This is a genomic window from Amycolatopsis azurea DSM 43854, assembly GCF_001995215.1.
In the GTDB taxonomy this organism is placed as follows: Bacteria; Actinomycetota; Actinomycetes; order Mycobacteriales; family Pseudonocardiaceae; genus Amycolatopsis; species Amycolatopsis azurea.
Genome location: NZ_MUXN01000018.1, coordinates 121,529 through 172,872 on the forward strand (window position 1 = coordinate 121,529; position 51,344 = coordinate 172,872).

At 67.7% G+C, this 51,344-nt stretch carries 55 protein-coding genes (1 of these 55 cut by a window edge); 19 read left to right on the top strand and 36 right to left on the bottom strand.

The annotated features are described in order from the left end of the window. On the bottom strand, nt 1-1,513 hold the 5' portion of the coding sequence (locus B0293_RS24530; protein ID WP_039915957.1) for an ABC transporter ATP-binding protein. The gene continues 113 nt to the left of window position 1, outside the view; 1,513 of the gene's 1,626 nt are visible here — the first part of the coding sequence; the start codon lies at nt 1,511-1,513; its stop codon lies off the left edge, out of view. 119 nt (nt 1,514-1,632) lie between these two features. Between B0293_RS24530 and purL the strand changes: the two genes are divergently transcribed. Both purL and B0293_RS24540 read left to right on the top strand, forming a co-directional pair. Next, nucleotides 1,633-3,918 (top strand): phosphoribosylformylglycinamidine synthase subunit PurL, encoded by a 2,286-nt coding sequence (gene purL, locus B0293_RS24535; protein WP_085939596.1) that lies wholly within the window; start codon nt 1,633-1,635, stop codon nt 3,916-3,918. A gap of 87 nt (nt 3,919-4,005) precedes the next feature. After that, nucleotides 4,006-5,601 (top strand): recombinase family protein, encoded by a 1,596-nt coding sequence (locus tag B0293_RS24540; protein WP_005152572.1) that lies wholly within the window; start codon nt 4,006-4,008, stop codon nt 5,599-5,601. A 22-nt stretch (nt 5,602-5,623) separates the two neighbouring features. Here the strand turns inward: B0293_RS24540 and B0293_RS24545 are convergent, their stop codons facing one another. The 8 genes from B0293_RS24545 to B0293_RS43185 all read right to left on the bottom strand — a co-directional run bounded on the left by B0293_RS24545 (nt 5,624) and on the right by B0293_RS43185 (nt 12,537). Beyond that, the gene (locus tag B0293_RS24545; RefSeq protein WP_143254634.1) at nt 5,624-6,544 is read right to left on the bottom strand and encodes an ABC transporter permease; all 921 of its coding nucleotides are present in this window, start codon (nt 6,542-6,544) and stop codon (nt 5,624-5,626) included. Between the two features lie 66 nt (nt 6,545-6,610). Beyond that, complete coding sequence (locus tag B0293_RS44705) at nt 6,611-6,739, bottom strand: hypothetical protein (protein ID WP_280617882.1); 129 nt, start codon at nt 6,737-6,739, stop codon at nt 6,611-6,613. Nucleotides 6,740-7,055: 316 nt separating this feature from the next. Then, nucleotides 7,056-9,290 carry an FtsK/SpoIIIE domain-containing protein gene (locus tag B0293_RS24550; RefSeq protein ID WP_005152577.1) on the bottom strand — a complete coding sequence of 745 codons (2,235 nt, stop codon included), beginning with the start codon at nt 9,288-9,290 and terminating at the stop codon, nt 7,056-7,058. Beyond that, a complete protein-coding gene (locus tag B0293_RS24555) occupies nt 9,280-10,041 on the bottom strand; it encodes a hypothetical protein (RefSeq protein WP_005152578.1) in 762 nt (253 codons plus the stop codon). Before B0293_RS24555 ends, B0293_RS24550 begins: the two co-directional genes overlap by 11 nt. After that, entirely contained in the window at nt 10,038-10,376 is a 339-nt protein-coding gene (locus tag B0293_RS24560) for a hypothetical protein (protein ID WP_039915963.1), read from the bottom strand. The genes B0293_RS24555 and B0293_RS24560 overlap by 4 nt, the downstream gene beginning before the upstream one ends. Beyond that, nucleotides 10,373-10,693 carry a WhiB family transcriptional regulator gene (locus tag B0293_RS24565; protein ID WP_034317915.1) on the bottom strand — a complete coding sequence of 107 codons (321 nt, stop codon included), beginning with the start codon at nt 10,691-10,693 and terminating at the stop codon, nt 10,373-10,375. Before B0293_RS24565 ends, B0293_RS24560 begins: the two co-directional genes overlap by 4 nt. Further along, on the bottom strand, nt 10,690-10,881 hold the full coding sequence (locus B0293_RS44875) for a helix-turn-helix domain-containing protein (RefSeq protein WP_077241373.1): 192 nt from the start codon (nt 10,879-10,881) through the stop codon (nt 10,690-10,692). Before B0293_RS44875 ends, B0293_RS24565 begins: the two co-directional genes overlap by 4 nt. A 207-nt stretch (nt 10,882-11,088) precedes the next feature. Continuing rightward, entirely contained in the window at nt 11,089-12,537 is a 1,449-nt protein-coding gene (locus tag B0293_RS43185; protein ID WP_143254635.1) for a hypothetical protein, read from the bottom strand. Between the two features lie 248 nt (nt 12,538-12,785). Between B0293_RS43185 and B0293_RS24585 the strand changes: the two genes are divergently transcribed. Both B0293_RS24585 and B0293_RS44880 read left to right on the top strand, forming a co-directional pair. After that, a complete protein-coding gene (locus B0293_RS24585; protein ID WP_077241375.1) occupies nt 12,786-13,226 on the top strand; it encodes an Imm1 family immunity protein in 441 nt (146 codons plus the stop codon). Between the two features lie 409 nt (nt 13,227-13,635). Then, a complete protein-coding gene (locus tag B0293_RS44880; RefSeq protein WP_077241376.1) occupies nt 13,636-14,541 on the top strand; it encodes a helix-turn-helix domain-containing protein in 906 nt (301 codons plus the stop codon). Between the two features lie 390 nt (nt 14,542-14,931). On the opposite strand, the gene B0293_RS24595 is transcribed toward B0293_RS44880, so the two are convergent. The 6 genes from B0293_RS24595 to B0293_RS24620 form a co-directional block, all read right to left on the bottom strand. Further along, entirely contained in the window at nt 14,932-15,789 is an 858-nt protein-coding gene (locus tag B0293_RS24595; RefSeq protein WP_005152585.1) for a hypothetical protein, read from the bottom strand. Further along, complete coding sequence (locus tag B0293_RS24600) at nt 15,786-16,910, bottom strand: pentapeptide repeat-containing protein (protein WP_005152587.1); 1,125 nt, start codon at nt 16,908-16,910, stop codon at nt 15,786-15,788. The genes B0293_RS24595 and B0293_RS24600 overlap by 4 nt, the downstream gene beginning before the upstream one ends. A gap of 4 nt (nt 16,911-16,914) precedes the next feature. Next, complete coding sequence (locus B0293_RS24605) at nt 16,915-17,757, bottom strand: flagellar basal body-associated FliL family protein (protein WP_005152598.1); 843 nt, start codon at nt 17,755-17,757, stop codon at nt 16,915-16,917. 188 nt (nt 17,758-17,945) lie between these two features. Next, on the bottom strand, nt 17,946-18,791 hold the full coding sequence (locus B0293_RS24610; protein WP_005152600.1) for a lysozyme: 846 nt from the start codon (nt 18,789-18,791) through the stop codon (nt 17,946-17,948). A 193-nt stretch (nt 18,792-18,984) separates the two neighbouring features. Then, nucleotides 18,985-19,800 carry a lysozyme gene (locus tag B0293_RS24615; RefSeq protein ID WP_039915975.1) on the bottom strand — a complete coding sequence of 272 codons (816 nt, stop codon included), beginning with the start codon at nt 19,798-19,800 and terminating at the stop codon, nt 18,985-18,987. A gap of 104 nt (nt 19,801-19,904) precedes the next feature. Next, complete coding sequence (locus B0293_RS24620; RefSeq protein ID WP_005152608.1) at nt 19,905-20,531, bottom strand: type VII secretion system-associated protein; 627 nt, start codon at nt 20,529-20,531, stop codon at nt 19,905-19,907. Nucleotides 20,532-20,584: 53 nt separating this feature from the next. Between B0293_RS24620 and B0293_RS24625 the strand changes: the two genes are divergently transcribed. After that, nucleotides 20,585-20,965: a sterol carrier family protein gene (locus tag B0293_RS24625; protein WP_039915977.1), complete on the top strand. Its 381-nt coding sequence runs from the start codon at nt 20,585-20,587 to the stop codon at nt 20,963-20,965. A gap of 54 nt (nt 20,966-21,019) precedes the next feature. Here B0293_RS24625 and B0293_RS24630 read toward each other — a convergent pair whose 3' ends face one another. Beyond that, entirely contained in the window at nt 21,020-21,817 is a 798-nt protein-coding gene (locus tag B0293_RS24630; protein ID WP_005152612.1) for an SAM-dependent methyltransferase, read from the bottom strand. A gap of 203 nt (nt 21,818-22,020) precedes the next feature. Between B0293_RS24630 and B0293_RS24635 the strand changes: the two genes are divergently transcribed. From B0293_RS24635 to arfB, 6 genes are all read left to right on the top strand, one after another. After that, complete coding sequence (locus B0293_RS24635; RefSeq protein ID WP_005152614.1) at nt 22,021-22,899, top strand: helix-turn-helix domain-containing protein; 879 nt, start codon at nt 22,021-22,023, stop codon at nt 22,897-22,899. Nucleotides 22,900-23,184: 285 nt separating this feature from the next. Beyond that, a complete protein-coding gene (locus B0293_RS24640; protein ID WP_005152616.1) occupies nt 23,185-23,424 on the top strand; it encodes a DUF397 domain-containing protein in 240 nt (79 codons plus the stop codon). Beyond that, complete coding sequence (locus B0293_RS24645) at nt 23,408-23,809, top strand: hypothetical protein (protein ID WP_005152617.1); 402 nt, start codon at nt 23,408-23,410, stop codon at nt 23,807-23,809. The genes B0293_RS24640 and B0293_RS24645 overlap by 17 nt, the downstream gene beginning before the upstream one ends. A gap of 204 nt (nt 23,810-24,013) precedes the next feature. After that, a complete protein-coding gene (gene purF / locus B0293_RS24650; RefSeq protein ID WP_005152620.1) occupies nt 24,014-25,552 on the top strand; it encodes an amidophosphoribosyltransferase in 1,539 nt (512 codons plus the stop codon). Nucleotides 25,553-25,583: 31 nt separating this feature from the next. Continuing rightward, on the top strand, nt 25,584-26,654 hold the full coding sequence (gene purM, locus B0293_RS24655; protein ID WP_005152622.1) for a phosphoribosylformylglycinamidine cyclo-ligase: 1,071 nt from the start codon (nt 25,584-25,586) through the stop codon (nt 26,652-26,654). Between the two features lie 32 nt (nt 26,655-26,686). Then, complete coding sequence (arfB, locus tag B0293_RS24660) at nt 26,687-27,118, top strand: alternative ribosome rescue aminoacyl-tRNA hydrolase ArfB (protein ID WP_005152625.1); 432 nt, start codon at nt 26,687-26,689, stop codon at nt 27,116-27,118. A gap of 5 nt (nt 27,119-27,123) precedes the next feature. On the opposite strand, the gene B0293_RS24665 is transcribed toward arfB, so the two are convergent. The 5 genes from B0293_RS24665 to B0293_RS24685 all read right to left on the bottom strand — a co-directional run bounded on the left by B0293_RS24665 (nt 27,124) and on the right by B0293_RS24685 (nt 31,094). Further along, a complete protein-coding gene (locus B0293_RS24665; RefSeq protein ID WP_005152627.1) occupies nt 27,124-27,882 on the bottom strand; it encodes a GNAT family N-acetyltransferase in 759 nt (252 codons plus the stop codon). A gap of 180 nt (nt 27,883-28,062) precedes the next feature. Beyond that, nucleotides 28,063-28,713, bottom strand: coding sequence for a VanZ family protein (locus B0293_RS24670; protein WP_005152629.1), 651 nt, complete (start codon nt 28,711-28,713; stop codon nt 28,063-28,065). Nucleotides 28,714-28,935: 222 nt separating this feature from the next. Beyond that, a complete protein-coding gene (locus B0293_RS24675; protein ID WP_039915985.1) occupies nt 28,936-29,835 on the bottom strand; it encodes a Gfo/Idh/MocA family protein in 900 nt (299 codons plus the stop codon). Nucleotides 29,836-29,959: 124 nt separating this feature from the next. Beyond that, the gene (locus B0293_RS24680; RefSeq protein ID WP_077241377.1) at nt 29,960-30,820 is read right to left on the bottom strand and encodes a 3-hydroxybutyryl-CoA dehydrogenase; all 861 of its coding nucleotides are present in this window, start codon (nt 30,818-30,820) and stop codon (nt 29,960-29,962) included. Between the two features lie 88 nt (nt 30,821-30,908). Continuing rightward, nucleotides 30,909-31,094: a DUF3073 domain-containing protein gene (locus B0293_RS24685; RefSeq protein WP_020632289.1), complete on the bottom strand. Its 186-nt coding sequence runs from the start codon at nt 31,092-31,094 to the stop codon at nt 30,909-30,911. 207 nt (nt 31,095-31,301) lie between these two features. Between B0293_RS24685 and B0293_RS24690 the strand changes: the two genes are divergently transcribed. Further along, a complete protein-coding gene (locus B0293_RS24690) occupies nt 31,302-32,201 on the top strand; it encodes a hypothetical protein (protein WP_005152637.1) in 900 nt (299 codons plus the stop codon). Here B0293_RS24690 and B0293_RS24695 read toward each other — a convergent pair. The 3 genes from B0293_RS24695 to ygfZ all read right to left on the bottom strand — a co-directional run bounded on the left by B0293_RS24695 (nt 32,198) and on the right by ygfZ (nt 35,428). Beyond that, a complete protein-coding gene (locus B0293_RS24695) occupies nt 32,198-33,145 on the bottom strand; it encodes an asparaginase (protein ID WP_005152638.1) in 948 nt (315 codons plus the stop codon). The two genes, B0293_RS24690 and B0293_RS24695, sit on opposite strands and share 4 nt — an antisense overlap. Next, complete coding sequence (locus tag B0293_RS24700; protein ID WP_005152640.1) at nt 33,142-33,705, bottom strand: RsiG family protein; 564 nt, start codon at nt 33,703-33,705, stop codon at nt 33,142-33,144. The genes B0293_RS24695 and B0293_RS24700 overlap by 4 nt, the downstream gene beginning before the upstream one ends. 595 nt (nt 33,706-34,300) lie before the next feature. Next, nucleotides 34,301-35,428: a CAF17-like 4Fe-4S cluster assembly/insertion protein YgfZ gene (gene ygfZ, locus B0293_RS24705; protein ID WP_039916021.1), complete on the bottom strand. Its 1,128-nt coding sequence runs from the start codon at nt 35,426-35,428 to the stop codon at nt 34,301-34,303. Nucleotides 35,429-35,458: 30 nt separating this feature from the next. On the opposite strand from ygfZ, the gene B0293_RS24710 reads away from it, so the two are divergent. Further along, on the top strand, nt 35,459-36,313 hold the full coding sequence (locus B0293_RS24710) for an aminodeoxychorismate lyase (RefSeq protein WP_005152645.1): 855 nt from the start codon (nt 35,459-35,461) through the stop codon (nt 36,311-36,313). Here B0293_RS24710 and B0293_RS24715 read toward each other — a convergent pair. The 10 genes from B0293_RS24715 to B0293_RS24760 form a co-directional block, all read right to left on the bottom strand. Then, entirely contained in the window at nt 36,306-36,734 is a 429-nt protein-coding gene (locus B0293_RS24715) for a TFIIB-type zinc ribbon-containing protein (protein WP_005152647.1), read from the bottom strand. The genes B0293_RS24710 and B0293_RS24715 overlap by 8 nt on opposite strands. Next, nucleotides 36,734-37,147 (bottom strand): hypothetical protein, encoded by a 414-nt coding sequence (locus B0293_RS24720; RefSeq protein ID WP_005152650.1) that lies wholly within the window; start codon nt 37,145-37,147, stop codon nt 36,734-36,736. The genes B0293_RS24715 and B0293_RS24720 overlap by 1 nt, the downstream gene beginning before the upstream one ends. Continuing rightward, nucleotides 37,135-38,007 carry a 5-oxoprolinase subunit C family protein gene (locus tag B0293_RS24725; protein WP_005152652.1) on the bottom strand — a complete coding sequence of 291 codons (873 nt, stop codon included), beginning with the start codon at nt 38,005-38,007 and terminating at the stop codon, nt 37,135-37,137. The genes B0293_RS24720 and B0293_RS24725 overlap by 13 nt, the downstream gene beginning before the upstream one ends. Next, nucleotides 38,004-38,615, bottom strand: a complete 612-nt coding sequence (pxpB, locus tag B0293_RS24730) for a 5-oxoprolinase subunit PxpB (RefSeq protein ID WP_005152655.1) — start codon at nt 38,613-38,615, stop codon at nt 38,004-38,006. Before pxpB ends, B0293_RS24725 begins: the two co-directional genes overlap by 4 nt. A 9-nt stretch (nt 38,616-38,624) precedes the next feature. Beyond that, entirely contained in the window at nt 38,625-39,248 is a 624-nt protein-coding gene (locus tag B0293_RS24735) for an FABP family protein (protein WP_005152656.1), read from the bottom strand. A 253-nt stretch (nt 39,249-39,501) separates the two neighbouring features. Continuing rightward, a complete protein-coding gene (locus B0293_RS24740) occupies nt 39,502-39,810 on the bottom strand; it encodes a DUF1416 domain-containing protein (protein ID WP_039915998.1) in 309 nt (102 codons plus the stop codon). After that, nucleotides 39,810-40,646: a sulfurtransferase gene (locus B0293_RS24745; RefSeq protein ID WP_005152658.1), complete on the bottom strand. Its 837-nt coding sequence runs from the start codon at nt 40,644-40,646 to the stop codon at nt 39,810-39,812. Before B0293_RS24745 ends, B0293_RS24740 begins: the two co-directional genes overlap by 1 nt. Nucleotides 40,647-40,667: 21 nt before the next feature. Further along, nucleotides 40,668-41,102 (bottom strand): DUF4395 domain-containing protein, encoded by a 435-nt coding sequence (locus tag B0293_RS24750; RefSeq protein WP_005152660.1) that lies wholly within the window; start codon nt 41,100-41,102, stop codon nt 40,668-40,670. Between the two features lie 235 nt (nt 41,103-41,337). Further along, nucleotides 41,338-41,760, bottom strand: coding sequence for a TlpA family protein disulfide reductase (locus B0293_RS24755; protein ID WP_005152662.1), 423 nt, complete (start codon nt 41,758-41,760; stop codon nt 41,338-41,340). Nucleotides 41,761-41,780: 20 nt separating this feature from the next. Continuing rightward, on the bottom strand, nt 41,781-42,677 hold the full coding sequence (locus B0293_RS24760; protein ID WP_005152664.1) for an LmeA family phospholipid-binding protein: 897 nt from the start codon (nt 42,675-42,677) through the stop codon (nt 41,781-41,783). 143 nt (nt 42,678-42,820) lie between these two features. Here B0293_RS24760 and B0293_RS24765 point away from each other — a divergent pair, with 143 nt between their 5' ends. The 6 genes from B0293_RS24765 to pstB all read left to right on the top strand — a co-directional run bounded on the left by B0293_RS24765 (nt 42,821) and on the right by pstB (nt 48,706). Then, the gene (locus B0293_RS24765) at nt 42,821-43,573 is read left to right on the top strand and encodes a winged helix-turn-helix transcriptional regulator (protein ID WP_039916001.1); all 753 of its coding nucleotides are present in this window, start codon (nt 42,821-42,823) and stop codon (nt 43,571-43,573) included. Between the two features lie 66 nt (nt 43,574-43,639). Continuing rightward, a complete protein-coding gene (mshD, locus tag B0293_RS24770; RefSeq protein WP_005152675.1) occupies nt 43,640-44,515 on the top strand; it encodes a mycothiol synthase in 876 nt (291 codons plus the stop codon). Between the two features lie 229 nt (nt 44,516-44,744). Then, on the top strand, nt 44,745-45,872 hold the full coding sequence (gene pstS / locus B0293_RS24775) for a phosphate ABC transporter substrate-binding protein PstS (RefSeq protein ID WP_005152677.1): 1,128 nt from the start codon (nt 44,745-44,747) through the stop codon (nt 45,870-45,872). A 209-nt stretch (nt 45,873-46,081) separates the two neighbouring features. Next, nucleotides 46,082-46,999 (top strand): phosphate ABC transporter permease subunit PstC, encoded by a 918-nt coding sequence (pstC, locus tag B0293_RS24780; protein WP_005152679.1) that lies wholly within the window; start codon nt 46,082-46,084, stop codon nt 46,997-46,999. A gap of 2 nt (nt 47,000-47,001) precedes the next feature. Beyond that, nucleotides 47,002-47,919, top strand: a complete 918-nt coding sequence (pstA, locus tag B0293_RS24785; RefSeq protein WP_005152680.1) for a phosphate ABC transporter permease PstA — start codon at nt 47,002-47,004, stop codon at nt 47,917-47,919. A 10-nt stretch (nt 47,920-47,929) separates the two neighbouring features. Then, on the top strand, nt 47,930-48,706 hold the full coding sequence (pstB, locus tag B0293_RS24790; RefSeq protein ID WP_005152681.1) for a phosphate ABC transporter ATP-binding protein PstB: 777 nt from the start codon (nt 47,930-47,932) through the stop codon (nt 48,704-48,706). Between the two features lie 219 nt (nt 48,707-48,925). Here pstB and phoU read toward each other — a convergent pair whose 3' ends face one another. Next, complete coding sequence (phoU, locus tag B0293_RS24795) at nt 48,926-49,588, bottom strand: phosphate signaling complex protein PhoU (RefSeq protein ID WP_005152682.1); 663 nt, start codon at nt 49,586-49,588, stop codon at nt 48,926-48,928. Between the two features lie 92 nt (nt 49,589-49,680). Further along, nucleotides 49,681-51,084 (bottom strand): LCP family protein, encoded by a 1,404-nt coding sequence (locus B0293_RS24800; protein WP_039916026.1) that lies wholly within the window; start codon nt 51,082-51,084, stop codon nt 49,681-49,683. Between the last annotated feature and the right edge of the window lie 260 nt (nt 51,085-51,344).

Below are 51,344 nucleotides of genomic sequence, written 5' to 3' on the forward strand. Positions count from 1 at the left end.
TGCGGGCTTCGGTATGCGCGTCGACGGCCGAGGTCGGCTCGTCGAGCAGCAGGACGTCGGCGTCGGTCGCCAGCGCGCGGGCCAGGTTCAGCCGCTGCCGCTGACCACCGGAGACCTCGCGTCCGCGTTCGCCGATCACCTCGTCGACGCCGTGGGGCAGCGCGTCCACGATGTCCTCGGCGTCCGCCGCGTACAGCGCTTCGGTGATCTCGACGTCGCCGGGCTCGGCGGGGGCGACCTGCTCGCGCAGCACCCCGGAGAACCAGATGTCCTGGTTGTGCGCGTAGACCAGGCGCCGCCGCAGCTCGCCGAGGGCGACCCGGTCCACCGGGATCCCGCCTGCGAGCGCGGGTTCATCCGGATCGGTGAACCGCGCCATCCGCGAGGCCACCTTCTCGGCGTCGGCCCCGACGTCGATCACGGTCAGCTTCCCGGCCTCGGCCTTGATCCCGGACGTCTCGTCGTACAGGTCCAGCGGGCCTTCCGGCAGCGGCACCGGGTTCTCCGGTTCGGCGAGCGTGCGTTCGGTGGACAGCAGTTTGCACACCTTCCGCGCCGAAACCAGCGCGGCGCTCAGCACGCCCGCGAACTCGGTCGCCGTCGTCACCGGAATCACCAGGAACACCGAGACGCCGTAGAACGTGATCAGCTCGCCGACGCCGATGGTGCCGTTCATCGCCAGCTGCGCGCCCAGCCAGGTGATGACCACCGTGACCAGGCCCGGCAGCGCGACCTCCGCCGCAGCGAGCCATGCCTCGCTGCGGCCGACCTGGACCCCGGCCGCCCGGACCCGCTGGCTGGAGCGGCGGAAGCGGTCGAGGAACTGCTTCTCACCGCCGACGCCGCGAAGGATCCGCAGGCCGGAGACGATGTCCGCGGCCAGCGCGTTGACGTCGGTCTTCTCCTCGCGCTGCTTCGTCTGGCGCTTTTCGAGCGGCTTCAGCAGCGGTCCGATGCCGACCACCGCCAGCGGGACGCCGACCAGCGCGACCACGCCGAGCAGCGGGGACGTCGTCAGCAGCGCCGTCGCGCACACGATGAACGCGATCAGCGAACCGAAGGCCCGGCCGAGCACCTCGAAGGAGTCACCGATCGGGTTGATGTCGCTGGTGGTGATCGCGACGACGTCACCGGTGGTGGTCGTGTCCCGCAGGTTCACGCCCAGCTTCGCGGCGTGCTCGGTGGCCAGGCGCTGGGTGACCCCGGCGCCGTGGATCCAGCAGCCGTAGGACGCGAAGTGCTGCACCGTGCCCGCGAGCGTCTGCGCGATCCCGAGCCCGGCGGCCGCGAGGCCCCACAGCCAGACCGAGTCGCCGTCGCCACGGCCGATCGCGTCGATGCCGCGGCCGATCGCGACCGGCAGCAGGGCGATCGGCAGTGACCACAGGGCACCGCTGATCGCCGAGACGGCGAGCAGTCCCGGGCGGGCGAGCATCATCCTGACCAGGTATCGCCAGGCGGTCGGCTTGGCGGGCAGCCGCAGTCGCGGAAGGGGATATGTGGCGGAAAGCACGATTATCGACGGTAAGCGGATCACCGTCTCGGGCGCGACCGATTTATCTGTGGGCGACCGAGAGGTGAACAACCCTCTCCCTTATTCTGGCGGCCGTGGCGAACCCTGATGTGGACACCGTGACCAGCACCGACGTCGACACCACCGCACTTGCCGAGGCGACTCCGGAACAGACTCAGCCGTACGTCGAGCTCGGCCTCGCCGACGACGAGTACGCCCGGATCCGGGAGATCCTCGGCCGCCGTCCGACCGACGCCGAACTGGCGATGTACTCGGTGATGTGGAGCGAGCACTGCTCGTACAAGTCCTCGAAGAAGCACCTGCGCTACTTCGGCGAGACCGCCACTCCCGAGATGAAGGAGAAGATGCTCGCCGGCATCGGCGAGAACGCGGGCGTCGTCGACATCGGCGAGGGCTGGGCGGTCACCTTCAAGGTCGAGAGCCACAACCACCCGTCCTACGTGGAGCCGTACCAGGGCGCCGCGACCGGTGTCGGCGGCATCGTGCGCGACATCATGGCGATGGGCGCGCGTCCGCTCGCGGTGGCGGACGCGCTGCGCTTCGGCCCGGCGGACGCGGCCGACACCCGGCGCGTGCTGCCCGGTGTGGTCGCCGGCGTCGGCGGCTACGGCAACTGCCTCGGCCTGCCGAACATCGGCGGCGAGCTCGTGTTCGACCCGAGCTATTCCGGCAACCCGCTGGTCAACGCCCTGTGCGTCGGCGCGATGCGCGTCGAAGACCTGCACCTGGCCTTCGCCTCCGGCAAGGGCAACAAGATCATCCTGTTCGGCGCGCGCACCGGCCTCGACGGCATCGGCGGCGTGTCCGTGCTCGCGAGCGACACCTTCTCCGGCGACGAGTCCTCGGGCGGGCGCAAGAAGCTGCCCAGCGTCCAGGTCGGCGACCCGTTCACCGAGAAGGTGCTCATCGAGTGCTGTCTCGAACTGTTCGCGCAGAAGCTCGTCGTCGGCATCCAGGACCTCGGCGGCGCCGGGCTCTCCTGCGCGACGTCGGAGCTCGCGGCCGCCGGTGACGGCGGCATGCACATCTACCTCGACCGGGTTCCGTTGCGCGCCACCGGGATGACCCCGGCGGAGGTGCTCTCCAGCGAATCGCAGGAACGGATGTGCGCGGTCGTCTCGCCGGAGAACGTCGAGGCGTTCATGAAGGTCTGCGAGAAGTGGGACGTCATCGCCACCGACATCGGCGAGGTCACCGACGGCGAGCACCTGGTCATCACCTGGAACGACGAGGTCGTCGTCGACGTCCCGGCGCACACCGTCGCGCACCAGGGCCCGGTGTACGACCGGCCGATCCAGCGTCCGTCCACACAGGACGCCTTGCAGGCCGACACCTCGGCGAAGCTGCCGCGTCCGTCCACTTCGGACGAACTGCGGGCCGACGTGCTCAAGCTGATCTCGTCGCCGAACCAGGCGTCGAAGGAATGGGTCACCTCCCAGTACGACCGCTACGTGCGTGGCAACACCGTGTCCGCGCAGCCGTCGGACTCCGGTGTCATCCGGATCGACGAGTCGACCGGCCGCGGCGTGGCCGTCTCGACCGACTGCAACAGCAAGTTCGTCTACCTCGACCCGTACGAGGGCGCGAAGCTCGCGCTGGCCGAGGCGTACCGCAACGTCGCCACCAGCGGCGCGAAGCCGGTCGCGGTGTCGGACTGCCTGAACTTCGGCGCGCCGACCGACCCGGGCGTGATGTGGCAGTTCGAGCAGGCCGTGCACGGTCTCGCCGACGGCTGTGTCGAACTCGGCATCCCGGTCACCGGCGGCAACGTCAGTTTCTTCAACCAGACCGGTGACGTGGCGATCCTGCCGACGCCGGTGGTCGGCGTGCTCGGCGTGATCGACGACGTCACCCGCCGCATCCCGACCGGGATCGGCGCCGAGGCCGGGGAAACCCTTCTGCTGCTCGGCGAGACCCACGACGAGCTGGACGGTTCCGCCTGGGCGCGCGAACTGCACGGCCACCTCGGCGGTCGCCCGCCTCGCGTGGATCTGGCGCGCGAGAAGCTGCTCGCCGACATCCTCATCGCCGGTTCGCGCGACGGCATGATCTCCGCCGCGCACGACGTCTCCGACGGCGGCCTGATCCAGACGCTCGTCGAGACCGTCCTCATCGGACAGTGCGGTGCCCGCGTCTTCCTCGACTCGGAGCAGGACCCGTTCGTGCAGCTGTTCTCCGAGTCCGCGGGCCGGGTGCTGGTCGCCGTGCCGCGCACCGAGGAACTGCGGTTCACCGAGATGCTGACCGCGCGCGGCCTGCCGTGGCGCAAGACCGGTGTGGTGGACCCGGAGTCGGGTTCGCTCGAACTCCAGGACATCACGGAGTTCACGCTGGACGAGCTCCGGGAGACCTGGGAGAAGACCCTCCCCGCGCTCTTCGACTGACGGCTGTCGTGAGTGGCGATTCGGGTTCTGCACCGGCTGGGACAACCGACTACAGTCGGCAGGGCGTCTACCAGCGAGGATACGGCCATGAGCGCACCAACACCGAGGAAGCGGCGGAGGTTCAAGAAGCAGGCCAGTGAGCGGCCGCCCGTCGTCCCCTTCACCCCCGAGGACGACGCGGCGGTCTGCTATTCGCGTGAATCGCACTATACGGATGAGAGCACGTCCAACGTGGTCCAGCGCGACACCACGCACCGGTGGACCTCGGCCTACGACATCCCGGTGGTGGCGACGGTTGAGGACTTGCACGTGTCGGGCGACCTGGAGCCGCACAAGCGAGCGGGTCTTAAGCAGTGGCTGTCCGACGCGCCGCCGCAACCGTGGAAGACGCTGGTCGTGTCCAAGCTTGACCGGCTTGTCCGGAACGTCATGGACGCCTTGAACTTGCTTGAGTGGCTGCGGGCGCGCGGTAAGCGCTTGATCGCGATCGCCGAGGGCATCGATTCCAGTAACTCGATGGCTGAATTCATGATCACGCTGATTGCGGCGTTCGCCCGCATGGAGCGTGAACGGATGCGCGAGCGGTTCCGCTCCGCGAAAGCGTCCCTGAAGGAACAGGGCCGTTGGAGCGGCGAGAGCCACCTGTACGGGACGATGCCGGTGGAGTTGCCGGGCGGTGGTGGCTGGATTCTCGGTTTGGACCCCTACGCGGTCAAGATCCTGCATTCCCTGTCCACGCTGGTGCGGGCGGAAAAGAAGGGGCTCACCGACCTGTGCAAGTGGCTGACGGATAACAAGGTCGTCACTCCGCGAGACCGGCAAGCCCAGTTGACGGCAGAACGGCGGGGTGAAGAACCGGCCACAGTGGAACTCAAGGGCTATCAATGGAAGGGTGCCACGCTTGCCGCGTTGTTGGTGAATCCGGATCTTGTCGAACTCGGCATTTTCGAGCCCGCCGAACAGGCGGAGATAATCGCAGTGCTGGACGAGAAGTCACGCCGCAAAGCGCGTGGTAGCAACCGGCCGTACCCGTTCTCCGGTGTCCTGGTGTGCCCGGAGTGCATGGAGCCGTTGTGGCACCGTATCGCGGGTGACACGCGGACCCGCGCGAACGGGACCAAGGTCAGTTATGAGTATCGGTACTGGAAGTGCCCGACGGCCAAACACGGGCCGTCCATCCGTGCGGAAGACGTGGAACCCTATGCCGAGAAATCTTTCTACGTACTCTTTTCCATGGTGCCGGTCCGCGAACGGATCGTGTTGCCCCCAACGAATCACGCTAACGAAATCGCGAAGCTGGAGCGGGAACACGCGCGGCTCATGTCACGGGTTGCGCGGGCAGTGTCGGCGGATGAGCGTCAGCGGATCATGGGCGACGGGAACAAGATCCTGAAAGATATCGACACGCTTCGGGCGTTGCCGATTGATCCCGGGGGTGTGCAGTGGGTGCCGACGGACCGGACGTGGCGGGAAGAACTGGAAACACTGACACCGGAGGAACGGCGTCTCCGGTGGCTTGATGTGGGTTTCTCGTTCGCCGCACAGAAACGGCCCGATGGAAAACTTATGATGGGGTGGCTTCTGCCGGAGGGCTGGCAGGACGCCATGCCGGAACTAGCCGAATTCGCAGATAAGTACGTCACGGAAAGCGGGATGGTCGATATCACGGACCTACTCGGCTAACGCCCGGGGGCGTGAGCACAGATCACGGGCAGGGCCGGTACCCGATCACTAGGTGGCCCTGCCCGTGTTGCTGTCTGAGTGTCAGTTCACCGAGTTGCGGACCGGGTGCGGCGGTGGGGGTGTCGTCAAAGATGGAGCCGAACGTCAGGTGGCACGCGTCCACGACGCTGGTGACGTGGTCCGGCTCGAACCGCACAGCGCTACCGGGGACCGACAGGCGCGTGACGTAGTCGTGGGGGTTGGTGACCTCGGCGGCCAGTGCCAGGAACGCGCCCGGACAGTCCACCGCGCCCCGCGCGGCGGCGAACGCGTCCGCCGCCTGCGGGCTGAAATGAAAGCAAAAGTCGGCGGCGGCACTGGTCCCGGATGCCGCCGCCTGTCGGCCGCCCGTGGCCTGATCGGACAACCTGACGACCAAGTTCCATACCAGTGCGTTGGGGGTGCGCGGCAGAATCCGCGCGACCGCTTCCGCGTGCGCCGCGTTCAGTTCGTCCTGTGTCTGGCGGGTCTCTTCGGCCGCGTTCACGGCCAGCATGACCGAACCGGCCGTCACCATGGCCAGCCCGAGGGCCAGCGCCCCGAGCGTCTGTGGTCGGCGGGTGCGGAGTCTCAGGTGGACGGCGGCGACCATCGCGGCAGCGAACAGGATCACCCCGGCGACCACGACCCACCACCACGGGTCCACATAGGTCAGCAGCCACACCGCGACCACGAGCAGCGGCACCGTCAGCCGCCACGCCAGCGGCACGCCGCGCCCGAGCAGCAGCATGACGACCATGCCGCCGACACCGCCGAACAACCAGGGCCACATCTGCCAGCCTGACAACCACCACGCCGCCAGCGCCAAGAACAGCGCCAGCCCGAGCGCCGGATATCTGACGCCCCGTTCAATGGCAGCGCGCCGCCGCTCACGAGCGGCGGCGCGTTCGCCTGCCTCTGCCATCCGATCGAACAATGATCCTCCACCCATCTAGTCAGGATGCGCCCGGACCACCCGGGACGCCACCTATCAGTGCTGGTCACCGCGCTGCGGACGGGTGAGGGCGTCGTACACGACGTTGATCCTCTCCGCCAGCTCCGCGAAATCGGAACCTTCGACCAGCACCCACGCCGCACCCTCTGGCGTCGTCTTGAGCATCACGCGCCCCACGTCGGGCCGATGACCCGCCGTCGACCGTGCGGAGCCGTCTACGGCCCTCTCAGCGCCCCCGGCGGTGGTGCCCTGTCCGCCGTCGCGGGCTGAGTCCGCGTCTGGCTGGTCCGCGTCCTGCGGGCCGTCGGCGTGGTCACCGTCCGGTGTGTTCGGTCGGCCGCCTGCGGCGCCGTGTCCGTCCTCGGATTCGTCGGCGTCGTGGTCATGGTTGCTGCCTTTCGAGCGGGTGTCTGCGGTCGCTGGTCGGGGGGAGCGGGGGAAGGCCCCGGGCGTGGTACCGATTTCCCTGGTTTCGGGCGGTTTACGGGTCTTCGGTGGTGGCATTCCCCCGCCTCCCCCCGGGGTGTTTGCCCTGGTCAACCGAGGGATCTTGGTCGGGGGAGGCTAGGGGGAGAACTCCCCCGGTCTCTGGTGCTTCCCCCGTTGCCTCCCCGCGTGCCTGTCGGCGGGCGGCGGCCACGTCGTCGGCGTGGACGTACATCAGTCCGCGTACCTTGCGGAGCCGTTGCCCGTGGTCGGTCAGCACTGCTTTCAGGTCGGCGAACGCCCACGGTTCGTACTCGTCCGCGTTGTACTCGGCAAGGCGGGTGAGCACGGTCTGTGTCCGCACTCGCTGTTCGTCGCCGAGCACGTGCGCAATGTCGGCGAGGTGATCCACCGGAGCCGCCTCAATCTCGATTCGCTCCGCTGTCTCCACCGCCCGCCCGGCGTCCTCAATGGACGCCATGGCGCGGGCGATGACCGGTGTCACGTCGTCGGCCCCGTCCTCGAACGGCACATAGAACGTCCGCACCAACTCGAAAACCTCATCGGTGATGCCGACCGCGACACAGGTTCCCCGGTCGGTGTTGATCCGTAGTTCGGTCGCGCGGACACCGGCTGCGTACCGGCCAGAACCCAACAACCCGTCGTTGGCCACCTGGTCGGCCACGGAGAACGCCACGCCGCAGGAGATGTTGCGCGTGATCTCCCGGGGAATGCTGTCCTTGGTGGGCGACTGCGTGGCCAGCAAGAGAACGACGCCGTACTTCCGGCCGCGTTTGATCAGCCGCACCGCCAGCTCCGCCGCCCGCTTCCCGAACTTGGGATGTTGGAACAGTTCGTGACACTCATCGATCGCACACACCAGCGGGTGCAATCCCAACGCGCGTTTGTCGGCGAGCTTGCGCGACACCTTCGGCGGCCGCCCGGGTTGTTCGCCGAGCGTCTTACCGCGTCGCTCCATTTCGGTCAGCAGGTCCGCCAGTGCTTGCGTCGCCGCCTCGGCGACGGTGTCGTCCATTCCCATGCGGTAGCGGGACAACCGTGGTTCGAACGGCGCGAAGTCCGGGGACTCGCCCATCACGAACACCCACAACTCGGCCGTCGGGTCGAGTGCCGCGCCGAGCATGAGCGTGCGCAGCGCCGACGATTTCCCTTGCCCGGGGCGGCCTCCGATCAACCAGTTGACCCCGAGCAACGGCGCGTTGATGACCAGCCCGCGTTGCGAGAGTCCGAACGGGACACCCTCGAAAAGGTCGACCTGTCCATCGTGGACCAGGGGCCAGTCGCCGGCGCCGCGGCCGCCGAGAACGCCCTTGTCCGCGACCCACAGATCTAGGATTCCGTCCTCGGATCCCTTGGTGGGCCACGTTTCCAGCGCGGCGCGTCCGAGGTTCGCCGCCAACCTGGATCGGCGCGCGGCCACCATGTCGGCCGTGACACCCATCGGCAACCGGATCTGCGCGGCGGTGCCGTCGCCGTCCTTGCGGGCGGCCACCGTGTACACGAGTTCGCCGCCGTCGCGGTAGAACTTGTCCAGCGGAGCGATACCGAGATGCGCGAGTGCGCGGGAGATCATCCGTTCGTCGATCCACGAATCGGCGTCGTCCCGGTCCGGCTGCACGAGCCACCCCGCGCCCGGGGTCCGGTCGCGTCCCTCGAACGCGGCCGCGACCACCAGCACCAACGGCAGCGCCCACAACACCACCGGTCCGAGGAACACCAGCACCGACCATGCCGCGTCGAGTCCGGTGTAGACCTCGGCCAGCCACGTCCACATGTCCGCCCGTTCCATGAACGCGGCCACCGCCCACAACACCGCCACCACCGGCGCGGCCACCCGCACCGTGATCACGAACCGTCGAACGGCGATCCCGAGTTTCGCCCATCGTGCCGTCGCGTCGGAGCGGATCAGCTCCTGCGCGGCGCGGCGTGCTTCGGCGTCGCCTGCCAGCCGTGCCCGCCGCGCGTCCGCCCGCAGGTCGGCATACGTGGCCCACTGCCAGAACTTCAGCAGCCACCGCCACATGCCGCGCGCCACGAACCAGACCAGCCGCGCCACATCGCGCGGAGCCTGCCGGACGCGGTAGGCGGCCAGCGACCGCGCCCGCACCACCGGCGCGGACTGCCACGCCCGACGCAGCCACCGGCCGACACGGCGCCGCACCGTCCGCCGACGTGGCTGCGGCAACGTGTCATCCACCAACTCGCCGTCAAGGATCGGCCCGACGTGTTCGACGTCGCGCGACCCGGCACGCTCCAGATCACTGGTCATGGCGCACCCCCTCGGCCACCTCGGCGACGAGCGCGGCGGCCAGCCGGGACGACAGACCACGCGAACACCCGGTGGCTTCCCGCACCCATGCCGGAGTGATCTCCACCTCCGCCGACCACACGGCCCGCGCGTCGGCGAGATAGTCGGCGAACAGCTTCCGCCGTTCCGGCCGCGCCACCTCGGCCACGGTCGCGGGCGGTTCGTCCACGGCGGGTTCATGAACCTCCGTGCGGTTCATGGACGTAGAGACCGCGACGTGAACCGCGTCCGTGAGCTTGTCCCGCAGGTCGGTGACCGCCTCGGCGGCCACGAACACCACCACCGGGGGCACCGAGTGCAGCACCACCCCCGCCGGAGACCCTGCCGCCCACGATGACCATGTGTTCATGACATACGTCGCGGCCAGCGTGAGCCATTTCGCCGCGCGAACCCACCGTCCGGTGTGGACCTGGTACCGCGCGGTGATCTGTTCGGCCCGCAGGATGGCCAGCAAGACCAGGCACACGGTCGGGTCCAGCAGCCACGCCGTCAGCCACGGCAGCGAACCCACCTCGGCGCCAGCGGCGGCGAACCACTGAACGTTCGCCGTCGTGAACGCCAACCCGAGCACGATCCCGGACCAGCACAACCGGTCCACCTGACGGCGGACCCGCTCCACTCGCCACGCGATCACATCCGGGTGGGACTGCCAGCGCCGAACCTCGGCAGCGTCCGCCGCCTCACGGGCCAGCCGATCAGCGTTCGTGGTCATCGGCGACCACCACCCCGACGCCTCATGGTCGGAGCGTCCAGTGTGGTCACCGTCAGCGCCCGAGTCAGGACATGTGCCGCGATCAGGTCAGGCACCGCCAGCACCACGAGCAGCAGCAGCGGGCTACCCGGGTGCGTGATCACGAGCCACTGAACGCCCACGAACGCGGCGCCCATGAATAGCACCCGTCCGGCCAGCGACACCACCCGGGCGCTAGCCCGCGCCGCGTCAGCCGCCGCACGCGCCTTGCGGGCACTGGCCCGCCAGACGGTGAACAGCAGCACCAGGACACCAGCCCCGGCCAGAATCTGTGTCGTCGACAGAGAGACAGTCATCGTGCCTCACCACCCCGACGACGCAGCCACACCGGGAACAGTGCCCGCCGATCGGTATCCGGCAGCGCGCCCCACACCCCGACCGTGTTCTCACCGGCCGTGCGCAAGTCGAGTTCCAAGCACTCATCAACCACTGGACACCCGGCACACATCCGTGCCGCCGTCGCCCTGTCCGTCTCACCCTCGGGGAAGTCGCTCCGATCGAACGCCCACAAACACAGGCCATCCCTTGCCACCACTTCGGACAACACGTCGTCCGGCACGGCGGACAACCGGTCAAGCTGAGCAGCCAACTCCGTGTATTCGTCTTCAGTCATCGCGCACCGCCAAGCACACGCCGCAGTTCGGCGGCGGGAACCACAAGACGGGACCTACGCCGAACGGCACGCAAGGCACCAACTCGGACCGCGTGGCACACCCTGGACTCGCTAACTCCGAGAGCCCAGGCGGCCTGACGGATCGAAACATGCGCCGAAGAACCGGCACTTTGGATTGTGTTACTCATGATTGTTGAATCCTTACTCTTGGCTGCGACTCGCGGAATTGCGAGCCGTCGCCATCAAGTAAGGCGCCGAAGCGTCGAATCAACTATGTCAACACCGAAGTAAACTATTCCATGCTTGAATAGCCGCAGGTAAGGAATGCTTTAATGAAGCGCGGTATTCCGAGAAAGAATGCCGCAGTGGCTAAATATTCTCAGCCAGGATGTTGATCAAGGGTTGCGCTTGACCTCGGCCAGCAGCTCGCGGAAGTCGCGCCCCGCGTCGGTGCCGTACGTGGTGAGCTCGTCTTCAAGTTCGGTCGAGACCATCAGTAGTGATGGGCGACTCTGGCGGCCGGACTGGAGCGCGCGCATGCCCAGTTCCTCCGCCTGTTCGACGTCGCCGCGCCTTGCGGCTATGACGGCGAGGGTTAGCTCAGCTTCGGCTATGCGCATCGGGGAAAGCGGAACGCCCTCGGGGTTGACCCCGCGTCGGATTACTTCCTCGGCGTTTCGCTGCGCGAGTTGGTCTTCGCCGACAATTCGATAGGTATCCATTGCGTAGAAGTCCCACTTGTCAGGATCAACAACAAAGTGGTTATCCGGCCTATCTGGGAAGGGGAGCCGATCCAGGAGGGCGCTGCCGTTGTCCAGCGCTTGGCGAACCTCTTTGGGCTTGCCCATGCGGGCGTACGCTTTCGCCTGCTGCCCGTACAACTGCACTGCGACAGAGTGGGAGGGTGCCGCCAAAACCCCCGCTTCAGCGGCCGGAATAACGGCGCGGTAATTTCCTGCCGTCAGATGGAACCATGCGAGCATTTCATGCGCCCACCCTACAATTCCCTGATCCCCGGCTTCCTTACCTAGTTCCATTGCCATGCGACGTGTCGCTTCCGCTGCGCGAGCATCGCCTGTGTCGTATTCCAGGCATCCAACAAGCAAGGCCAGTGTTCCCGCCTTGCTGAGTATGTCGCGGTGCTGTGACAGCGTCAGTCGATTTTCGAGCAACTGTGTCATCTTGCCCAGCCACTCTTTACCGGCAACCATCAGCGTGCGAGCGTCAGCATGCGGATAGTCGCAACACAATTGCTCCACCGTGATACTGAGTGCGTCAATGGTCGACGAGTCGATTGCCGATGCGCGCACGCGTCGCAAGAGTTCAAGTGTATCCATTCCGGTGTTGACCACCAGGAGTTCGTCACGTTCCCCTGCCGCAATTAACTTATTGGATTCATGGCCAGCATTGGCAGTCCGCGGAATCCTCAATCGGCTTTCGCCTGGAAAATCGAACCAAAGAAGATGCTGCGGCAGATGCAGAATCTTTGCATAGTTCCGGAGATTTCCGAGGTTTTCTTCCGGCTTTCCGTTTTCAAGCTTGCTTACCTGGGCTTGCGTAAGTCCCAGCCAGCGACCCAGCAACTCTTGATTGAGCGCCTTCCCGAACAGTTGAAGGTGGCGCGGGTGGTTCCGATACGCCTTGAAGACCTTCCCAATGTGATGACTCGCGAAGGCTGCGCGAAACGCATCAGTCTCGAAGAATTCATTTCGAAGCTGTGCAGGGGGTGTCCGCAGCTGGTCGCGCTGCTCCCTCAGGCACTTGCTGCACATTCGGGCCGTATTGTCGGCAGCGAGCAAGGTCCCGCATTCCGGGCAGTTCCGTGAACCACCGGGTGTACCCATGCGATCCCCCTTGCCGAGGTCTGTACCGATCAGCCTCCGACCAGCGTACCTAGCGCTATCGGCCGCCACCACCGAGTGAAGCTCACAGTCCCCTGATCTGACCTCCCACCTGCGGATATGTCAGATACGGCATGTGGCATGCCCGAGTAGATATAGACCCCCGCGCCACTCCCCGTGACCGTAGGCCGAGCAAGACCCCGACAGGGGGCCGAGACCGGCTTCAACCGACCGAACGGTGACATGGACGCATGATTGTGACGGCATCGCTTTCTTCCGGCGTGGCCCGAGTCGCGCGCGGAATGGCTGCATCGGCCGCACTTGTTGAAGAAATCTTGACAATAGACCACACCGATTCGGAAACCACCCTTTCGATCGGCGAAGTTGAGTTCTACATCAGCAAGGATGGGCCGTTTCCAAATCATCAATTTCGGGTAAGCGTCCGCCCGTCCATTGGTCTTGCCGCGTTGAACTACATGGACAACGACGATGCTCGAATGCCGATCGCGAACTCATACAATCCCAGGCGTCCGCTTCCTGAATCAAACCTCATCTTCAATGGGTCAGTGGGGTCGGTGTTTCCGCGCTCGGCGGCGATTCCTATTGCCGATGCGCGCACTGCGTTAATCGAGTGGCTAAATACGAGACTGCGGCCAACCTGCATTCAATGGCGCCCATACGACAAATACTGAAGGAACCGGCAATGACGACAGGAACTCAATCGACCTCAGAGCGGCATCACTTGACTTGGATCACAGCCGATAGCGATGCTGTGATCGATCATGCGGTGACCGACGACGCCTTGGCGGCAGGAATGGCGTCCCAGGATGTATATCAGGGCTTATGTGGAGTGCTGTTCGTTTCTGCGCCAATGACTGCCGCTCCGGGAAATGTGTGTGTAGGTTGCCGCCTGTTTATAGAGGCGCGAGCATCCTTGAAGTCAATGGAACAGCGAATGTCAGTCCGACGCTGCCATCGTCGCCATGCACGTCCCGGTGTACTCGCCCGGATGGCGGCGGCATTGAAATCTCCGGCTGTCCCGACCCATATTCCGCATCCCCGTTCGGCGTCGGGCATGGGAAGCGCTAGGTGAAACAACCCATGAGGCAAGAAACATCGACCGCGCGCTCTAGGGAACTCGGCCACGAGCTTCGACGAGTCCGCAAGCGCGCCGGGTACTCCGGCACAGAAATGGCGCGGATGTTGGGTTGGGGCCTACCCAAAGTCTCCCGACTGGAGAGCGGTCAACGCGAGGTGCTCCCGACGGAAATCACGGACTACCTTGCTCGCGCCCGAGCGACGCCCGAAGAACTCGCGGAGCTCGTAGCGCTGGCAAGCGGGGCTCACAATCACAGGCTGCAATTTCACGCCGCAGGCCAACCCGACGCCCTTCGCACCCTCACCTTGCTGGAAGCACGCTGTAAATCGATCACGACCTACAGCCCGGATCTTGTTCCCGCTCATCTCCAGACTGACGCCTACATTCAGGCCGTCTTCCGACGGTACGGCCACACCGCTGGTCCCGAGTTCGACGCGGCTGTCGCTGCCCGGGTCAAGCGCCAAACGGCCATATTCACCCGGCACTCACGCCCCGCCCTCACCCTCTATGTTCACGAAGACGCTCTCTGCGCGACGCTCGACGACCCGGCGATCATGTACGAGCAACTGCTCCATCTCCAGCTCTCGTCGGAGCTGCCTCACTGCCGTATCCGTGTCGTACCCGCCAGCAACGACACCTTCGACAGCCGCCACGACTTCACGATCTTCCGGCACGAAGTCGATCAACCCGTGCTCCACGTAGACGCTCTCACCGCCAGCCTCTTCCTGGAGGACGACACCGAGATCGCCTTCTATCAGGAGTTCCTGAACCACGTCGATGCCGCCGCGCTCGATCGCCACGAGTCCAGGGAATGGCTCGCCAGCCGAACGCGGGAGCTCGAACCGAGAACGCATGTCCATGCCAGGAGATGGCCGCAGGACTCCCGGTTGGTGCACCAACCCCGATAGGTGCACCAACCGGGTTCCACTCTGCTGTCACGGTCAAGCAGCGGCGTCACGTGCACAGCCCGTAGCGTGGACTGCGCTGCGTTGATCCGCCTGCGGTAGGCATGAGTGCCCAGAGTTGAGCCGCCCGCCCTTGACACGACCAGGGGCGGGCGGCTCCTCGCACTCATGGCTCGTACAGGACGAGCGGAGTACAGTGTTGTTGGTTGACTTAGACGGTGGCTAGCCCGAATCGCCACTCACGACCCCCGGTACCGACGTCTCACCGCCGCGTGGCCGGGCTCCCGACGCGAGTCGTCCGTCTGGACACGCGTGTCGTCCATCCAGTCACGTGTGTCGTCCGTCCAAGCACACGAAACCGTCCGCCAGTAGGTACCTAAGAGACGGTCAGCCCTAACCCGAATCGCCACTCACGACCGGCAAAGTCGTCCCGGGCGGGAACTTCGCGCCTTCCAGTACCGGCGGCTCCGCGAAAGTGGCGACGCTGAAGTCGACAGCGGTCTCGACGACCGTGTTGGCCAAGGACACCTTCCGCTCGAACCTCGCCCGCGTGAGTTCGAGCTCGCCGTGGATCGTCACGTTCTCCAGCAGGAACTTCCCGGACAGCTGGGCGTCGGTGAGGTCGAGATACGTCAGCACCTCGCAGCGATCCGCGCCGAACCAGCCGACCCGCCTGCCGAGCAGCCCCAGTTTGTCGAGCCGGGCATCGCTGAGGTTGAGCGAAAGCGTCGGCCCGGTGGTGCCGGAGATGGGCAGGATGTCGCGGATCAGCCGTTCGGCCGCGCGCCGGACCAGCCGTTCGCGTTCGGCTTCGGCCTTGTTTTCCTTGTCCCACTTGGTGTCGCTCGGAAAACTCGGATGGTCGAACGGCCGCCGCAGGTAGGCGCACAACACGTCGAGCACCGTCTGCCGGTACTCCGGACGCGTCCTGGCCAGCCCCGCGAGCGAATGCATCGCCCCGACCCGCACCTGGTCGGCCTCGTTGCCCAGCAGTTCGATCGACTTGGCGAAGCGCTCGTCGGAGATCCGGCTGCGCTCGATCTCGTGCCGGTCCTCCTCGGTACGCCTGCGCCGGTCGTTGAGCCAAAGTCCATACAGCGCGGCGACCGCGCCACCGGCGAGGGCGCCGGTCTTGAGCGCGTCGCCGCGGCTCGTCGCGCGATCCGTGAGCAGCCAGGCGGTGACCCCGACGAGCACCACGACCGACGACAGCAACGTCCACAGCAGCGGTGACCTGAGCAGTCGTTTCATCGGTCCTTCATCACGAGCCTGGCCCGGCCGTCGGGCAGCGTCTCGACGGACCAGCCCGCCGGGAGCTCGTGATCCCTCGACGGTTCCACCATCGTGTTGTACAGCGACACGGTGCCGGGCGGCTCACCGAAGCTCAGATCCGCGAAGCTTTCGAACCGCGCGCGATGCAGGTCCAGCGTCTTCCCGAATTTCGCGTCGGCGAAGACGGCGTTCTTCACGAAAACGCTGTCCTTGAAGGACGTCTCACCGGCGAAGGCCGTGCCCCGGAACTCGGCGTCCTCGGAGAACCGCACCCCGCTGAACCACGCCCGCTGTTCGAACTTGGCTTCACTGCACCGGAAGAAGCCGATCCGCTTCTTCTCACCCGCTCCGGCGCCGGTCAGGTACACCGGCCCGCGGAACACGCAACCGGACAGGTTGGTGCTGCTGTACAGACCGGCGTACCGGAGCAGCAGCTTGCCGACCTTCCGCTCCGACAGGTCGAAGTACTCCAGCACCGCCCCGGTCAGGTCGAGGTCGTACGCGGGCACGTCCGCGGAATCCGCGGCCGGGAGCAGTTCCCCGATCAACCGCTGCGCGGTCTGCCGCACCTGGAGTTCCTGATCCTGCTCCGGGGTCGCCTTCTTCTCCGAGTCGCCCCTGGACGGCTTCGCGGTTTCGTCGTACCGCGGATGTTCGAACGGCCGCCGCAGGTACGAGCACAGGATGTCCAACACGGTCTGCCGGTAGACCGCCCGCCCGCGGGCCAGGCCCGCCAGCGCGTGCATCGCCCCCACCCGTACCTGGTCGGCGTCGTGCCCGAGCAGTTCGACGGCCTTCGCGAACCGTTCGTCCGAGATCCGGTCCCGGTCCTGGTCGGCCCGCCGCAGTTCGAGTTCCTGCCGCTGCCGCTCGATCTCCTGCCGCCGCTCCTCGACCCGGCGCCGCCTGTCGTTGAGCCACAACGCGTAGAGCGCGACGATGGCGCCCCCGGCGATGCCGCCGGTCTTCAACGCCTCGCTGCGGCTGGTCGCCGGATCGGTCAGCAACCAGCCGCCCACGGCCAGCAGGAGTACGAGCGAGGCGATGAACGTCCAGAGCAACGGGGAGCGGAGCGTCGGGGACCGGAGCAACCGCTTCATTCGCTCAGAATACGAAGAAGTTGCGGACGCAGAAGGACTTGTCCGGGTTGTCGTCCGAGGAGATCCCCGACCCGCTCACCTTCTTGCCCTTGACCGTGCCTTCGATGTCACCGGTGATGAAGCCGTCGCCGATGCCGGCGGTCTTGGTGACCTCCAGCTGCGACGGCGCCGGGGCCATGATGTCGATCGAGTCGCCCATGGTCGCCTTCATGTCCTCGCAGACCAGCGACAGCGCGCCGGCCTTGTCGCCCGCGCTCACCTTCGCCAGGAAGTCCTTGAGGTTCTGGACGCCCTTCGGGTTGCCTTCGGAGCCCGTGCTGCCACCGCTTTCGGTGCTCTTCGGGCTGCTCTTGGGCGCGCTCGACTTCGGGCTGCTCTTCGGCGCGGAAGACGGCGGCGCCTTCTCGGACGACGACGCGGGCGGCGCGGCCGTGTTGTTGCCCTCGTCCTTGCTGAGCAGGAAGCCCGGCGCGAGGAACCCGGTGACACCGAAGGCGATCAGTACGACGAGGCCGATCACGATCCCGATGATCAGGCCGGTCTTGCTCTTCTTCGGGGGCTCGGGCGGGCCGCCGTAACCCTGCGGGTAGCCGGGGTTGTTCGGGTCCCAGCCCTGCTGCTGCGCGTTCGGGTCCCAGCCTTGCTGCGGCTGCTGCGGGTATTGCTGGGTCTGGTCCCAGCCCTGTTGCGGCTGCTGCTGGTACTGCTGGGTCTGGTCCCAGCCCTGCTGCGGCTGCTGTCCGTACTGCTGAGGCTGACCGTATTGCTGGGTCTGGTCCCAGCCACCGGGCTGCTGTCCCTGGGGGTCCTGGCCGTAGGGCTGGCCTGGCTGGGGTGGGTAGGTCATCGGTCTCGCCTTCCGTACTGGGGCCTGAGGCTGCAGATCAGACGACCGGCGGTCAGCGCTGGTTCCGGATCCGCCCATGCCAGGGTTTTCGTGGGCATTCTGCTCCGGAAGGTACCCCGCGACGAAAGTGGCGCGCGAAAGCGGCTCCCGGCCGGGGCCGGGAGCCGCTTCTTCACGAAATGCGCAGCTCAGCCGTTGGCCAGTGCCTGCAAACGGTCGTAAGCGCCGTTGAAGGTGTTCTGGTCGAGCGGGCTGGAGGTGTACTGCCACACGGTGTAGAAGCCCCAGCCGTAGGGCAGTGTGCCCACGGAAGACGCGTAGCGCGCGATCCACAGCGGGACCGTGCCACCGAAGTTCTGCGACGAGCCGACACAGGTGCTCCACCAGCTCGTCGAGGTGTAGATGACGGGCCAGCGGCCGGTGCGCTGCTGGTATCGGTCGTGGAACGCCCGGATCCACGCCCCCATGGCCGACTGGCTCAGGCCGTAGCAGGTGGCGCCGTACGGGTTGTACTCCATGTCCAGCGCGCCCGGCAGGGTCTTGCCGTCCTTGGACCAGCCGCCGCCGTTGTTGACGAAGTAGTCCGCCTGCGCCGCGCCGCCGGAGACGTTGGGCAGGGCGAAGTGGTACGCGCCGCGGATGAAGCCCTGGCCGTAGGAGCCGTTGTACTGCTGGGCGAAGTACGGGTTCTTGTAGCTCGTGCCTTCGGTGGCCTTCGTCCACACGAAGCGCTTGCCCTGACCCCACCAGTAGGCCCAGTCGACGTTCTGCTGGTAGCTGGCGACGTCCATGCCCGCGACCGTCGCGAGCACCCCGGCCTCAGGCTGCGGCCGGGCCGCCTTCTCCTTGGACTCCGGGGTGGAGGTGTCGCCTTCCACGCGCCGGATCTGCGATCCGATCGTGTGGTCGTTCTGCTGGAGATCCTGTTCGATCGACGTGATCTCGGGGGACGGGGCGGCCGACGCCTGGACCGTGCTGCTGAGCAGGAGCAGCGCGGAGCCGACGGCGATGGCGATTCTTCGGGAAGTGCGCATACGACAATCCCTTCACGGATAACCCTCGCTGAGGACGGCTAACTTGCAGGTGGTAGCCGTCCGGGCACGATTGTTGACGACGAGTGCCGGGTTTGTCACTAACTTCCGTGAAATTGGTACTACGCGTGGGTGATTTTCATTTCCATGTTGACGGTGTTCTGTGATCTTGTAACCCCACTCGGGGGTGACGGCGTCAGCCGATCGACAACGCGTGCACGCGATCTTGCGTGCCGTTGAACCAGTTCTGATCGCCGGGCAGGCTGCCCTTGTTCGAGAACTGCCAGATGGTCTGGGTCTTCCAGCTCGCGGGCAGTTCCCCGACCTCGGTGTTGTAGCGCGCGACCCACAGCGGGTTCTGCCAGAACAGGTTGCTGTTCCCGGTGCAGCGCTTCCACCAGCTCGTCGACGTGTAGATCGCCGGATGCCGGCCGGTGCGGTGCAGATAGGCCGTGGCGAACGACGCCATCCACTCCACCATTTGCGCGGGTGTCTTGCCGTAACAGGTTTCGCCGTACGGGTTGTACTCGACGTCGAGCGCGCCCGGCAGCGTCTTGCCGTCCTTGGACCAGCCGCCGCCGTGGTCGACGAAGTAGTGCGCCTGCGCGGCGCCGTCCGAGATGTCGGGGCGTGCGAAGTGGTAGGCCCCGCGGATCATGCCCACGCCGTAGGAACCGTTGTACTGCTGGGGAAACCTCGGGTTGACGAAGCCGGTGCCCTCGGTCGCCTTCACGTAGACGAACTTCGCGCCGGTCCTGGCCGCGGCGGGCCAGTCGACGTCGCCTTGATGACCGCTGACGTCATGGCCGAGTGTCTGCGCTTCGCCGCCGTACAGCGGCCCCACCGACACGTTGACGCCTTCGTGCAGCGCGATCTGTGAACCGGCGTAGTGCTCCTCGGCCCCGTCGTATCTGGGCCCGCCTTCACGTGCGACGGCGGGGGTCTGCGCGAGCAGCAGAACCCCCGCCGCGAGGACGGCCCCCCAGCCTTTCGAACACACTCTGCGACTCATCACGTCGCCACGATCCCCCGGGAAAAGGGAATCAGCGACTCGAACATCACCCGAAAGAGTTGCTTTCAGGGCGAAAAAATTGGGCCGAGTGGGTTAATCGAGCCCTAACGACGCTCGTCCGAAAGGGCTTTGTCGAGGTGCTCCGAGGGGATGATCGCGGTGAGCCGATCGTGGGGATTGAGCGTCACGGGATGCCCCGCGAGCAGCGGGACCATGTCGCGGCCCAGCACCGCGCGGGCGTGCGGCCACTCGCGCGGCACCAGCGCCTTTGCCGTGTACGCCGGCACCAGCACCTGGCCGTCGACGTTGTGGAAGCCGATCACCGTGCGCTGGACCGGGGAAAGGGCGTAGACGAACAGCGTCGAGTCGAGGAAGACCCGCGGCAGGTCGGCGGCCGGGCGGTGGTTCGTGCGCACCAGCTGGAGGAGCTGCTCGAGTTCGTTGCGCGGCTCCGGGAAGCCGAGCGCCTTGGGCGAGGGCCGGTAGCGGTCGTTGGGGTGGAAGTCCTCGACGATCTCGCCGCCGCCGTTCACCGGGTACGCGCCGACGACCGCCCAGGACGGCACCGGGCCGTCGGGGTCGAAGGCCTCGTCGATGACATAAAGCCAGCTGTTCGGGTTGGCCCTGGCGTTGGCGCGCATCTCTTCGGTGATCTTCGGCTTGCCCGGTTTCCGCTTGCCCGCCGGGCTCGACGCCAACCGATCCGCCTCGTCCCGCTGCGCCATCGCCATCCCCACGTTCCGGGTGCCTGAAGGTTTGTTCGCGCTCACTCTACTGTTCTCCCATGGCCTCTTCGCGTTCGGTCGACCCCGCTGAGTTACGTGCCGCGATCACGGCGATTTCCCCCTGGTTGAGCGGATCCGGTCCTGATCCGGCCCGGCCCGAGCTGGCCGCGGCGGTGCGGCTGAGCCTGCGGACGCTGGCCTCGGACGCCCCGGGGAAGAGTGTCGAAGTGCGGGTGCCGCCGTTCGCGGCTGTGCAGTGTGTCGAAGGATTGCGCCATACGCGCGGAACTCCGCCGAACGTCGTCGAAACGGATCCGCGCACGTGGCTGGAACTGGCGACCGGGCTGCTCGGCTGGGCCGACGCCGTCGGGTCGGGGCGGGTCACCGCCTCCGGGAGCAGGGCCGATCTGGCCCGATGGCTGCCGCTGGTGCGCCTGTGAAAGTCCCCTTCATCGCGAACAGTGCGCTGAAGGGGACTTCGGAGGTCGAACTTTTTAATTCTTGCGGCCGATGCCGCCGGAGATGGTCCGCTGGGCCGCGTTCAGCTCCTTGATCCGCGGGCCGTCCGGCCACCAGTCGACGCACAGCTTGACGCCGGGCTCGACCATCTCGAGGTCGTGGAACAGCTCCTCGATCTCGGCCTTGGTGCGGAAGGTCCCCGAGCCCATCGGGCTGTGGATGAAGAAGTCCTCCATCTTGCGGGCGACCTCGGACAGCTCGTCCTCCGGGTCGGAGAAGTGCGAGATCGCCACGTACGAACCCGACGGCAGCGCGTCGAGGTACTTCCGCATGATCTTGGCGGGCTGTTCCTTCGGCCCGTTGTAGTGGTGCAGCGTCCCGAGCTGCAGCAACGCGATCGGCTGCGTGAAGTCGATGTGCCGCCGGACGTCCGGGTTCTCGAGGATCCGCTCCGGCTCGAAGATGTCGTCCGAGACGAAGTGCGTGTTCTCGTTCTCCTCGAGCAGCGCCCGCCCGTGGGCGAGGACGACCGGGTCGTTGTCGACGTAGACGACCTTGATCTCCGGGTTGATCCGCTGCACGACCTGGTGCGTGTTCTCGGCCGTCGGCAGGCCGGATCCCAGGTCGAGGAACTGGGTGATGCCCGTCTGACTGGCGAGGAACCGGCACGCGCGGATCAGGAACCCGCGGTTCTCGGTGGCCAGGTCCTGAGCCTCCGGGGCGGCCTGCTGGACCTTGCGCAGCACCTCCCGGTCGATCTCGTAGTTGTCCTTGCCGAGCAGGAAGGCGTCGTACACCCGGGCGATGCTGGCCCGGGTCGGGTCGACACCCACTGGCACTCGTTCCGTCCGCGTCGGGGCGTCGGGCATCTTGAACCTCACAAAACTGTGTCGGAAGTCTCGGGCTCTACGTAGAGTAGAACCACGTTCGCGGCGGGTAAACCGAGCCATCCCTGTCGTGTCGAGGCCCAAACGTGTACTTTCAGTAATCGGCTTGTTCCCCTGGCGAGTGTTGTCGTACGAAAGGTCCCCGGTCGATGAACGCGGTCACCCCGTCCGGCGGTGAGCAGTCCCTGGGTCCCACCGCGCGGCGGATGATCCTGGGCTCTCAGCTCCGGCGGATGCGCGAGGACGCGGGCATCACGCGCCAGGAGGCCGGCTACAGCATCCGCGGCTCCGAGTCGAAGATCAGCCGTCTCGAACTCGACCGCGTCGGGTTCAAGGAACGCGACGTCGCCGATCTGCTGACCATGTACGGGATGACCGATCCCGGTGAGCGGCAGCAGTTCCTCGACATGGTCAAGGAGTCGAACGAGCCGGGCTGGTGGCGCCGCTACGGCGACCTGATGCCGAGCTGGTTCAACGACCTCGTCGGGCTCGAAGAGGCCGCGGCCCGGATCCAGGTCTGGGAGCCGCTGTACGTCACGGGCCTGCTGCAGACCGAGGACTACGCGCGGGCGATCATGAGCCACGGCCGCAAGGACATGGTCAACGAGCAGATCGACCGCCGGGTCGCGCTGCGGATGCGGCGGCAGAAGATGCTTTCGCGGCCGGACGCGCCGCGGTTGTGGCTGGTGCTCGACGAATCGGTGCTCCACCGGCCGATCGGCGACCGCGAGATCCTCAAGGGCCAGATCGACTACCTGCTGGAGATGATCCAGCAGCCGAACATCTCGGTGCAGATCCTCCCGTTCGACCGGAGCGGCTACTCCGCCGACAGCGCGTTCTCGCTGCTCAGGTTCGCGGAAGAGGAATTGCCGAACATCGCCTACACCGAGTACCTGACCGGCGCGCACTACATCGACAAGCGCGACGAGATCGAGCGGTACAGCCGGGCGCTGGACATGCTCGCGGTCGACGCGGAGACGCCGGACCGCAGCCGCCAGATGCTGATGAAGCGCCGCGCGGAAATCTGAGTCACTCACCGTTGTGGGGTTACCCGCCGTCCCGGTGACGGACGGACTTTTCTTGTGTGCGCCCGAAAATGCCACCACGAACAGTAGTTGGTCACTCGATGGTGGCTGCGGCTGTCACGCTTTGGTGGTACGAAAGAGGACCTAAGTCATCACTGCACGCGAATTCTGCAGAAACTTCTGCACGTGCATTTACCGTTGCAGTCACACGTGCTAACTTTGGGATCACAGGCAAATGCACATGCAGATGCATCGCCCGAAGTTCTCTCGTCGGGGAAGGTGGGGACCATGGCTGAACAGTTCGACAACGGCATCCCGGCCGATCGTCTTACCGGTGCGCAGTGGCGCAAAGCGAGCTACAGCAACGCGATCGGCAACTGCGTCGAGGTGGCACCGCTCGCATCCGGCGAGATCGCGATGCGCAACTCGCGCTTCCCGACCGGGCCTGCCCTGATCTACACGCAGGCCGAGATGGCCGCGTTCCTCGCGGGCGCCAAGGACGGCGAATTCGATGACGTTCTCGGGTGACACCATCGCCGCGGAAATCACCGACATCGAAAGCGGCCTGCAGGAACTGATCCACCGCGGATACCAGTTCGTGCACCCGTGCGACGCGACCGGCGAGGTCATGGCCGTGGTCGGCGTGCGGGTCCACGACAACGTGGTCGACGTGGTCCGGCTCAACGCCGAGGACGACGTCGTCGCGACCCGCATGCCGGGTACCGAGGAGGACATCCTCGAACCCGACGTCTGGCTGTGGCGGACCACCGGCGACGCCGTGACGGTGCTGACGGAACTGCTCGCACTCCCGGACGAGCGGATACCCGGCTCGCTTCAGCTGCCGGAGACCGCGTCCAAGGGCTGCTGGGTCCCCGGGCGTGGTGGCACATCCAAGTGGCTCGCCGCCAGCTAGTCACCTCCTATGCACAGTCGACCGCCTCTGTCGAGGGGGAGCGGTCGGCTGGTCGGGGGTCGTGAGTGCCGGGCCTTGACACCCGCCCGTCACTCACGGTCATCAACCAAAGCGTGTCCAGTGCCACTGCGCGCGGCGCGTTGATCTACGGCTCACCGTTTACACTGGTGGCGGCCTGCCCTCTTTCTCCCTGGGAGCACCTCGGTGGTTTCCGACCCGTCCCTCGCCGGACAGCCCGTGACCGACCAGCCCGATCCGGAACCCCGCGAGGAATGCGGTGTCTTCGGTGTCTGGGCGCCCGGAGAAGAGGTCGCGAAGCTGACCTACTACGGGCTCTACGCACTTCAGCACCGCGGCCAGGAAGCGGCCGGCATCTCGGTCTCCGACGGTTCGCAGATCGTCGTCTTCAAGGATCTCGGCCTGGTCAGCCAGGTGTTCGACGAGCAGGTCCTGCAGTCGCTGCAAGGACACATCGCCGTCGGGCACTGCCGCTACTCGACCACCGGCGCGACCATCTGGGAGAACGCGCAGCCGATCTTCCGGACCACCGCCACCGGCAGCGGGCTGTCCTTCGCGCACAACGGGAACCTCGTCAACACCGCCGAGCTGCGTGATCGCACGGTCGAAGCCGGCCTCAAGCCGCACGCGGGCCTGACCGGTTCCTCCAGCGACTCCGACCTGGTGTGCGGGCTGCTCGCGGCCAACGCCGCCGACAAGGGCATCGAAGCCGCCGCGCTGGAACTGCTGCCCACCCTCAAGGGCGCGTTCTGCCTGGTCTTCGCCGACGAGTCCACCTTGTACGCCGCGCGCGACCCGCACGGGGTGCACCCGCTGGTGCTCGGCAGGCTCGAACGCGGCTGGGTGGTCGCGAGCGAGACGGCCGCGCTGGACATCTGCGGCGCGTCGTTCGTCCGCGAGGTCGAGCCCGGCGAGCTCATCGCGATCGACGCCGAGGGCCTGCGCTCCTCGCGGTTCGCGAACCCCGAGCCCAAGGGCTGTGTCTTCGAGTACGTCTACCTCGCGCGGCCCGACACCTCGATCGCCGGCCGCAGCGTGCACGCGACCCGCGTCGAGATCGGCCGCAAACTCGCCGCCGAGCATCCGGCCGACGCCGACCTGGTCATGCCGGTGCCCGAATCCGGCACCCCGGCCGCCATCGGCTACGCGCAGGGCTCCGGCATCCCCTACGGCACCGGCCTGGTGAAGAACGCCTACGTCGGGCGCACCTTCATCCAGCCGTCGCAGACCATCCGCCAGCTGGGCATCCGGCTGAAGCTGAACCCGCTGCGCGACGTCATCCGCGGCAAGCGGCTGGTCGTGGTCGACGACTCCATCGTCCGCGGCAACACCCAGCGCGCGCTGGTCCGCATGCTGCGGGAGGCGGGCGCGCTCGAGGTGCACGTCCGGATCGCGTCGCCGCCCGTCCGCTGGCCGTGTTTCTACGGGATCGACTTCGCGTCCCGCGCCGAACTGGTGGCCAACGGCGTCGACCTCGACGGCATCCGCCGCTCCATCGGCGCGGACAGCTTGGGCTACGTTTCCCTGGACGGGCTGGTCGCGGCTTCGGAACAGCCGAAGTCGCGGTTGTGCACCGCGTGCTTCTCCGGCGAGTACCCGATCGCGCTCCCCGAGGACGCGATGATCGGGAAGCACCTGCTGGAAAGCCTGGACTCGGTCAATGGCGCGGCGAAGCCCGTCAGCCCTGCCGGGTACGGTGCTGAAGACGCCATCCGGCGTCCCTAGTCCTTTCTTCCAAGAGTTGGAGTCCGCTTTCGTGAGCGAGTCCACGAGCGCCACGTACGCCGCCGCCGGCGTCAGCATCGACGCCGGTGACAAAGCCGTCGAGCTGCTCAAACCACACGCCGAGAGGGCCAGCAGGCCCGAGGTGATGGGTGGGGTCGGCGGTTTCGCCGGGCTGTTCTCCCTGAAGCTGGACAAGTGGAAAGAGCCGGTGCTGGCCTCGTCGACCGACGGGGTCGGCACCAAGATCGCCGTCGCGCAGGCGCTCGACAAGCACGACACCGTCGGCATCGACCTGGTCGCGATGGTCGTCGACGACCTGGTCGTCACCGGCGCCGAGCCGCTGTTCATGCAGGACTACATCGCCGTCGGCAAGGTCGTGCCGGAGAAGATCGCGGCACTGGTCGGCGGCATCGCCGAGGGCTGCGTCCAGGCGGGTTGCGCGTTGCTCGGCGGCGAGACCGCGGAGCACCCCGGCCTGATGGGCGAGCACGACTACGACCTCTCGGGCACCGGCATCGGCGTCGTCGAGGCGTCGAAGGTGCTCGGCCCGGAACGGGTCCGCCCCGGCGACGTCGTCCTCGCGCTCGGTTCGTCCGGCCTGCACTCCAACGGCTACTCGCTGGCCCGGCACGTGCTGCTGGACATCGCGCGCATGCCGCTCGACGGGCACGTCGAGGAGTTCGGCCGCTCGCTGGGCGAGGAAATGCTGGAGCCGACCAGGATCTACGCGAAGGACTGCCTCGCGCTGGTGGCCGAGGCCGACGTCCGCACGTTCGCGCACGTCACCGGTGGCGGGCTGGAGCAGAACCTCGCCCGCGTCATGCCGCGCGGCCTGGTCGCGCGGCTCGAACGCGGCACCTGGACCCCGGCGCCGGTGTTCGCGCTGATCGGCCACCGCGGCAAGGTCGAGCGCGCCGAACTGGAGAAGACGTTCAACATGGGCGTCGGCATGGTCGCGATCGTCGGCCCCGACGACGTCGACCGCGCGCTCGCGATGCTGACCGCGCGGCACGTGCCGGCGTGGATCCTCGGCGACGTGCAGCCCGCGGAGGACCCGGACGGCCCGCGCGCCGTGCTCTCCGGTGACCACCCGCGCTTCTGAAATTCCGTTCCCCCGGGTGACACACTGGGTCCGTGGCTGATGACGTGGTGATCGGCACCCGGTTCGTGATCCCGGGTGCCGAATTGAGCGAACGGTTCTCCCGGTCGTCGGGTCCGGGTGGGCAGGGCGTGAACACCACGGACTCGCGGGTCGAACTGTCCTTCGACGTGGCCGGTTCGGCTTCCGTCCCGGAACATCTCCGGGCCCGGATGCTGGACCGGCTTTCGTCGCGCCTGGTCGAAGGCGTCGTCACGATCGCCGCGTCCGAGCACCGCTCCCAGCTGATGAACCGGGAAGCCGCGCGGGCGCGGCTGGTGATGTTGCTGCTGGACGCGTCGGCGCCCCCGGCCGCCAAGCGGCGTCCCACCAAACCTTCACGAGGTTCGAAGGAACGCCGCCTGGCCTCGAAGAAGCGCCGCGGCGAGGTCAAGAAGTCACGCCGCGGCCGCTTTTCCGACGAATGACAGGCTCAGACGACTGACAGGTGCACGCATTCGGCCGCGGTCTCGAACCCGACCCGGCCGTAGACGCGTTCCGCCTGCCCGGCGCCCGGTGTCAGGAACACCGACCGGCCGCCGCGGGCGTGGGCTTCCCGCGTCAGGTACTCCGTCATCGCCGCGGCGATCCCGCGGCTCCGGTACCCCTCGATCACCCCGATGCCCGCGACCTCGGTCGCGCCGTCGAGGATCGCGGTCGCGACCCCGCCGCCGATGATCTCGCCGTTTTCATCGACCGCCATCACCGACATGGTCTCGCCGCTCAGCTGATCCGGCGACGGGTCGAGGTGCTGATCGGGATCGGTCTCGCCGAAGGCCAGGTTCTGCGCCCGGATCATCTTCCGGAGCTCGTCGGCGGTCTTCGGGGTGACCAGGGTGATCCCGGCCGGTTTCGGCTGTTCGAGAACCTGATCCGGAGTACAGATCATCAACGGGACCCGTCGTTCCAGCGTGTAGCCGCACTCGACCAGCACGGCTTCGGCCGCGGGAACGGCTTCGGTCAGGAATTCCAGGCGCGGCATGAGCCCGCGCTCGCGGAACGCCCTGGTGAGTCCGGCGACGTCGTCGTGAGTGGGGACGGCGCCGTCGTCGGGGATCGCGTAGTTGAGGAACGGGCTGGTGGCTTCGAGGTAGTACGTGGCCAGGAACGGCCCGATCCGCTCGGTTTCGCGGAACTTCGCCGCGGTGGTGCGAATGTAGGACTGCAGAGAACGAATCGTCTCGGAATGCACTGGTGAAAGGCCTTTCAGGCAAGAGAAAGAGACGCACGGGAGGACCCGCGTGCGTGGTGGAGCTGGCGTTGGGCGCCGGCTAGCTCGTGCCGACGCCGCTGAAGGCGTCCGGCATGAGGCATCCCTCTTCTCTCTCCGGGAAGGGCTTACGCGCTTACTTTCGCACGAGGGGCAAGCGATTTACCGCCGTTGCGGATGCGCGATGCCCGAATACCGCTCGTCCCAGACCGACCTCGGGACCCGCATCCGGACGGGGGCGTCGCACACCCGCCGGACCTGCACCGGGATCTTCACCGGCGGGCGGACGTCCAAGAGGCACCAGAGGCGTTTGCTCACCAGGGCGCCCGCCACCGCGCCCAGGGTGTTCAACAGGACGTCGTCGGCGGAGGTCACCCTGCCGGCTTGTATCAGATATTGCGTACCCTCCACCAGCACCGAGACGGCCAGCGCGCCCAGCGCGACGCGGCTCAGTGACCGCAGGCGGCGGGACCGCAAGGGGAGCAGGGCGCCGAGCGGGCTCAACATGAGGAAGTTCCCCAGCGCCTGCCAGAGATTGGCGCCGTCGCTCAGCGCGAGACGGAGGTCGGTGCCGGGTTCGAGGTTGAGCCTGCTGCCCTCCGCGCCGGTCACCGGCATCGTGACCAGGCACAACACCAGGAAGAAGGTCAAGGCGAGCGTCATGTCCACGGCGGCGGTCGCGGACGCGGTGAAACGGTCGGCTTGTCTTCGCCGCCGGTGCGCCGCGAGCAGCGGCCAGCCGAGCAATGTGTACGGGATCGCGGTGATCGTCAACGGGATCATCGCGCCGAAAGCGCGGAGCAGCTCACCCATGGCCTTCCTTTCCGGAGCGCCCAAGATCACCTTCGCATCACAAGATCGACTCGGCATGACGGAGCGACCGCTCTAAGAGGTGATCTTTTCCGGTGGCGGAAAAGGGTTTCCCATGCTGGTTACCGTCCACAAAGGAACCTGTGGACAAACCTGTGGATGACCGCGAAGTAACCGGAAGAAGGCGTTATCGCACAAGGAAAAGCCTTGTGAGTGACCTGTGTACTACTTGCCGTGTCCGGCGAGCTCGCGCGCGCGTTCGAGCAGCTTCTGGAGGTGCAGCCCCCGGTGCACGTCACACGGGTGGGACGTCGTCCCGCTCGCCGCCATCGCGGCGAAATCGTCCAGGAGCGCGGTGTACGACTCGCCTGCCGACCCGGGTTTCCGGCCCAAAGTGCGATAGCCGTGTTCGCCGTAAACGGCCACTTCGACGACCGTCGGCTGGATCGGCAGCCGCAGCGACAGGGTCGCCGTACTGGTCGCGCCACCCGCGTGGGCGAACAGGAACTGCCACAGATCGTCATCGGTCCGGTCGGCGGCGAGCACCTCGGTGATCTCACCGAGCGCCGCGTCCAGCAGATCGAAGGCGTGCGGGCCGATGTCGGCGAGCGCGCCGGAGTCGTGCCGCCACGCCGAAGACTGGTACTGCCCGCCGAGCAGCGCGCCCGAAAGCCACCGCGCCCCGCCGCCGCGCCAGCCGCCGGTCTCCTTGATGCCGTCGAGCCATTCGCGGGTCATCGGCGAGAAACGCAAGGTCAGAACCACGAGGGCGGCCACACCAGCGGCGTCGACCGCGTTCGCGAGCCGCCGCGCGCCGTCGAGATCCGCGGCGATCGGCTTCTCCAGGATGAGATGCTTGCCCGCTTCGGCCGCCTTGACCGCCAGCTCCGCCTGAACGGCGGGCGGCACGGCGAACGCGACGGCGTCCACCTGCTCAAGTAGTTCCTCGAAGCTGTCGACTGCCCGGGCTCCGTGCGCGTCGGCGAGCTCTTTCGCTGCCTCGGGACGCCTGGTCCAGACCGTGCTCAACGTGGTTCCGGGGTGATCGGCGAGACCCGGCGCGTGCACCGTCTTCGCCCATGGACCCGCCCCGACCAGACCCGCGCGCAGCTGCCCCTGTCCCACGCCCCCGAGTCTAGGCGTGCCGCCAGCGGCGCTGGCCCCGACCACCCCGCAATTAGTCCTCTGGATGCGCTCCTTGCACACGCAAGTACCGCATCCAGAGGACTAAACGCGAAGGTGAGGCGGGTCAGGAGTAGCTGTAGAACCCGCGGCCGGTCTTCTTGCCGAGCAGGCCGGCGTCGACCATGCGCAGCAGCAGCGGCGGCGAGGAGTACAGCGGCTCCTTGAACTCGGCGTACATCGAGTCCGCGATCGCCTTGATGGTGTCCAGGCCGATCAGGTCCGACAGCCGCAGCGGTCCCATCGGGTGCGCGGTGCCCAGCTCCATGCCGCGGTCGATGTCCTCCGCCGACGCGAAGCCCGACTCGATCATCCGGATCGCCGAAAGCAGATACGGCACGAGCAGCGAGTTCACGATGAACCCGGCGCGGTCCTGCGAACGGATCACCGTCTTGTGCAACGCCGTCGTCGCGTGCTCCTCCGCGCGGCGGGCGGTGTCGTCGCTGGTCAGCAGCGACGGCACCAGCTCGACGAGCGGCAGCACCGGGACCGGGTTGAAGAAGTGGATGCCGACCACCTGCTGCGGTCGGTTGGTCGCCATCCCGAGCTTCATGATCGGGATCGACGAGGTGTTGGACGCGAACACCGCGTCCTCACGCTCGACGATCTTGTCCAGCGACCGGAACACCTCGACCTTGGCCTGCTCCTGTTCCAGGATGGCCTCGATGACGAGGTCGCGGTCGGCGAACTCGCCGATCTCGGTGGTGAAGCGGAGCCGTCCGAGCGCCGCGTCGGCGTCTTCCTGCGAGAGCTTCCCGTTCTTGACGCCGCGTTGCAGCGACTTCTCGATCCGCGCCCGCCCGGAGTCCAGCGCCGGCTGGTTCACCTCGGTGATGATCACGTCCAGACCGGCACGTGCGTGCACCTCGGCGATGCCCGAGCCCATGAGCCCGGCTCCGATGACACCTACCCGCGTTACGTCAGACACGGAACCCTCCTCGTATTTTGGGCAGCACGTGACACGCGAGGGTGGACCACGGAGTTCAGTCCGTCCCACCCTCGCGTGTCACGCCTGCTCAGCGGCGGTATTCGTCGTACCCGTCGTACGGGTCGTCGTCGTCCCGCTTGTCGTCCTCGTGCCCGTAATCAGAGGAACTACTGGACAGCTCGCGCTGCAAAGCATCGAAGTCGGTTTCGTGCGAGCTGTACTTGAGCTCGCGCGCCACCTTCGTCTGCTTGGCCTTAGCCCGGCCGCGCCCCATGGCTCGACCCCCTCGCACAGGGGCGGGGCGGCCGGGGGAATCGGCGGCCCCGCATCGTCTCGACAATTATTTCCTGCTGACACCGTACCGTGTCTGGGGGGTTGGATGCGACGTGGCACGGTGTGCCGGTGGCGACAGTGTTCACCGAACGCCGGTTACCGGCCGGTCGGTGGCGATAGTCGCAGGTCGGCGTGCCACGATGCTCCTGTGCCCCGTCCGTTCGCGGCTTATCTCCGCGTCTATGAGCCCCTGCTCGCGCTGGGGGACCCGCCGGACGAACGCCTGCTCGAGGCCGTCGAAGCGGCCCGGCTCGACCGTTCGGCCGCGGGCGAGCGCGAGCAGGCACTGTGGCTCAAGTCACAGCACGTCGGACGGCTGCTGCCCGCCGAGCTCGCGGACGGCCGGGCCGCGCCCAGTCTCGTCACCGACGTTCTCGTCCTGGACCCCGAAGACGTGCCGGAGGGTGAGCACGGCGACGCCGGTCCGGGGCCGCTGATCTGCCCGATGGAGATCCGCGCCCGCTCGGCCGCCGCGCTGGTGACCTTCCTCGGCGACGCGCATCCCACGTTGAGGAACGCCGTGCTCGACGCGGGCGGCGCTTCGCTCGACATGATCCGCTCGCGGGCGAAGTCCGCCATCGGCGATCTGTCCGCTTCGGCCTCACACACGCTCTCGACGACCTGGACCGTTCCGCTTCCGTGGTTCGTACTGTTCGATCCCGGGATGCGTCGGGTCAAACTGGGCAAGGGCCGCGACGACCCCGAGCGCGAGGTGTCGTGGCGGGTCTCCATCGCCGACGCGCGGCATCGCGCCCGCGAGGTCGGGGACCTGCTCGAAGCCACTTTCGGAGACTCGGGGCCCGGCCGGGTCCTGCTCGAGACGCGACGCTGGCTCGACAGCTTCCACCCCGGCTCCGCCGTCGAACTCGACTACGGCGGTCTCGTGCAGCTCTTCGCCGACTCGATCCTGCAGGCCGACACGACCGCCGAAGAAGTGCACGACATCCTCGACGCGCTCCGCACCGGCAACGTCGACGAGCTGGCGGAACTGTTCGCCGACCTGCGGGACTTCTGGGGAGACCTGGCCGCGCGGGAACGCGCGAACTAGCCGAAGAGCCCGTCGGTGACCTTCAGTTCGCCGACCGGCTTCCCGCCGCCCAAGACCGCGTTGCGCGCGAGGCCGCTCGCCTCGTCGCTCGGGTCGATGCCGAGGTGGCGCAGGGTCGCGAGCAGCAGCGGGATCCGTGCCCGCGCGTTGCCGTCGTCGATCTTCAGCGCCAGCGCGGTGCCGTCCGGGAGGGCGAACGCGTGTACTCCCTCGGCGCCGCCCTTCGAGAGCAGGCCCTCCACGCTCCGCATGAGGACGGTGTCCTCGCGGCCGGTGCCCGCGACCTGCCACGGATGCGCGCGGACGGCGTCCGCGACCCGGCGGTCCGGCCCGCCCATCGCGGTGACCAGCCTGCCGAAGGACCGGGCGAGGCCGGTGAGGGAGAACGCGAACAGCGGGGCGCCGCAACCGTCGACACCGACCGTTTCGATCGTCTCGCTGGTGAGGTCGCCGATGGTGTCCTGGATGACCTTCTGCAGCGGGTGGTTCGCGGCCGCGTAGTCCTCGGTGGCCCAGCCGAGCTGGGCGCAGGTCGTGAGCATCGCGGCGTGTTTGCCGGAGCAGTTCATGGCGGCGCGGCGTTTCCCCGCCGCGGCCACGGCCAGCATGCTCGGCTCGTGCAGCGGGAAGGCGGGCGGGCAGGCCAGCGCGTCCTCGGTCAGGCCCGCGCGGGAAAGCATCGACAAGGCGCCCTCGACGTGGCCGGGCTCGCCGTTGTGCGATCCGCAGCCCAGCGCGAGGTCCTCGTCGTCGATCGTGAGGCCGGCGCGCAGCATCCCGACGGCCTGGAGCGGTTTGTTGGACGAGCGCGGGTAGACCGGGCGCCCGATGTCGCCCGCGGAGAACCGGACCGACCCGTCCGGGGCGGTGATCACGAGCGCGCCGCGGTGCGTGCTCTCCACGAAACCGGATCGGACGACCTCGACCAGGACGGGATTCGTCACTCGGACCCGCCGCGTTCGGTGTCGAGCAGGTCGTCGACGGACGCCGTGCCCTTGCGGTAGCGGGTCGCGATCTCGGCGTTGATCGTGTCCATCACGCCCTGCACCTCGCGGCGATACGAAGAGACCGAGACCTCTTCGTCGGCGTACCGGTTGAGGGCGTTGAGCAGCTTCTCGTCCGAGAGCGTGCTGACGTCGGAAAGGTCCGTGTCACCGATGAGCGCCTCGGCGAACCGCCGGTGCTCGCCCGCGCGGGACGGCTCCAGCCGCTGATGCCTGCCCGAACCCGTGGCCGGGCCGATCGCGTTGTCCGCCAGGATCGCGGCCAGCCGCTCGACGACACTGCTCTCGCCGCCCGAACTCCGGCGCTCCTGCTCGGCCCGCACGATGTCGATCCGCGCGTGCAGCAGACGCCGCAGGTACGAGAGGTCGGTCTCCTCCTGCGCGGCCTCGTCACGGCGCTCGCGCAGCACGGAGAGAGTCAGCTCGCCGAGGTCGCTGAGATACCCAGGGCCGAGCACGCGGTCGATACGACGGCGACCACCGGGCCGGACTTCGATCACGCGCGTAGCTTATCGCGCTCACGCCGAAATGTTCCGCAGGGAGCGATACCACAAGGATCTCTGCCCTCCCCGACACCCTCCACTGCGCTACCGCTCTTTCGGTCCCTTCCAGAGCGCGCCCCCCACCCGTCCCGGGGGCGGCCCCAGGTCCAGTCTACCGGGGGCGGAGGGGGGAAAGTGCTGGTCGGCGAGGTTGTCCACAGGTGGGCGGAGTTGTGGACAACTGGGGTGAAGGGGACTTTCGCCGCGTGTGACGGGCGGAAAGCGTCCTTCGCCGCGTGAGATGTGGGGAAAGGGCCCTTCGACCCCCGGCGGTAGGTGGGAGCGGCAGTACATGAAGGCCCCCTTGCTTGCGCCTAGCGCGAGCAAGGGGGCCTTCATGTACTTGGCGGTGCCTCGGTCGCGAGTGAAGGCCGAGTTCCCTGCGCTCAGCCGAGGCAAGGGGGCCTTCACGCGACGCCGTTGTGACTGGTGTGGCAGTTGGGGCGAAAGTGCCGGTCCCGGAGGCCGTGAAGGACTCCTTGAGGGACCCAGAGTCCCTCAAGGAGTCCTTCACGGACCGGACCAGACCGGGTCGGCCCGAGCCGGGTCCAGTTCAGCCCCGCAGTCGCTGGGCGGCCTCCCGGCCGGGAGCGGGAGCCTCACCCGGCACCGAGTCCGGGTCGATGGCCGCCTGCACGACGCGGTCCTCGGCGCCGACCAGCAGTTCGGCGCCCGGCCGCGTCGAGCGTTTGACCAGCGCCAGCGCGATCGGCCCCAGTTCGTGATGCTGCACCACGCTGCCCACACGCCCGACCGTCCGCTCGCCGAGGACCACCGGGTCACCGGTCTCCGGCGTGATCTCCGGCGAACCGTCCAGGTGCAGCAGCGCCATGTACCGCGGTGGCCGCCCGACGTTGTGGACCTTCGCGACGGTCTCCTGCCCGCGGTAGCAGCCCTTCGCCACGTGCGCGGCGGAGTCGACCCAGTTCACCTCGTGCGGGATCGTGCGCTCGTCGGTGTCGAGTCCCAGCCGCGGCCGCAGCGACTCGACCCGCAGCGCGTCGAAGGCCCAGCTGCCCGCCGGGCGTGCGCCCGCGTCGGTCAGGCGGCGCCACCAGTCGGCGAGTTCAGCGCGAGGCACGGCGAGGTCGACGCTGTGCCGTCCGGGCCACGGCATCCGCCGCGCGAAACCGCCGGGGATCGGCGCGACGGAGTAGGCGTCCGCGCCCAGCGAGACACCCACGGAGTCCAGCACCCGGTCCGCGTCGGGGCCGAGGACGGTCAGCAGCGCCAGTTCCCCGGACACGTCGCGGATGTCCACTTTGGACCAGAACTTCATCGCTTCGAGGTACTCGCGCAACGTCTGCTTGCCGCCGGAGGGCAACGCGCTGGAGGCCATCGCGCCCCGGTCGCTGTCCAGCCACACCGTGCCGCCGGAATGCGCGACGACCATGTGGGTGTCGACGCGGCCCTGACTGTCCAGCACGAGAGCCTCGGTGCCGGTGCCGTCGGCGAGCCCGGTGACGTGCTGCGAGATCACCAAATGCAGCCAGGACAACCGCTCTTCCCCGGTCACGGCCAGGATCTCGCGGTGCGAACGGTCGATCACGACCGCGCCGCGCGCCGCCGTCCGTTGCTCGGCGAAGGGGTCTCCCCAATGCCACGGGACACCCTCTTCAGGATGCCCGTCGGGTGCCGCGATCGGTCCGGGAAGGTCGAGCAAGGGGGAGCGGTAGGGCATGAAACCCATGCTAGTGAGTACCGTGTCCCCATGCGCGTGCTTGCCTTCCTCGACGGGACCCTGGCCGACCCCGAAGCCGCTCACCTGCGAGTGGACGACCTCGGGTTGCTTCGCGGCGATGGCGTGTTCGAGACGATCCTCGTCGTCGACGGACGCCCCCGCGAACTCCGCCCGCACCTCGAGCGGCTGGCCCGTTCCGCGGCCATGCTCGACCTGCCCGAGCCGGTACTGGCGGACTGGGAACGCGCCGCGCGGGTCGTCATCGACAACTGGTCCGGCACCGCCGAAATCGCGCTGAAACTGGTGTACACCAGGGGAATCGACGGCGATCCGGAAGCGAAGCCGTTCGGGTTCGCGCTCGGCGTGGAGATCGACGAGAAGGTCCTGCGGGCCCGCGTCGAAGGCGTCGCGGCGGTCACCCTCGAACGCGGTATCGAGCCCGACCTCGCCGAGCGCGCGCCGTGGCTGCTGCTGGGCGCGAAGTCGATTTCGTACGGCGTCAACATGGCCGCGCTGCGGGAGGCGGGCCGCCGCGGCGCGAGCGATGTGATTTTCACCGCCGCCGACGGTTCGGTCTTCGAAGGGCCGACTTCGACGGTCGTCCTCGCGAAGGACAAGACGCTCTACACGCCGCCGGCGACCATCGGCATCCTGCCGGGGACGACGCAGGCCGCGCTGTTCCGCGGTGCCGAGCGGGCGGGCTGGTCGGTCAAGGTGGAGCCGCTCAAGGTCGCGGACCTCACCGCTGGCGAAGGACTGTTCCTCGCCTCGTCGGTCCGCAAGCTGACCAGGGTGCACACGCTCGACGGCGTCGCGCTCGGCGACTCCAGCGCGATCCACGCCGAACTGGCCGCCGCGTACGAGAGCGAATACGCGATCAGCTGAGCGTCGCGCGCAGCTTGGTGATGGCGCGAAGGACCTCGTCGCGGTTCTTCGCCGCCGTCATCCACGACGGCAGCCGTGCGACCAAGGTCATGCCGGGGTCGTCCCCTGGCCCGCGTTCGCGCAGCTTCGCCGCGACGAATCGTTCGAGCAGGTCGAGGTGACGTTCGTGGAACGCCCACAGGGTGTTCCCGCGACAGTCGGCGCGCAGCCACAAGGGCTCGTGGAAGAACGGATCGATGGGCCGGTTCCACGCGTGGAAATCGGGCCGAGGGTCCTCCCGCACCAGTCCGCACGCGGGACAGGTCAGCCGGGAGGCGGTCACCGAGGCCCGGCCGCCGCAGCGCGGGCAGAGGACGAGGATCGGCTCGTCCGCGAGGTCCTCGATCCGGAGCTGGGGATCGCGGAATCGCGGGGCGTCCATCAGTCGAGCGGGCTGATGATCAGCAGGTGCGGCAGGATCGCTTCTTCGCGGTAGGCCGCGATCTTGTGGTGCCCGTCGAGGATCACCGCCGCGTCCGCGGTTTCCAGCACGACCGCGACCGGACGGTGCCCGCTCTTGATCGCCGTCCGGTAGTAGCCGACCCGCGAGACGTCGGCGGGCGGCCAGTCGGCGCTCGGGGTCAGATAGCGGTCCTCGGCCAGCCGTTCGGGGCCGGTGACCTGGTAATCGCCGTCGGCGAAGAGAGCGAGAAGCGGGCGGAGCGTGTCGCCGAGCGGGCGCCGCATCTGGCCGGTGGCCAGCGCGATCCGCAGCGACTGCGGGAGTTCGGGCTGCGAAGGGACCGAATTCGTGTCGATGACACCTGTGCCACCGTCGACCTTTACCTGTTCCACACCCTCGTGGACGAGTGAAAGCGGAGAAGGGTTCCGGGACGGGCCTGCGCGAGCGTCGGGAGTGACGCCCGTCTCACCGCCGCCGCCACCGGATAACCGCCGGTGGTCGGATGATCCGCCAGGAAAACGACCGGCAACCCGTTCGGCGGAACCTGGATCGCTCCGGTCAGCAGGCCTTCGCTCGGCAGCTCCCGCTCGACGTATCCGGCCTCGCGGGTCAACGCGGGCCCGTCGAGCCGGAGGCCGACGCGGTTCGATTCCGCCGTCACCGTCCAGGTCTTCGCGAGCCCGGCCGCCAGGTGCTCGAACCAGTGCGCACGCGGGCCCGGCTCCACCTCCACGACCAACGACGCCGGAGCGGCGGTGGGCAGCACGACGTCGGCGCCTCCGGGCACGGACGGGGTGCCGAGCGGGAGGACATCGCCTGTCTCGAGCGGAGCGGGTCCGATCTCCGAGAGGACGTCCCGCGACCGGCTGCCGAGTTCCGCCTCCACCGCGATCCCGCCGGAAACCGCGAGGTAGCACCGCAAACCGGTGGCGGGCGCGCCGATCGTCACCACCTGACCCGGCGCCAGCCACACCGGCACGTGCGAGCCGGCCGCGCGCCCGTCGACCTCGACGTCGACGGCGGGACCGGTCACCGCGATCGTGCAGGACGTCGTGGCGCGCAGGCTCAGCCCGCCGAGGAGGCACTCGACGCCCGCGGCGCCCTCGCCGTTGCCGACGAGCCGGTTGGCCAGCCGCAGCGCCGGGACGTCCAGCGCGCCGGACGGCGGGACGCCGAGATGCGCGTAGCCGGGCCTGCCGAGGTCCTGGACCAGCGCGAGCGGACCCGGACGGACCACTTCGAGCGCCCTCATCCGGCACTCCGGAACCGCACGCGGTCGCCGGGCGCGAGCAACGCGGGCGGATCGGCGCGCGGATCGAACAGGACGGTCCGGGTATGGCCGATCAGCCGCCAGCCACCGGGCGAGACGCGCGGGTACACGCCGGTGAACTCACCCGCGATCCCGACCGAACCCGGCGGCACACGAGTGCGCGGAGACGGCAGCCGTGGCTGCCGCAGTGGTTCGGGAAGTCCTGTCAGATAACCGAAACCGGGCGCGAACCCGGTGAAGGCCACGGTGTAGACGGCGCCGGTGTGCAGCCGGACGACGTCCTCAGTGGACAGTCCGGCGTCCCGTGCGACGAGTTCGAGGTCTTCGCCGTCGTAGGTGACGTCGAGGGTGATCTCGCGCGGTTCGCCCTCCGGCGGATGTTCGAGGTCCGCGCCTGACAGGAGGTCACGGACGGCGGCGAGGGCGCCCGAACCCGGGGTTTCCACCACGAGCAGGCTGCGGGCGCCGGGGACGAGTTCGGCGATCCCGGACGGACGGGAAGACGAGACCGCGGCGTGCGCGGCGATCGTCTGCGTCAGGGAATCACAGTCGAGCAGGGCGGCGTGCTCGCCGTAGGCACGCCACCGCACGGGAGACGGTCAGCCCACCACGCGACGCAGCAGCGCCGACGTGTGCGGCTGGAGTTCCTGGCCCATCATGGCGCGCTCCTCGACGTAGCCGAGTTCGCCGTTGACGATGCCGTAGAGCCGCTGCGAGGCCGTGACGTCCTTGGCCGTCGAAGTGCGGACGACCGCGTCGGTGCCCAGCTCCCAGGCCGGAACCGAGGCCTTGCCGCGAGGCTTGCCGTAGAAGAGTTCGACGATGCCGGTGTTGTGGGTCAGCAGCAGCTCGATCGTGTCGTCGGCTTGCGGACGCCAGAACCCGGATTCGCGCGCGGCGGGACGGATGACCTTGCCGTCTTCGTCGAGCAGCCAGGCGCGGGCCTCGTGCGTGAGGAAGGGGCGGCCGTCGTGCGCGATGGTCAGCTGCATGCCGAACCGGTACGGGCCGTCGATGGTCGGGTAGTCGACCTCGCCTTCGCCGCGCCACACGCCGACGAGCGGCAGCAGCGCCAGGCAGGCGTCGTTGAGGTTCGGACCCTCGCGCAGGTTCGCCGTGTCGCCCGGGATGGGCATGTCGTCGAACTGGGGAAGGTTCCGGTCGCGCGTGCTTTCCGCGCGCTTTTCCGCGGCCTGGATGGCCTCGTCGCCACTAGCCGTCATGGGTCAGCGCTGGTCCGCGTAAAGCCGGTAGACGACGTACACGGCGAACCAGGTGATCGCGACGCCGGCGAGCACCAGCAGGGTCGTAAACAGGATCTCCACGCCACGCACTTTAGTCGCTACCTGCCCGGACGGGCCTGCCGAGGGTGCGTGGCAGTGCCCACAAGGAGCTGAAGGACGCTTTCGCCGCATCACACGCGACGAAGGGGCCCTTCACCGCATGACATGCGGTGAAGGGCCCCTTCAGCCCGTCTTAGGCGACGGAGACCTGGAGCTGGTGGACGCCCGGACCCTGAGCGGTCACGGAGGCCTCGCCGTTGCCGGAGCGGTGCAGCGCGCGCACCGTCCAGTCGCCGGGGGCGGCGTAGAAGCGGAAGTCGCCGTCCGCCGACGAGACGACCTCGCCGGTGAAGTCGCCGCCGCCGTCCAGCAACCGCACGAAGGCGCCGCCGACGGGCCCCTCCGAGCCGGTCACCTTGCCGGCCAGCACGACCTGGCCGCGGGTGTCGTAATCGGCGGGCGTGGCCTCCTGGACCGGTGCGCCGCAGCTGTCGTCAGCCATCACTTAGCTCCCAACTCGACCGGCACGCCGACGAGCGAGCCGTATTCCGTCCATGAACCGTCGTAGTTCTTCACGGCGTCGTACCCGAGGAGCTCGTGCAGCGCGAACCACGCGATGGACGAACGCTCGCCGATCCGGCAGTAGGCGATCGTGGACTTCGACTCGTCGAGGCCCTCGTCGGAGTACAGCTCCTTGATCTCGTCCTCGGTCTTGAAGGTGCCGTCTTCGTTGGCGACCTTGGCCCAAGGGACGTTCAGCGCGCCCGGGATGTGGCCCGGGACCTGCGACTGCTCCTGCGGCAGGTGCGCCGGGGCGAGCAGCTTGCCGGAGAACTCGTCGGGCGAACGCACGTCGACGAAGTTGCTGCCGCCGATGGCCTGGACGACCTCGTCGCGGAACGCGCGGATCGAGAGGTCCTGCTCCTTGGCCTTGTACGTGGTGGCCTCGCGCTTGACCTCTTCCGAGTTCAGCTCGCGCCCGTCGAGCTCCCACTTCTTGCGGCCGCCGTCGAGCAGCTGCACGTTCTCGTGGCCGTAGAGCTTGAAGTACCAGTACGCGTACGCGGCGAACCAGTTGTTGTTGCCGCCGTAGAGGACGACGCGGTCGTCGTTGGAGACGCCCTTCTCCGAGAGCAGCTTCTCGAAGCCCTCCTTGTTGACGAAGTCGCGGCGGACCCCGTCCTGCAGGTCCTTGCGCCAGTCGAACTTCACCGCCCCGCGGATGTGTCCGTTGTCGTACGCGGTCGTGTCCTCGTCGACCTCGATGAACACGACACCCGGGGTGTCCAGGTTCTCCTCGGCCCACTGGGTGGTGACCAGGACGTCTTCACGGCTCATGGAGCTGACTCTCTTTCTGGGTTAGGACGCGCGAGGGCTGGGGCTGAAACGCTTGATGAGCAGGTACATCTCGCAACCGAGACAGAAGTTGAACGCCGCGTTGAGGAACGCCGCGAACAGCGCGAACGCCGTCGCGACGAAGCCGAGCGCGGTCAGGCCGGCGGCGAAGCCGACCGTGCCGATGACGGCGAACACGAAACCGACGGCCTGCGCGAACCGCAGCGGGGCGGCGTCCTCGCGTTCGGTCGTCGGGCCGAGCCGCGGCGCCACCAGGTAGCGGTAGACCAGGGAATACGGCGCCGGCTTCAGGCCGACGAAGGCGCCGATCGCGAACACCACCGCCTGCGCCGCGAGCAGTGGCCACCACTGGGTGATGAGCACGACCGCGAGCACGATCGTCGTCAGGATGGCGGCGAAACGCGGACCCCGGGGGTCGACGGCCGGTCCTGCGGACATGGTTCCTCCTGCGAACGAGAGGGAAAGAGGTGCGTGCCGGTCAGGGCACGCGGCGACGGCTTCAAAGGCGCGATCAGCAGGCCGGACACAGGCTGCTGCGAACGCGGCACAGATCCACTGCGCGGCGCTGGGTCAGCAAGGTTCGGGGCAGCCTGTTCACGGGTGCGAGGGTACGCAGAGCTCCCTCAGGTTGGGAACCGTGTTCACACCTTGGGACGCTTCCCAAAATTCGGGATCAGACGTTCGCCAGATGGGGTTTCAGGGCTTCGAGAAGCTCCTGACCTCGGGGAACGCCGCCGACGCGGAAGACCTCCCGGCCGTCCGGGGTCAGGGCAAGCGTCGTCGGAGTCCGCAATATCGAAAGTGCCTGGGCGACTTCCGGGGTCTCGGTGACGTCCAGATCGACGTGCGTGAGGCCGTCGGTCTTCTCCGCGAGCGCCGACAGGATCACGCGGGTGTGGCGGCACGGCGCGCAGAACGTGGTGGAGATCTGGACCAGGGTGACGCCCTCGGGCGCGAGGGTGGCGGAGACGCGCTCCGGCAGCTTGGTCACGTCAGCGGCCTTCGCGGCCCTGATGCGGCCGTTGCGCGCCTGCAACAGCGCGCCCGCCACGCCGCCGAGCACCAGGACACCCAGCAGCACCCACACCCCGGTCATTCGCGATCACCTCTGTGTCGTCAACCCTGCGGCTGCGCTCCGCTGAAGGCGACGTTCTTGCCTTCGCCCTTGATGGTCACCGAACCGCTGTTCACGCGCACCGACGTCGGGGTCACCGAGAACGGCATCGTGCCGGTGTCGATGGTCGCGTTGAAGTTCGGGAGCAGCGCGTCCTGCACAGCCTGGGGAACGACGGTGGTCTCCTTGTCATTCCCGAACTGGAGCCGCTTCGGCTCGAGACGGATCTTCCGCCCGTCCAGTTCGATCATCGCGAAGCAGAAGATCTCCACCTTCTGCCCGGCGATCTGCACGTTGCCCGAAACCCGGATCCCGGCGCTGGCGGTGTCCACCGGCTCGCCGTTCTCGTTGGTGGTCGTCGTGGGCTTCGTCTCGCCCTGCCCGCTGTCGCCGTTGCGGACGTAGTCCTCGGTGACCGGCTCGATCTTCAGGTTCTCGATCTTGTTCAGCGGCGCCTGCCGAGCGATGTCGGCGGCCTTGATGATCACCTCGCCCTTGAGCGTGCCGATGGTGATCGCCTTGGTGTTGCCGGACGTCAGGTCCGAGAGCGGCGCCGTGACGTCGCTCATGTCGGCGTTGAAGTCCACGTCGTTCAGCTTCGGCGGAACGGCGACGCCCTGGGCGTTGATGGTGATGTGACTGTAGTCACCGGAGAGGGCCTGGGTCAGGAACGGGAAACCGTGCACCGTGACCGCCGGATCGTTGGCCAGCTTCAGCTGTTCGCGGGCCTTCTGGGAGATCGTGTGCTCGGCGAACGCCGCCGCCCCGAAATCAGCCCCGACCAGCAGCACCAGCAGCACCGCGAGGGCGATGAGCCAGCCCCGTCCACGCCGCTTCGGTCGCTTGGCGGACCGGCCTGGGGACGGCCGTTCGTCACGCGCCACGGGCCTGCTCACCATCGCGTCAAATCTCCTTCTCGAACCTCTTTGGCCAGGTGTGATCGATCCAGCACGGGGTAGGTCCTCGGCTGTTCACCCGCTATTCTCACTAAGCACCGGCTGTAGCCACGTATACGGCGACTACGAGTTAGGGCGGTGCGGCGATGAGCCTGGACCTTCTGGTGTTGACTGCGGAACCCGACGCGACCGCGGTGCTGCCCGCCCTCGATCTGCTGCCCCACACCGTACGCGTACGTGCTCCGGAAGTGACCGCGCTCCTCGACGCCGGCCACCGCGACGTCATCGTCCTCGACGCCCGCACCGATCTCGCCTCCGCGAAGAGCCTCTGTCGTCTGCTCAAGGGCGCCGGTGAGGACGAGGCCTCCACGCCGGTGATCGCCGTCGTCGGCGAAGGCGGACTGGTCGCGGTCAGCGCGGAATGGCGCACCGACGACATCATGCTCCCGACCGCCGGTCCCGCCGAGGTCGACGCCCGGCTGCGGCTGGTCACCACCCGCGACGGCGGCGCCGCGCAGGTCGACGCCGAGCTCCGCGTCGGCGAACTGGTCATCGACGAGGCGACCTACACCGCGAAGCTCCGCAAGCGCACTCTCGAACTCACCTACAAGGAGTTCGAGCTCCTCAAGTACCTCGCCCAGCACGCCGGCCGGGTGTTCACCCGCGCCCAGCTGCTCCAGGAGGTCTGGGGTTACGACTTCTTCGGCGGCACGCGCACGGTCGACGTCCACGTCCGGCGCCTGCGCGCCAAGCTGGGGCCGGAGCACGAGCAGATGATCGGGACCGTGCGCAACGTCGGCTACAAGTTCGAACGGCCGTCCAAGGGGGCCGCGGCCAAGCAGCAGGCCATCGCCCCGGACGCGAGCGTCTACGAGCCGAACGAGCTTTCCGCGCACTGATTCCCTTCCCTTCCTGTCCGACAAGACGCCCGGGCGTCCTTCTGGTTCCCCGGTAGGGTCGGTTTCATGCTCGATCTGTCTTGGACCGGTGAACCGGAAACGGAAGAGATCCACGACTTCCTGCTCGCCGTGCGCGAGGCCGACGGTGATCCCCAGGACACCGGTTTCGCCGGTGGCCGGCACCTGCTGGGGCACGTCGACGGTGAGCTGGTCGTGTACGCGCACCTGGACACCGAAGGCGATTCGCACGGTAACCAGGTCGCCGAACTGTTCGTCCATCCCGCGCACCGCCGGTCCGGTCACGGCCGCGCGGCCACCAGGGCTCTCGTCGAGCACGCCGACGGGAAGCCGCTGCGCGTCTGGGCGCACGGCGACCACCCCGCCGCCGTCCACATCGCCGGGACCGAGGGCTTCGAGCGCGCCCGTGAGCTGCTGATCCTGCATGCCGACGCCGAAGCGGCGGACTGGCCGGAACCCGTGACGCGCGAAGGGGTCACGCTGCGCACGTTCGTTCCCGGCCAGGACGAGGAGGCGATGGTCCGCGTCAACGCGCGCGCCTTCGACTGGCACCCCGAGCAGGGCGCCCTGACCGCCGACGAGGTGCGGGCGACCGAGAAGGAAGCCTGGTTCGACCCCGAGGGCTTCTTCCTCGCGGAAGAGGACGGGAAGGTCATCGGCTTCCACTGGACGAAGGTCCACGAGGCGGTACCCGGCAGGTTCGGCGGCGAGCCCGCCGGCGAGGTCTACGTCGTCGGCATCGACCCGGACGCGCAGGGCGGCGGCCTCGGGAAGGCGCTTACCCTCGCCGGGCTCCGGTATCTCCGTGATCGCGGGCTGGGTCAAGTGATCTTGTACGTCGAAGGCGACAACGCTCCGGCGCTCGCGGTCTATTCGAAGCTGGGCTTCACCCGATACGAGGTCGACGTTCAATACGCTCGGTAACCGCGTTCACACGTGCGGCACTTGACCGGTCACGGAGAGCAGACGCCCAGGTCACGGGCGGGACACGGCCCACTTTCGGAGTAGTCGCGCTGCTCACATCGGCCGCCTTGTTCACTTGCCGTTCACCCTTAGACGGTCGCCTGTCCACTGTCGGTGCTTAATGTCCGGGTCCGGAAGGAACGCTCCCGTTCCACCGATCCGGCGAAAGTCTCCCAGTGGAGGAAATGCAGTGAAGATCATGCGGCCCGCGGGCGCGATCGGCATCGTGGCCACCGCCGCCCTCGTGCTCGGCGCCTGTGGATCCGACCCGGCGGCGACCAAGCCCCAGAGCTCTGGCGCCGCTTCCGCGCCCAGTGGCACGGCAGGCGTCGAATGCGGCGGCAAGAACCCGCTTTCGGCCGAGGGCTCGTCCGCGCAGAAGACCGCGGTCGACATCTTCGTGCAGCAGTACGCCGCCAAGTGCGCCGGCCAGAAGGTGAACTACAACCCCAGCGGTTCCGGCGCCGGCATCAAGCAGTTCAACGCGAACCAGGTCGACTTCGCCGGTTCGGACTCGCCCCTCAAGGAGGGCGAGGAAGCCGACAAGGCCAAGGCCCGCTGCGCCTCCGACGCGTGGAACCTCCCGCTCGTCATCGGCCCGGTCGCCGTGGCCTACAAGGTCTCCGGTGTCGACAAGCTGACCCTGACCCCCGAGGTCACCGCCAAGATCTTCAACGGCGGCATCACCAAGTGGAACGACCCGGCCATCAAGGCGGTCAAGGGCAACGAGAGCGTCAACCTGCCGGACAAGGCCATCCAGGTCATCTCCCGCACCGACGAGTCGGGCACCACCGACAACTTCCAGAAGTACCTGAAGGCCGCCTCGAAGGGCGCCTGGACCCAGGGCGACGGCAAGAAGTTCAACGGTGGCGTCGGTAACGGTGCCGAGAAGTCCAACGGTGTCGCCAGCGCGGTCAAGGCCACCGACGGCGCCATCACCTACGTCGAGTCCGCGTTCGCGAAGGACGGCATCAACGCCGCCCTGATCGACAGCGGCTCCGGCGGTGTCGAGCTCACCGCGGCGAACGTCGCCAAGGCCCTCGACGCGGCGAAGTTCAAGAAGGAAGGCACCAACGACCTCGCGCTGGACCTGAACGCGATCTACTCCAGCAACGTCGCCGGTACCTACCCGATCATCCTCGCCACCTACGAGATCGTCTGCTCGAAGTACGCCGACCCCGAGGTCGCCAAGGCCGTCAAGGCGTTCCTGAACGTCGCCGCCACCGACGGTCAGAAGCCGCTTTCGGACAAGGGCTACGTGCCGATCCCGCAGAGCCTGCAGGACAAGGTCCTGACCGCCGTCAAGGCCATCGCCTGACCCTGTCGCCGATCTTCAGGTCGATCAGTAAACAGGCTGGACAGAAGTAGTCGATGAGCGATTCGTCTTCGCCCAGAACGCCCACCGGCGACCCCGGTGGGCGTTCTGGCGTCCGCGAGACCTTCACGGAGGACCCGATTTCGGAGCAACCTGCCGCGTCACCGCCCGAGAAGTCCTCGGTGCCACTCGCGAGCCCCAATTCCAGGACGGTGCGGCCCGGTGACCGCATCTTCCAGTTCCTGACCACCGGAGCCGGCGTCTTCGTCGTCTCGCTGATCGGCCTGATCGGGCTGTTCCTGCTGGTGCAGGCGATCCCGGCGCTCCAGGCCGACAACGTCAACTTCCTGACCAGCCAGGTCTGGCAGACCGAGCCGAACGACATGAAGTTCGGCATCATGGGCCTGCTGCTGGTGACCGTCTACTCCGCGCTGCTGGCGCTGATCATCGCGATGCCGATCTCGCTCGGCATCGCGCTGTTCCTCACCCAGTACGCGCCGAAGCGGCTGGCGAAGCCCTTCGCCTACGTGATCGACCTGCTCGCGGCGGTCCCCTCGATCATCTACGGCCTGTGGGGCCTGATGGTCTTCGCGCCGACGATCGAGCCCTTCTCCCAGTGGGTCAACGACACCTTCTCGTGGGTCCCGATCTTCGCGGCGGGCAACGTCTCGCCGGACATGCGCGGCACGATCTTCACCGCGGGCATCGTGCTCGCCGTGATGATCCTGCCGATCATCACCTCGCTGTCGCGTGAGGTGTTCGAGCGGACCCCGACCCCGCACATCGAAGGCGCGCTGGCGCTGGGCGCCACCCGCTGGGAGGTCATCCGCACCACGGTGCTGCCGTTCGGCAAGGCCGGGTACATCGGCGCCTCGATGCTGGGTCTCGGCCGTGCGCTCGGCGAGACGATCGCGCTCGCGATCATCCTGACCGGCGCGGTGGGCCGCGAGTTCACCTGGAGCCTCTTCGACGGTGGCGCCACCTTCGCCTCGAAGATCGCGGCGGACTACGCGGAACTCAACAACGAGATCTCGGCGGGCGCGTACATCGCGGCCGGCCTCGTGCTGTTCCTGCTGACGTTCATCGTCAACTTCGCCGCGCGATCCATCATCGCCAAGAAGGGGGACTGAGCATGTCCACCACGCTCGAGAAGACCCCTGCCACCACCCCCGCCTTCCAGCAGGTCAGCCTGGCGCGGAAGGCCAAGAACGGCATCGCGACGGTCCTGATCTGGCTGTCGTTCCTGATCGCCGTCGTGCCGCTGGTGTGGCTGCTCGCCACGGTGGTCATCAACGGCGTCAAGCGGATCCCCTACAGCAACTGGTGGACCGAGGACTTCGGTTCGGTGCTGTCGGACGAGGTCGGCGGCGGCGTGCTGCACGCCGTCATCGGTTCGGTGCTGCAAGGCCTGGTCTGCGCGATCATCGCGGTCCCGATCGGCATGCTGGTCGCGATCTACCTGGTCGAGTACGGCCGAGGCAAACTCGCGAAGGTCACGACGTTCATGGTCGACATCCTCTCCGGTGTCCCCTCGATCGTCGCGGCGCTGTTCATCTACGCGCTGTGGATCACGACGTTCGGCCTCCCGCGCAGCGGTTTCGCCGTGTCGCTCGCCCTGGTGCTGCTGATGATCCCGGTGGTCGTGCGCTCCTCGGAGGAGATGCTGCGGATCGTCCCGGACGACCTGCGCGAGGCCTCCTACGCGCTCGGCGTGCCGAAGTGGAAGACGATCATGAAGATCGTCCTGCCGACCGCGCTGTCCGGCATCATCGGCGGCATCATGATGGCGCTCGCCCGGGTCATGGGCGAGACCGCGCCGCTGCTGGTCCTCGTGGGCTACTCCGCCTACGTGAACTGGGACATCTTCGGTGGCGAACAGGCCGCACTGCCGCTTCTGATGAACAACGAACGGGTCAGCAACCCGTTCGACGAAGGTACCGTCGCGTTCGACCGGATCTGGGGTGCCGCGCTCACCCTGGTGCTGATCATCGCGATCGTGAACCTTCTCGCCATGCTCTTTGCCCGTCTTGTCGCCCCGAAGAAGAAGTGAGCTGTTTGAGATGGCCAAACGAATCGACGTCAAGGACGTGGACATCTACTACGGCAAATTCCACGCCGTGGACGGCGTCACCCTCTCGGTGCCGCCGCGGAACGTCACCGCTTTCATCGGCCCGTCGGGCTGCGGCAAGTCGACGGTGCTGCGCACGCTGAACCGCATGCACGAGGTCATCCCCGGCGCCCGCGTCGAGGGTGAGGTGCTGCTCGACGGCGAGGACATCTACGGCGCCGGGGTCGACCCGGTGCAGGTCCGCCGCACGATCGGCATGGTGTTCCAGCGGCCCAACCCGTTCCCGACGATGTCGATCCGCGACAACGTCGTGGCCGGCCTGCGCCTCGGTGGCACCAAAGGCAAGAAGGAACTCGACGAGGTCGCCGAGCGCGCCCTGCGCGGCGCGAACCTGTGGAACGAGGTCAAGGACCGGCTGAACAAGCCCGGCGGCGGCCTCTCCGGTGGTCAGCAGCAGCGGCTCTGCATCGCGCGGGCGATCGCCGTGCGGCCGGACGTGCTGCTGATGGACGAACCGTGCTCCGCGCTCGACCCGATCTCGACGCTGGCCATCGAGGACCTGATCGGTGAGCTCAAGAAGGAGTACACGATCGTCATCGTGACGCACAACATGCAGCAGGCGGCGCGCGTCTCGGACCAGACCGCGTTCTTCAACCTGGCGGGCGTCGGCCAGCCGGGCCGCCTGGTGGAGCTGAACGACACCGAGAAGATCTTCTCGAACCCGGACGAGAAGGCGACCGAGGACTACATCTCGGGCAGGTTTGGCTGAGTCTCGGCAGGTACATGAAGGCCCCCTTCCTTGCGCCAGGCGCAAGGAAGGGGGCCTTCATGTACCTGGGCCATTGACGCGATTAGTCGACTACTTGCGGTACCAGGGCATGTCGCGAGGGATTGGGATGCCGACAGACGCGAAGGGGCCCTTCACCGCATCCGATGCGGTGAAGGGCCCCTTCGCTACGTCTGACGAGGGGAAAGTCCCCTTCAGCCCTTAGATGTCTTCGGTGCCGTAGCCGGGCATCTTGCCGGTCACCACGAAGATCATCCGGCGCGCGACCGAGACGGCGTGGTCGGCGAAGCGCTCGTAGAAGCGGCCCAGCAGGGTGACGTCCACGGCCGCGGCGACGCCGTGGTCCCAGTTCCGGTCCATGATGACCGTGAACAGGTGCTTGTGGATCTCGTCGACCTCGTCGTCGTCCGACTCGATCGTGCGGGCGGCCTCGACGTCCTTGGACTTGATGACCTGCTCGGCCTGCCGGGCCAGCTTGACGGCCACCTCGCCCATCTTGGCGAAGTCGCCCCGCACGGCATCGGGGAGCACGGGGTCGGGGTGACGGCGGCGCGCGGCCTTGGCCACGTGCAGCGCCAGGTCGCCCATCCGCTCCAGGCTTTCCGCCGCGTGGATCGCGGCGAGGACGGTCCGGAGGTCGGTCGCGACGGGTGCCTGCAGGGCCAGCAGCGCGTACGCCTGCTCCTCGCATTCGGCGCGCGCGTCGTCGACCTTCGCGTCGTCGCTGATGACCTGCTCGGCGAGTCCGAGATCGACCTCGAGCAACGCCCGGGTCGCCCGCTCCATCGCGTCGGCGACCTGGAGCGACATGCTCGCTAGGTTCTCGGCGAGCTGTTCGAGTTCGACATGGTAAGCCTCACGCATGGCCCAACCCTACGGGGAAGAGGGTCCAAAAGCCGCATCCCAGAGTGAACCTGACGTGAACCCGGACTAACGAATGATCCTTCGGCGGATCTTCAGCCTGAGCTGCTGCTCTTCTTGGCGCCGCCGGACTTGGCGGAGCTGGTCGGCGTGGCCGCCGTGTCGCTCGCGGGAGGCGCCGGGGTCTTCTCTTCCAGCGGGGTGTTGTTGATCAGCGCCTGGAAGAGCGTCTTCGACTTGCTCTGCAACAGCACCTCGTTGCCGCGCTTGTTCGCCTCTTCGGTGGTGGGCACGGTGAGGAACTTGACCTTTTCCGAGCCCATCCCCTTCATCGACTTCGCCAGCGTCATCATCTGGTTGATGCCGAGGTTCTCGCCGAAGGTGGCCTTGGCGAACGCGTCGATGAAGCCGCTGAGCTTGCCGGTGTCCAGGATGACGTCCTTCGACATCACCGTCTTCAGCAGCGCGCCGAGGAAGGCCTGCTGCCGTTTGATCCGGCCGTAGTCCGACGTCGGGTCGCCCTTGACGTGCCGCGCCCGGACGTAGTTCAGCGCCTGGTCGCCGGAGATCCGCACCTCGCCCGCCTGCGGGATGACCATGCCGAGCGTGGTGTCGTCGATCGGCTTCTCGTTGTACACGGTGACGCCCTGCACGGCGTCGACCATGGCTTTGAAGCCGTTGAAGTCGATCCCGACGAAGTGGTTCATCTTCATGCCGGTGATCTGCTGGATGACCTTCGTGACGCACTGCGGGCCACCGACCGCGTAGGCGGTGTTCAGCTTCGTGATCTTCTGCGCCGGCGAGACCTGGTCCGAGTACGACGACGTCGCCGGGTCCCACCGCTTGCATTCGGGGCGGCTGATCTCGAGGTCGCGCGGGAAGGACACCATGACGACGCGCTGCCTGTCGGCGGGGACGTGCGCGATCATGACCGTGTCTGACCGGGCGCCCGGGGTGCCTTCCGTGTCGCCGACGCCGTCTTCGGCGGACGCGCCGTCACGGCTGTCGGAGCCGACCATCAAGAAGTTCTCGTCGCCTGTCTGGCCCGCGGCGTCCTGGATGTCGGCGGAGTCTTCGTCGAGCGAGGCGACGTTGTTGAACTTCGCGTCGAACCAGGTCTGGGCACCCCACGCCGTGCCGATGGAGAGGAACACGAGCGCGGCGACCACGGCGGCCGCGATCCGGCCCGCCTTGGCCGCCTGCCTGGTCTTGCGTTCCTTCTTCTCCTGCAGGCGGGTCTGCGGGGACGCTTCTTCGGCGGCTTCCGCGGGCTCCGGGTCGGTGGTCGTGACCACCCGCTGCAGCGCCGTGCGGGTCTGCTCCAGCAGCGCGGCGGGACGGGACGCGAGCCGTTCGCGGCGCTCGCGCTTCTTGGCCTCTTCGGCTTCGAGTTCGTCGTGCGCGGCGGAGAACCGGGCGAGCGTGTGATCGATCTTGCGCTTGGTGATCGTCGCGTCGTCGATCGCTTCGAGTTCGTCGGTCATCGTCAGCCGGTCCATCTCGGACCGCGGCGGGACACCGGGCGACAGGGACGGCGCGGACGGCGCCTGCGCGGCGGGTGTCTGCTGCACCGGTCGCTGAGCGGGGCGGCGGGGACGGCGCGGCGGCGCCGGGACCGCGGGCTGCTGCTGCGCGCCCGGGTTCACCACCGGCGGACGGCGCTGCGTCGGAGCCTCGGGGCTGGGCGCGGCCTGCGGGGCACGGCGCGGCTGGCGCGCACGGGGCGGACGCGGTGCTTCGGCGGGCGCCTGCGGCGCGG

Bases quoted from the DNA above. Each gene is read 5' to 3' on its own strand.
- B0293_RS24540 (WP_005152572.1), top strand. From the start codon at position 4,006: ATGAGCGCACCAACACCGAGGAAGCGGCGGAGGTTCAAGAAGCAGGCC.
- B0293_RS24545 (WP_143254634.1), bottom strand. From the start codon at position 6,544: ATGGCAGAGGCAGGCGAACGCGCCGCCGCTCGTGAGCGGCGGCGCGCT.
- B0293_RS44705 (WP_280617882.1), bottom strand. From the start codon at position 6,739: ATGCTCAAGACGACGCCAGAGGGTGCGGCGTGGGTGCTGGTCGAAGGT.
- B0293_RS24550 (WP_005152577.1), bottom strand. From the start codon at position 9,290: ATGACCAGTGATCTGGAGCGTGCCGGGTCGCGCGACGTCGAACACGTC.
- B0293_RS24555 (WP_005152578.1), bottom strand. From the start codon at position 10,041: ATGACCACGAACGCTGATCGGCTGGCCCGTGAGGCGGCGGACGCTGCC.
- B0293_RS24560 (WP_039915963.1), bottom strand. From the start codon at position 10,376: ATGACTGTCTCTCTGTCGACGACACAGATTCTGGCCGGGGCTGGTGTC.
- B0293_RS24565 (WP_034317915.1), bottom strand. From the start codon at position 10,693: ATGACTGAAGACGAATACACGGAGTTGGCTGCTCAGCTTGACCGGTTG.
- B0293_RS44875 (WP_077241373.1), bottom strand. From the start codon at position 10,881: ATGAGTAACACAATCCAAAGTGCCGGTTCTTCGGCGCATGTTTCGATC.
- B0293_RS43185 (WP_143254635.1), bottom strand. From the start codon at position 12,537: ATGGGTACACCCGGTGGTTCACGGAACTGCCCGGAATGCGGGACCTTG.
- B0293_RS24585 (WP_077241375.1), top strand. From the start codon at position 12,786: ATGATTGTGACGGCATCGCTTTCTTCCGGCGTGGCCCGAGTCGCGCGC.
- B0293_RS44880 (WP_077241376.1), top strand. From the start codon at position 13,636: ATGAGGCAAGAAACATCGACCGCGCGCTCTAGGGAACTCGGCCACGAG.
- B0293_RS24595 (WP_005152585.1), bottom strand. From the start codon at position 15,789: ATGAAACGACTGCTCAGGTCACCGCTGCTGTGGACGTTGCTGTCGTCG.
- B0293_RS24600 (WP_005152587.1), bottom strand. From the start codon at position 16,910: ATGAAGCGGTTGCTCCGGTCCCCGACGCTCCGCTCCCCGTTGCTCTGG.
- B0293_RS24605 (WP_005152598.1), bottom strand. From the start codon at position 17,757: ATGACCTACCCACCCCAGCCAGGCCAGCCCTACGGCCAGGACCCCCAG.
- B0293_RS24610 (WP_005152600.1), bottom strand. From the start codon at position 18,791: ATGCGCACTTCCCGAAGAATCGCCATCGCCGTCGGCTCCGCGCTGCTC.
- B0293_RS24615 (WP_039915975.1), bottom strand. From the start codon at position 19,800: ATGAGTCGCAGAGTGTGTTCGAAAGGCTGGGGGGCCGTCCTCGCGGCG.
- B0293_RS24620 (WP_005152608.1), bottom strand. From the start codon at position 20,531: ATGGCGATGGCGCAGCGGGACGAGGCGGATCGGTTGGCGTCGAGCCCG.
- B0293_RS24625 (WP_039915977.1), top strand. From the start codon at position 20,585: ATGGCCTCTTCGCGTTCGGTCGACCCCGCTGAGTTACGTGCCGCGATC.
- B0293_RS24635 (WP_005152614.1), top strand. From the start codon at position 22,021: ATGAACGCGGTCACCCCGTCCGGCGGTGAGCAGTCCCTGGGTCCCACC.
- B0293_RS24640 (WP_005152616.1), top strand. From the start codon at position 23,185: ATGGCTGAACAGTTCGACAACGGCATCCCGGCCGATCGTCTTACCGGT.
- B0293_RS24645 (WP_005152617.1), top strand. From the start codon at position 23,408: ATGACGTTCTCGGGTGACACCATCGCCGCGGAAATCACCGACATCGAA.
- B0293_RS24670 (WP_005152629.1), bottom strand. From the start codon at position 28,713: ATGGGTGAGCTGCTCCGCGCTTTCGGCGCGATGATCCCGTTGACGATC.
- B0293_RS24685 (WP_020632289.1), bottom strand. From the start codon at position 31,094: ATGGGGCGCGGCCGGGCTAAGGCCAAGCAGACGAAGGTGGCGCGCGAG.
- ygfZ (WP_039916021.1), bottom strand. From the start codon at position 35,428: ATGCCCTACCGCTCCCCCTTGCTCGACCTTCCCGGACCGATCGCGGCA.
- B0293_RS24710 (WP_005152645.1), top strand. From the start codon at position 35,459: ATGCGCGTGCTTGCCTTCCTCGACGGGACCCTGGCCGACCCCGAAGCC.
- B0293_RS24715 (WP_005152647.1), bottom strand. From the start codon at position 36,734: ATGGACGCCCCGCGATTCCGCGATCCCCAGCTCCGGATCGAGGACCTC.
- B0293_RS24725 (WP_005152652.1), bottom strand. From the start codon at position 38,007: ATGAGGGCGCTCGAAGTGGTCCGTCCGGGTCCGCTCGCGCTGGTCCAG.
- B0293_RS24735 (WP_005152656.1), bottom strand. From the start codon at position 39,248: ATGACGGCTAGTGGCGACGAGGCCATCCAGGCCGCGGAAAAGCGCGCG.
- B0293_RS24740 (WP_039915998.1), bottom strand. From the start codon at position 39,810: ATGGCTGACGACAGCTGCGGCGCACCGGTCCAGGAGGCCACGCCCGCC.
- B0293_RS24745 (WP_005152658.1), bottom strand. From the start codon at position 40,646: ATGAGCCGTGAAGACGTCCTGGTCACCACCCAGTGGGCCGAGGAGAAC.
- B0293_RS24750 (WP_005152660.1), bottom strand. From the start codon at position 41,102: ATGTCCGCAGGACCGGCCGTCGACCCCCGGGGTCCGCGTTTCGCCGCC.
- B0293_RS24755 (WP_005152662.1), bottom strand. From the start codon at position 41,760: ATGACCGGGGTGTGGGTGCTGCTGGGTGTCCTGGTGCTCGGCGGCGTG.
- B0293_RS24760 (WP_005152664.1), bottom strand. From the start codon at position 42,677: ATGGTGAGCAGGCCCGTGGCGCGTGACGAACGGCCGTCCCCAGGCCGG.
- B0293_RS24765 (WP_039916001.1), top strand. From the start codon at position 42,821: ATGAGCCTGGACCTTCTGGTGTTGACTGCGGAACCCGACGCGACCGCG.
- mshD (WP_005152675.1), top strand. From the start codon at position 43,640: ATGCTCGATCTGTCTTGGACCGGTGAACCGGAAACGGAAGAGATCCAC.
- pstA (WP_005152680.1), top strand. From the start codon at position 47,002: ATGTCCACCACGCTCGAGAAGACCCCTGCCACCACCCCCGCCTTCCAG.
- pstB (WP_005152681.1), top strand. From the start codon at position 47,930: ATGGCCAAACGAATCGACGTCAAGGACGTGGACATCTACTACGGCAAA.
- phoU (WP_005152682.1), bottom strand. From the start codon at position 49,588: ATGCGTGAGGCTTACCATGTCGAACTCGAACAGCTCGCCGAGAACCTA.
- B0293_RS24800 (WP_039916026.1), bottom strand. From the start codon at position 51,084: ATGGACCGGCTGACGATGACCGACGAACTCGAAGCGATCGACGACGCG.